Raw genomic sequence first — 48,563 nt, forward strand, 5'->3', positions numbered from 1 at the left:
TTGCATGTATTAGGCACGCCGCCAGCGTTCATCCTGAGCCAGGATCAAACTCTCCAATAAAGTTAGTTTGTCTAGCATCTAAAATAAAAATTGACGTTTCACGTTGTTTGTTTCGTTCAGTTTTCAAAGAACTACTTTATCGCTCAGAAGCGACTTTATCAATATAACATTTCGTTATATTTTCGTCAACAACTTTTTTTAATAAGTTGTTTTTCGTTTGTTTTGTTTGTTACCTTTCGTGGCAACGAATATAAATATACCAGTTTGATTATTAAAATGCAATAGTTTTTCTAATAAAATTTTTAACTTAGTAAAAAAGTATAAAAACAGCACATTTCTTCTATATAAATATAATTTCTCGCACTATCAAGATTTACTATACCCACGCAACTCATGCTCAAATAAAAAAAGCTTTGGAGAAATCTCCAAAGCTTAGTCTTGTTTATGGCGCATAGCAGGGAATAATAATACATCACGAATAGATGGTGCATTTGTTAATAACATAACTAGACGATCAATACCGATTCCTAATCCACCCGTAGGAGGCATACCGTACTCAAGAGCTTCAATATAATCGTCATCCATCATGTGAGCTTCGTCATTACCTTGTTCGCGCTCTTTTAATTGCGCTTCAAAACGTTCTTTTTGATCGATTGGATCATTTAACTCAGTGAATGCATTTGCATGTTCACGCGCAACGATAAATAATTCGAAACGATCTGTAAATCTTGGATCTTCATCATTCTTTTTCGCAAGCGGCGAGATTTCTACCGGATGACCGTAAATAAATGTTGGTTGGATTAATTTATCTTCTACTTTTTGTTCGAAGAATTCATTTATAATATGACCAACTTCCATTGTATCTTTAATTTCTACATTATGTTCTTTTGCAAGTTCACGCGCTTCTTCTATACTCATCGGATTCCAGAAATCAGCTCCAGAGTATTGCTTAATCGCATCTACCATATGAAGACGTGTCCATTCTGGTTCTAGATTAATTTCATAATCACCATACTGGATTGTTGTTGTACCCAGTACTTTTTTCGCGATATGAGCAACCATATCTTCTGTTAACTTCATAATATCTTTATAATCAGCGTATGCTTCATATAATTCAATCATCGTAAACTCAGGGTTATGACGAGTTGATACACCCTCATTACGGAATACACGGCCGATCTCATATACTTTTTCTAAACCACCCACAATAAGACGCTTTAAATGTAGCTCAATTGCGATACGCATATATAATTCCATATCTAACGCATTATGGTGTGTAGTGAAAGGACGCGCAGAAGCTCCACCTGCAATTGCATGCATCATAGGTGTTTCCACTTCAAGATAACCGTTGTCATCTAGGTATCTTCTCATCTCACGAATAATTTTACTACGAGTAACGAACGTTTCACGACTTTCCATACTTGTAATTAAGTCTAAGTAACGTTGACGGTAGCGTTGTTCAACATCTTTTAATCCATGGTATTTATCTGGTAATGGACGAAGAGATTTCGTTAATAGCGTAAAGCCTGTTGCTTTTACTGAAAGTTCTCCAACGTTTGTTTTGAACACTTTACCTTCAATACCTACTAAATCACCTAAATCTGCTGTTTTAAATAATTCGTACTCGTCATCTCCAACAGCATCTTTACGAACATAAATTTGAACTTGTCCATGTAAATCTTGAACATGTGCAAATCCAGCTTTCCCTTTTCCGCGTTTTGTCATAATACGACCAGCGATAGAAACAGCGATTTCCTTCTCCTCTAATTCCTCTTTAGAGAACTCTCCATATAGACTCACTAAGTCAGTTGTTGAATTTGTGCGTTCAAATCTTTTACCGAACGGGTCAATTCCTTGTTCACGTAAATTATGTAGCTTTTCACGACGAACAATCAATTGGTCGTTTAATTCTTCGTGGTTCATGTTATCCATGATATTGATATCACTCCAGCTCTATTTAATTTTACAATATATACAGTATAGCATTTTCTACTCAACTAGAAAAACTGCCAGCAACTAACTGGCAGCTCTTCTTTCTTTCACGTAATTATAGGAAGTGTATAGAAGAATGTCAATCTCCTATGTCCATTATTAACCAACGTAAATTGTTTGTTGTTTCGCTTCCACTTCTTCTACAAATGTACCTAACACATTCGCAAGGTCTTCCCGTGTGTTACAAGCATTAATACCATTACGTACACTCGCATTACCACGAACACCTTTTAAATACCAAGCTGCATGTTTTCTCATCTCTCTTACAGCGACACTTTCATTCTTTAAGTCGATAAGACGATCTAGATGCAACATACATACATCAATTTTCTCGCGCACTGTTGGTTCCGGCATTAATTCACCTGTCTCCAAATACTTTACCGTACGATAAATCATCCACGGATCTCCAAGAGCAGCACGCCCAATCATAACACCATCTACACCAATTTCATCAAGCATACGCTTTGCATCTTGCGGCGTTGCGACATCACCATTTCCGATAACCGGGATATTTACAGATTGTTTTACTTGTTTAATAATATCCCAATCCGCTTTTCCTTCATACATTTGCACTCGTGTACGTCCGTGAACCGCCACAGCTTGGCCACCAGCACGCTCAACAGCCCTAGCATTTTCTATTGCGAAAATATGTTCTTCATCCCAACCGATACGCATTTTAACTGTAACCGGCTTTTCAACAGCATCTACAACCGCTGCTACCATTTCATATATTTTATTCGGGTCTAAAAGCCACCTTGCTCCAGCATCACATTTAACGATTTTCGGCACTGGACAACCCATATTAATATCAATTATGTCTGCTGTCGTATATTTATCTACATATTTCGCAGCATCTACAAGAGTTTCTTTCTCTCCACCAAAAATTTGTAAACTTAATGGCTTTTCTCTCTCGTCGATATATAACATATCTAATGTTCTTTTATTATTAAGTAATATTGCCTTATCACTTACCATTTCAGCACAAACTAATCCGGCACCAAATTCTTTTACTGTTAAACGGAATGCAGAGTTACACACTCCCGCCATCGGTGCTAGTACAACCGGATTTTTCATCTCGATATTTGCAATCTTTAACAATCAATCTACTCCTTCCTGTACAATCACTTTGGCATTAATTCCTCTATCGAAACATTTAATGCCTTAGCAACTTCTACTACAAAATCTTGAGAAGGCGATCTATTCCCTCTCTCAACCTCACCTAAAACAGATACAGATACCCCTAGTGCTTTAGCAAAACCTTCTTGTGTGTAACCTTTTAGCTTTCGAAAAGCACGAATGCGTCTTCCCCATTTTTCTGCTTCCATACCGTTACTCCCTCTCGCCTTTTCATTTCTTCTACTTGTGAACATGAAATGTTTTGTTTTATGTCTTGATTAATTTCTAACAACGGAACGATAACAAAAGCTCTTTCAAACATCCGCGGATGCGGAACAATAAGATTCTCTGCTTCAATATTCTCTTGATTATAAAGTAAAATGTCAAGGTCGATAGTCCTCGGCCCCCACCTAATTTCCCTTTTTCTCCCTAGGTCATTTTCTACTTTTTGTGTTACTTTCAATAATTCTTGTGGTGATAAATTGGTAGAAATTTTTATAACTAAATTTAAAAAGCAACTTTGGTCAGTATAGCCAACTGGCTCAGTTTCATATACAGATGAAATATCATCAACCTGAATATAAGGATTTTTATTTAAAAACTGAATCGCTTCGGTTAGATACGTATAACGCTCTCCAATATTTGACCCTAATGCAATGTAAGCTATATTGTTCATGGACGTTCTCTCGTAATTTCTACTGCTACAGCACGATAATGACCCGGTATCGGTGGATCCGGCTTAATTACCTTAATTGTACAGCGCGAAATACTTTCATATTGTTTTAATATATCTGCAGCAATATTTTCAGCGATACTCTCCACAAGCTTATACTTTCTATCCTCAACAACTTTTCTACATAATTCGAAAAGCTCGCCATAATTGACCGAATGCTCTAAGTCATCACTTTCCCCTGCACGCTTTAAATCCAACTCCACCGTTAAGTCAACTTTAAATCTCTGACCTAATTTATTCTCCTCTGGGAACACGCCATGATAACCATAAAACTCCATATCATGGATATAAATTTTATCCAATTACCTTACCCCCTTACCAATCATCGCATCCATCATTTTAGCCATACGCGCCATTTCTTTCACATCATGGACACGAACAAACTCACAGCCCTTTTCAATACCAAGACAAACAGTAGCTCCCGTTCCCTCAAGGCGTTCCTCTACTGGCAAATCTAATACGTGCCCAATAAAGGACTTTCTCGAAGTACCTAAGAGAACCGGATAACCTAGCACATTTAACTGTTCTAAATTACGCATCGCCTCTAAGTTCTGCTCAGGTGTTTTAGCAAAACCGATACCTGGATCTAAAATAATATTCTCATCTCGCACACCAGCATTTTTAGCAATTTTAATACTGTCATACAAATCAGCAATCATATCCGCCATTAAATTACGATAATTCATGTTATCGCGGTTATGCATTAAAATGATGGGTACATCGTAATGAGCTGCGACTTCAGCAATTTTCGGCTCCGCCTTCGCTCCCCAAATATCATTAATAATATGAGCACCAGCCTCAATTGCTTGCTTTGCAACTTCAGCTTTATATGTATCGATAGATATAGGCAATTTTACTTCTTTTGAAACTGCTTGAATCATCGGGACAACTCGCTTTATTTCTTCTTCTACTGATACTTTAGCAAAACCCGGGCGAGTAGATTCGCCACCAATATCAATAATATGAGCACCTTCACCTTGCATTTCTTTTGCGTGACGTACCGCAGCATCTACCTCGTTGTAACTCCCACCATCAGAAAACGAATCTGGTGTTACATTTAAAATCCCCATAATTAATGTCTTTTCATTTAAATTCAATGTATATTCGCCGCAGCGTAAATCATAATCCCACTTCAAACTACACATCTCCTCTTCGTAATTCATTTCTGCTCCATAATTTCTCTCTTTGCATTCCATAAAGGTACATTAAACTTTTTGTAACCACTCCTACTTTACCCGGGAAATCCTGCGCTTCTATACGATAAAGCGGAACAATTTCTTGAATGGAGTTTGTTACGAAGACTTCATCCGCTGAAAGTAGCTCATCTTTTGTAAAGAAACCTTCCTTTACTTCTATATTTAATTCTTCAGCACTCTTTATAATAAACGCACGAGTGATACCATTTAAAATCCCTGTCTCTAACGAAGGTGTATATAAAACATCACCTTTCACAAAAAATAGATTGGAAACAATACCCTCTGCAACATAACCTGCTTCAGTAAGAAAAATACCTTCCTTACTCACAACATTTCCAATTTCACGCTTCCCTAAAATATTATTTAAATAATGATGAGACTTCAGACGAAATGTTCCTTCCGGTGTATTTCGCACTTGCTTTAGAATAACACCTTCTTTTTCCACTACATCTCCTGGAGCTGTTAAAGGTTTTATAAAAACAATAACCGAAGGCTCTTCATACATTTCCGTTTGTAATCCTATTTCATCTATACCCGCTGATACATTAAAACGTACATATGCATGCTTCAATTCATTCTTAGCGAGTAAATCTTTCAAAATAAGCATCACGTCATTTTTTTTCATTGTCCATTTAATTTGCAATGTATCCAGCGCTTCTATTAAACGGTCATAATGATCATCCAATAAGAAAGGATGACCATTATAAATACGAAACGTTTCAAAAACTCCAAGACCATATAAATAACCATGATCATAAGGAGAAATTTTCGCTTCACTTGCTTCTACATACTGACCATTTACGTAAATTAACATAACGTTGCACTTGGACTGTATTTACAAATGAAATTCTGTAACAACTCTTTCCCATGAGAAGTCATAATAGATTCCGGATGGAATTGCACACCCTCTATCGGCAATGTCTTATGACGAAGTGCCATAATTTCTCCTTCCTCTGTCCAAGATGTTACCTCTAAGCAATCGGGTAACGTCTCTTTCTTAACAATAAGGGAATGATAGCGCGTCGCAGTAAACGGATTAGGAATATCCGAAAAAATCGTCTTTCCATCATGATGCATAAGCGACGTTTTCCCATGCATTAATCGTTCTGCACGGACAACCTCTCCACCAAACACTTGTGCAATGGATTGATGCCCTAGACAAACTCCAAAAATCGGAATCTTTCCAGCAAAGTATTTAATAACTTCCATACTAATCCCCGCTTCATTAGGACTACATGGACCTGGAGAAATCATTAGAAAATCTGGTTTCATATTCTCAATATCTGAAATGGTCACTTCATCGTTACGTTTAACAACGAGCTCTTGTCCAAGTTCTCCAAGAAACTGCACTAAATTAAATGTAAAAGAATCATAATTATCAATCATTAATATCATTTCTCTCACCTAACCGTTTCTTCGCTACGTTCTTTTGCACGCCATAAAGCAATCGCCTTTTTTAACGACTCTTTATATTCATTTTCTGGATTTGAATCAATTACAATTCCCGCCCCTGCTTGTACATGAGCTTTTCCATCTTTAGCAAGAAGCGTTCTAATTACAATATTCAATTCTGTATCTCCAGAATAACCAATCCAACCGATTGAACCTGTATAAATCCCTCTTCGAACAGGTTCTAATTCCTCAATAATTTCCATCGTACGTATTTTCGGGGCACCAGTAATTGTTCCCCCAGGGAATACAGCCTTCACTAAATCAAAAGCATCTTTATCTTCTTCCACCTCACCACGCACATTAGAAACAATATGCATAACATGTGAGTATTTCTCAATTACCATAAATTCATCTACTTCTACAGTGCCATATTTACAAACACGTCCTAAATCATTTCTTTCTAAATCCACAAGCATTACATGCTCTGCTCTTTCTTTTTCGTTCTCAATTAATTCTCTTGCTAATTCTTCATCCTCTTGCTCATCCGCGCCTCTAGATCTCGTTCCAGCAATTGGTCTTGTACTTACTTCAGTTCCTTGTTTCTTAATTAACAACTCTGGCGATCCACTAACAATTTGAAAATCCCCAAGCTCCAGGTAACCCATATATGGAGATGGATTAATTTCACGAAGACTTGTATAAATTTCTAGTGGGTGTGTCTGTAACGTTCTTTCTTGTCTCGTCGACAAGTTTACTTGGAACACATCACCCGCCCCAATATATTCTTGAATACATTCAACTGCCTTCATAAAGCCGGCTTCAGTAAAAGCAACTGCTTCACTTTTCTTTTCAGGACTTTCAAAGGGCACAGTCACTTCAGGCGCTTCTGTCATCCAAAGACTCTTCCACTCATTTAGCCGTTCTTTTGCCTCTTCATATTTATCTACATAATGCGTAATAACCCATAACACTTGTTCTTTTTGATCATAGACAAATACGTCATCAAATAATAAAAAGAAGATGTCAGGTATATTAATATCATCTTCCGCAAGAGAAGGCAGCTTTTCAATATAACGGATACAGTCATAACTGAAATAGCCAATTGCACCACCTTGAAAAGGCGGATACTCTGGGTTATAGTCCGTCTTCCATTGTTCCATATATTCTTGCATTAAATCTAACGGATTCCCTCGTTTTATTGTTTCCTTACCACTCTCACTTATATGTAACGTTTCATCCTTCCCTCGGATTACCGCTACTGGGTTCAGCCCTACAATGTTATAACGACCGCCACGGCCGCTTTCTAACAAAATATGTTGCGATTTACCCTGAGAAAGAAATTTATATTGCTTAAAGAAATCTAACTGATATGGAATAGAAAGCGCTAAAGATTTTCTTCGTTGCATATCAACACCCCGTCTTCTTTTATCCCACCCTCTTAGATTAACCAGCTCAAACTACATAAGTTATTTATATAGAGATTGATTATACTCGAAGGCTAGTGAAAATAATTTAATTATACTACCTCTTATTTTACATGAAGTTTTCTAGTCATTCACTCTTTTCCTATTTCCAATCCCAAAAGAAAAAGCACCCTTTTTCAAGGATGCTTTTTCAATCGCGTTTAATTATGATTCAAATTGATAAAGTGGTGTACTTAAATAACGTTCACCGTTACTCGGGATAATAACAAGTACCTTTTTCCCTTTACCTAACTTTTTCGCAACTTCTGTTGCTGCATAAATAACTGCGCCTGAAGAGATACCAACTAAAATACCTTCCTCTTTAGCCACTCTTCTCGCATATTCAAATGCTTGCTCTGTTTTCACTTGAATAATTTCATCATATACTTCTACATCCAACGTCTCCGGAACAAATCCCGCCCCAATTCCTTGGATTTTATGTGGACCTGGTTTCCCACCAGATAATACTGGTGAATCTGCAGGTTCTACTGCATAAATTTTAATATCTTTATACGCTTCCTTCAGTACTTCACCAGCACCAGTAATCGTTCCACCTGTACCAATACCTGCAATAAACGCATCTAATTGGTCACCCATTTGTTCAATAATTTCTGGACCTGTTGTTAAACGGTGAATTTCTGGATTCGATTGGTTTTTGAACTGTTGTGGTATAAAGTAGCCATGCTCTTTTGCTAATTCAGTCGCTTTACGAATTGCTCCACCCATTCCTTCAGGCCCTGGAGTCAATACTAATTCCGCACCGTAAGCACGTAATAAATTACGACGCTCAATACTCATTGTTTCTGGCATTACTAAGATTGCATTATATCCTTTAGCAGCCGCTACCATCGCTAAACCAATTCCTGTGTTACCACTTGTCGGCTCAATGATTGTATCGCCCTCTTTTAATAATCCATTTTTTTCAGCATCTTCAATCATAGCTAATGCGATACGATCTTTAACGCTACTCCCCGGATTCATAAATTCTAATTTTAAGTATATATCTGCGCTGTCTGATTCTACGATGCGGTTCAACTTAACGATCGGCGTTTTCCCGATTAATTCTGAAACTGATTGTGCCACTCGCATTCCTGTCACTCCTAACACCGAGTATTTTTATTGGTTTTATCTATATTTAGATTTTGTCAGAAAATTCCCTGTTTGTCAATTCATTTGGAGGATTGCTCCTCTTAATTCCCTTATTACAAATTCTCGATTAAATTTGTAATATCTTCTTTAGAGAACTTGTATCGTTCATTACAGAAATGACAGTGAACTTCTGTCTCTTCCTCTTCTTCACGAACTTGCTCTAACTCTGTTTTACCTAAACTAATTAATACACTCTCAATACGCTCGCGTGAGCATGTGCAATTAAATTGAACATCCATTGTTTCTAATACTTTTACTTTATCTTCTCCAAGAACTGCATATAGTAGCTCTTCCGGAGAAAGTCCTTGTTCAATCAACGTTGATACAGGTGGAATCTTTTGTAAACGGTCTTCAATAAATGAAATCGTTTCATCTTGCGCACCCGGCATAATTTGAAGGATGAATCCACCTGCCGCTAATATGCTATCATCTCCATTTACAAGAACACCAACACCTACAGAAGAAGGCGTTTGTTCAGAAACTGCAAAATAATACGTAAAGTCTTCTCCTAATTCTCCTGAAACGATTGGAGATTGACCAATAAACGGCTCACGCATTCCAATATCTTTAATTACAGTTACAAACCCCTCTGTACCTACCGCTTGATATACACGTAACTTCCCTTGTTCTGTTCCTTCAAAATCAACATGCGGATTCGTTACATAACCACGTACATCTCCATTTGCATGAGCATCTACTAAGATAGGACCAATCGGACCGTTACCTTCTACCTTAATCGTTAACTTTTGCTCACCTTTTAACATTGCGCCCATCATTGTACCCGCAGTTAAAGAACGCCCTAGTGCCGCTGAAGCTGTTCTCCATGTATCATGACGTCTTTGCGCCTCACTTACTGTATTTGTTGTACGTACACTATACGCACGCACTTCTCCATCAAACGCTAACGCTTTTACTAAATAATCTTTCATACGTATTTATTCACCTTTCTCATGCTGTAAATTTGCATTACGTTCATATAACATGTATAAACCTTTTAACGTTAAAAATGGATCTACAATATCAATTACATTCGATTCTTCGGAAATTAATTTTGCTAATCCACCTGTTGCAATAACTTTAGGTTCTTGTCTAGCTTCTTCTTTCATACGCTTAACAATACCTTCCACTTGTCCAACATAACCATAAAGAATACCCGATTGCATCGCACTTACTGTATTTTTCCCAACTACACTGCTTGGTTTTGTAATTTCGATACGAGGAAGTTTTGCTGCTCTGCTATATAAAGCCTCTGCTGAAATCATAATTCCTGGCGTAATAACTCCACCCATATAATGCTTTTCTTCGTTAATATAACAATATGTAGTAGCCGTACCAAAATCAACAATAATAAGCGGACTTCCATATAAGTGGATTCCTGCTACTGCATTTACAATTCGGTCTGCGCCTACTTCACGCGGATTTTCATATTTAATATTTAGCCCTGTTTTTATCCCAGGCCCTACTACAAGCGGTTTAATTTTAAAATATTTTTCACACATGCGCTCTAAAGCAAACATAATTGGTGGTACGACTGAAGACACAATAATACCTTTCACATCTTCAAACGAAAGACCTTCATGCTCAAGCAATTGCTTTACAAGCATTCCATATTCATCTTCTGTCTTATGACGATCTGTTTCCATGCGCCAATGCTGACGAAGTTCCCCCTCTTCAAACACACCTAGTACAGCATTTGTGTTCCCTACATCCAATACAAAAATCATATTCTCACCACTTATCTTATTTAATCTATATTTGTGCAGTATGTATAAAACTTATAAAAACATCATATCACACATACTTATATAATCAGCTTTCCTATCCTCATCATTTTACAAAAAGATTGCTCTCTATTTCAATTTTTAATACTAGTTTTACTTAAATTACTTTATCCACTAAGTTCTCAATAGTAATTAACAAAGGTTTTAACAAACAAAAAAGGAGTGACGATAGTCACTCCTTCGTTTCTTACTTATCTTCTTTATCTTCATCGTCTTTCTTCATGTTGATGTTTACTTTCACATCATCTGAAGATGTTGGACGTTCTGGCAATCTGCCGTAATCACATAAATGATTGATTTGCTCAGCATCTAACGTTTCTACTTCAAGTAACGTTTTTGCAATAAGATCTAGCTTATCACGATTTTCAGTAAGAATGTCTTTTGCACGAGCATAACATTCTTTCATAATCGTTTGCATTTCTACATCGATATCGTGTGCAATTGCATCACTGTAGTTTTGCTCTGAATGGAAGTCTCTTCCTAAGAACACTTGACCACCTTGCGAACTACCAAATTGCATTGGTCCAAGCTTATCACTCATACCGAATTCTGTAACCATACGTCTTGCAATGCCCGTCGCACGTTGGAAGTCGTTGTGAGCACCTGTACTCACTTCACCAAATACAATCTCCTCAGCTACTCGACCACCAAGTAAACCAGTGATTTTATCAAGTAACTCTGGCTTTGTCATGAAGTAACGATCTTCTTTCGGAAGCATTACTGCATATCCACCAGCTTGACCACGAGGGACAATTGTTACTTTATGAACGACATCAGCTTCATCAAGAACAACACCAATTACAGTATGACCCGCTTCATGGAAAGCAACGATATTACGTTCTTTTTCAGAGATAACACGACTTTTCTTAGCCGGACCTGCAATAACGCGATCCGTTGCTTCATCAATGTCACTCATATCAATTTTCTTCTTATCTTGACGCGCAGCTACTAAAGCAGCTTCGTTTAATAAGTTTTCAAGATCAGCACCAGAGAATCCTGGCGTACGAGTTGCAATTGCTCTTAAGTTGATATTCTCATCAAGCGGTTTATTACGAGCATGCACCTTCAGTACAGCTTCACGGCCATTTACATCTGGACGATCTACTGTAATTTGACGGTCAAAACGACCTGGACGTAATAATGCTGGATCAAGAATATCAGGACGGTTTGTCGCAGCGATGATAATAATACCTTCGTTTGCACCGAATCCATCCATTTCAACAAGTAATTGGTTCAACGTTTGCTCACGCTCATCATGGCCACCACCAAGACCTGCGCCACGTTGACGCCCTACTGCATCAATTTCATCAATGAAAATGATACAAGGAGCATTTTTCTTTGCATTTTCAAATAAATCACGTACACGTGATGCACCGACACCCACAAACATCTCTACGAAGTCAGAACCACTGATAGAGAAGAATGGAACGCCAGCCTCACCTGCAACAGCACGTGCTAATAAAGTTTTACCTGTACCTGGAGGTCCAACTAATAGGACACCCTTTGGAATACGAGCACCAACTTCAGAGAACTTACGAGGGTCTTTCAAGAATTCAACTACCTCAACAAGTTCTTGTTTCTCTTCATCCGCACCAGCAACATCTCTGAAACGAACTTTTTTCTTTTCATCATTATATAACTTCGCCTTACTTTTCCCGAAGTTCATAACACGGCTACCGCCGCCTTGAGCTTGGTTTAATAAGAAGAAGAATAAAATGAAGATGATGACAAATGGAATGATTGAAGTAAAGAATGTTACCCAGGCACTTGTTTCTTCTGCTGGTTGATACTTAACTTCGGCACCTTTCGCTTTATCATTAATTTTCTTTTGTAATTCCTCAGTATTTGGTGCATAAGTAACAAATTGTTCTCCTTGGCTAGAGTTATTGAATTGTCCTTTTACCTCAAATACACCATTTTTCGGTTGAAGTTGCACATTACGCACTTCACCGCTTTCTAGTTTAGTAATGAATTTGTCGTAGCTAACTGATGTCGTTTTTTGTGTCGAACCATTAAAATAGCTCACGATTCCAATTACTACTAAGAATATCAGTAAATAAAAGATGGTATTACGGAAGATACGATTCATTCCTAACCTCCTCTCACGGCATAAACACTATAGTAAATCGTAACATAGAAAAACTTTCCTATACAATTGTGAAGCCTATATTTAATTAATTTGAGTAAACGCTTGGTTTTAATACGCCTACATAAGGAAGATTACGGTACTGCTCTTTATAATCTAATCCATATCCTACTACAAATTCATGTGGAACAGTAAATCCAACATAATCCGCTTTCAGATCAACCTTACGGCCTGTTGGCTTATCTAATAATGTAACAATTTTTACAGACTTCGCTTTACGATATTTGAATAAGTCTACTAAGTAGCTTAGTGTAAGACCACTATCAATAATATCTTCGACGATTAAAATATCGCGACCTTCTACAGAAGTATCAAGATCTTTTAAAATTTTCACTTCGCCTGTTGAAACTGTAGAGTGACCGTAACTAGATACAGCCATAAAATCCATTTCAAGATATGTATCTGTTCTCTTTAATAAATCTGCCATGAATGGCATTGCGCCTTTTAATACACCAATTGCAAGAGGTACTGTGTTTTTATAATCCTCTGCAACAATTGCACCTAGTTCGCGCACCTTTTCTTGTATTTGCTCTTCAGAAATTAATACTTTTTCGATATCTTGATTCATCATTTCATTATCCTCCCGGAAGACTCCTTGCTTTTGTAGTGAATAATCATATATTTATCCTTCTTTGCCATCTCTTTCGAAATTGCAAATGCAGACCGCTTCAACAAGGGTACCCAAATAATGGTCCCACTTGCATCACAAACGACCGGCCATTCTTCTCTTTTTTCTTTCGGTACTTTTGCTTCGATAAAAATAGCTTTTATCTTTTTCGTGCCATTCATACCTTGTATTGACATGCGATCTCCATTTTCCCTAGAACGAATACGAAGTGGATATGATATATCATTATACTTAGCAACAAATACTGTTTCATTCATGTTACTTGGTATATCTTCGCTCACCTCTGTTACAAATTCATCCCCGTTCAATAGCGTAATGGTCCCGGGTACTGATAAATCTTGTAAAAAAGGAGAAACAATTTCTTGTTTAAATCTAAAGCTACACTCCTCGTATGTACGAACAATTTTCAAATCACCTGGAAAATCAAGTGAACCTGAAGGTTGTGTCCGCTTAAAAAACTCAATCACCTTGTCAATATGTATGGAAGAAAGAGAAGATGGAATCTTATATTCATAAAGATAGTTTAATATTAGTTGAATCCCTCTTCTTTGTAAAGGCATAGACATGGATTCAAAGGCAGGAATTGATAAGCTAATTTGTTTATCACTTTTTTTTGTAATTACTTTATTCATTTTCTCAAAAGCTAATTCCTGCAAATAAGCCTCATCCTCTTGCATCTGCACGCTAAATTTTTGGAATTTCTCATGCACTTGTGGATTTTCTTCTTTCAAATGAGGAAGGACATATTTACGTAATCGATTCCTTGTATATACTTCCTTTTTATTACTCGGATCTATACGTGGCATTAAATTTAGCTTATTACAGTAATCAACAATTTCTTCCTTCGTTACCCCAAGTAACGGCCTAATTAAATACCCATTATGAAAAGGACGCTTCACTGCAATTCCTGCATATCCTTTCGGAGTACTCCCTCTTACAAGACGCATTAAAATTGTCTCGACTTGATCATCTCCATGATGTCCAAGAGCAACATATCTTGCATCATATTTCTTCATTATTCTTTCCAAAAATGCATATCTGCATTCTCTAGCAGCAACCTGTGCATTCATTCCGTATTGCTGTTGATATTGTGATACATTAATCCTTATCGTTTCACAAATAATTCCCAGTTCTTCACAAAGGCCCTGCACAAACCGTAAATCCTCATGAGATTCATCACCTCTAAACATATGATCCACATGAGCTACTACAATTTCCAACTGTTTTTCCGCTCTTTTTTCTAATAAATAATATAAAAGCGCTAACGAGTCAGGACCACCAGAAACTCCCACAACAATTGTTGAATCATTCTTTAATACATCATGCTGCTTTACAAAGTCATCTACTTTTTCAACAAATGTATCTTTCAACTTCGTAATCACCTTTCATTAAACAAGAACAGCAACGTTAGTTGCCTTGTCTACAATGGTACAACTTTTACAAACATTGTGCAAAAAAAAGATATACAAAAATTACATTTTTATCTTACATCCTCCGTGTATATTCACAAAATTAATAACATTACCTTTTTCCACAAAAAAACCTAGGTATTCACCTAGGTTTTTAAAATCAAATTATAGATAAACATTCCACTTACATTTTACTGCGCCTGCATTCCTACAATCGGAATCGTAGCCCACTTCGGCATATTTTTCTTCACTTTTGCCACTACAATAGTCATATCATCATTTATATAACCATCACAAGAGCGAATCACTTCTTCCATAATGATATCAGCAATTTCTTGCGGGTCTTCGGTTTGCAATTCTTTAATTTTTCGTTTCATCCACAATTCATGATTCTCCACATGCTGTGCTCCTTCAAAAATCCCATCGCTCATCATAATAAGAATATCGCCCGTTTTTAATTGTTCACCCACCACATCAACTTCAACATCTTCAATGATTCCCATCGGCAAATTACTTGCTTCAATTTTCAAAATATTATTTGCGCGTTTAACAAAACTCGGCGTTGATCCAATCTTTAAAAACCTTGCACTCGCATCCCGCAAATCTACCATAGCTAAATCTAACGTCGTAAACATCTCTTCTGTCGTTCTCAAAGAAAGAATTGAATTGATAGACTTAATTGCTATTTCTTCATCAATGCCCGATTGGAGTATTTTTTGTAATAATTTCACCGTTTCCTTACTTTCCATATGAGCCCTTTGCCCATTCCCCATACCATCACTAATTGCAAGTGCATATTTACCAACACTTAAATCCATCATCGCATAAGAGTCACCCGAAACAAATCCACCGCCTTTTGCAGCTGTAGCCAATCCTGTATCAAGAGAATACGTCTTCGCCGAACCAAATGATATTAAACTATGGCCATTTGGATAAGAAGACTTTTCTTCATGTTTAACGACAATATTTTCTTTAAGGATATCCGAAAGCATCGGTGCAACTAACTTTTCACATTCACCATGTTCATTAGATGCAACTGGAATTAACATTTCAATATCAATACTTCCTCTATCTAAACAATAAATATCAACATGCTCTACTTCGACACCAAAATCACGGAATGCTTGCATAATCTGTTCTTCCTGCACTTGATGATTTTCACGCTCTCGTTGTATCTCCTTAGCAAAATCCTCCATAACCTTTGATACACCTAATAGTTGCTCCGCTACTATTCTACGATTTTCCTTCATTTGTTTTCGTAATTTTTGTCCCTCATAGAAGTGATCTAATTCACCCGCTACTAAATCCGTCACTTTTTTCCCTCTCACACAATGCTTGTCCCACTCACGAACTAATTTACGATTATGTTGCAGGGTTCCTTCTTCCGTTTCATTCATTATTTGTTTCATATAATCGTACGTTTTATCAAAATTCACTACCCAGCATTGATCCTTTTTAAAGCATGTTTGACATGTTTTCGCAGTAATTGTACTCAAAAACAAATCTGCTTCTGTCTCTTTATCTTCTTCCTCTACATACCCATATACAGAAAAGCTATTAGATAAAGCAGCAAATACATTTGCAAATTGGTTGATTTTATTTGCTGTAACATCACGCATCCTTCTTAAATATTGTTGTTGGTCTTGCGAATGCTCTTGTGTACCTGGCATAAATTTAGCAATACGATCCAAAACAAGCTTCGGTGTTAATAAGAAGATAACAATCGCTACACCTGACTCAATTAAAGTTGTTACAATATTTGTCTGTTTGTCCACATATAATGTAATTAAGCTTGTCCCAATTAATAAACCTAAACTAACACCTAAACGCTTCCCTTCTTTTAACAATCCACCAAGCAATCCAGAGAAAGCAAGAAGGCTAAGCTGAGACAAGCTAGACACATTTGCTAAACTTAATATTAGTCCTGTTACAACCCCTACTGTGGATCCTGTGGCAGCACCTGCAATAAATGCAAATACTAGCACTAAATACCTTGTAAAAATATGTTGAATAGAAGCATCATATACAAACCAATCTGTTGTACCCGTTAAAACAGATGCTAGTAATATAATCAAACAAACAATTTCTTCCGTCTCTAATGCCTGTTGTTTTCCTTTCCTTTCCACTAAAAGCGGGACGCTTTGTAAAAATATCATAGTTAATACGAAACTAAGCCCAGCCTCAATGGTACTAACGAGTAAATCGTACATGGTGACAGTTTGTTGCGCAAAATATACAACAACTAAGTGTGCGGTTAATGCGGAGATAAATACTTGAAATGGAACAAGTCCAACAGTTTTACGTGTAAATCGACTAAAGAAGATATTATAAATGAAGAAGGTAAAGATAGATGCAAAGGTAAAAAACAAATTATCTATCGATACCGAAAGAGCTCCTCCCATTAGAGCTAAAAATGCTAGCGGCATCTTATCCCGCTTCATAACATAAACAGCAGCAAAAAATGGCAGTGCAAACGGTAAAATATTTGTTAATATATATGCTCGTCCCAAAAGAAAACCAATAACAACAATAATAAATCCCCATCTAAAGAAAACTTGCTCAAATTTCATTCGCAACTTACTCGTCCACTTTATTCCTCCAAGCTGACTCTCATTCATTGCCAATGCACTTGTATTCATAGTATTCCTTCCTGCTTTAGGCATATTTTTAACACCACCTGCATAGTTTAATTACTGTCATTATAAAAGATGATTGTTGGTTTTTTTGTCAAAACAACAGTTTTCACTTTTATAATCGTTCGACTTTTTATTCGAAATAACTCTACAGATATACACGGTATGTAAGTTATTTTTGAGATTTTAATTAAATATTCAGAAAATATAGGGTGATTTTGTAGAAGTGTTGTATATCTTAATTTATTTAACAAAAAAAGATCATGCAAATTTGCATGATCTTTTTAGATGACCCGTACGGGATTCGAACCCGTGTTACCGCCGTGAAAGGGCGGTGTCTTAACCACTTGACCAACGGGCCGTTAAATTAAATATAGCGGCGGAGGGGATCGAACCCCCGACCTCACGGGTATGAACCGTACGCTCTAGCCAGCTGAGCTACACCGCCATGTCGTCTTATTTAACGGACAATTAGTATCTTACATCAGATACTAATTAAAGTCAACACATCTCAAAAACTTTTTTAAAAATATTTTTAACATATAAAAAAGCACCCTGAGCCATCACTCTGGGTACCTCTCTATATGTTAAAAACTAAACGTCCTTATTATCCGCGACGCGCGCCACGGCCACCACGTTTAGACTCTGTGTTACGCTTTAAAGAAGTTAAACGATCTTCGCTATCTTTTAAGAAGCGTGCCATCTTTTGCTCAAATGTTTCTTTCGGAGCTCGGTCGTTACCGCCACCGCGATTATCTCTGTTGAAAGAGCGATTATTACGTTGTGGACGTCCAGAACGTTGTTGATCACCACCGCGTTGGTATTCACCGCGTGGACGATCTCCTTCTGTTTTTTCACGTTCTTTCGCTTTTTTGATAGATAAACCAATCTTTCCATCTTTTTCAACATTAATAACTTTTACTTCTACTTGGTCGCCCACTTTTAAGTGATCGTTAATATCTTTTACATAGTTATCAGCAACTTCACTAATATGAACAAGACCCGTTAAGCCCTCTGGCAGCTCCACAAAAGCCCCAAAATTTGTAATACCTGTTACTTTACCCTGTAACTTGCTGCCTACCTCGATTGACATAAAAAAAATGCTCCTCCTTAGTGGTTAAAAAGTCAAATTTTACTTTATTATATATAATCCTAAAATATAGTGTCAATAAGACATACTCTACTTAGAAACAGGAAAAATTATCTCCCCTTTACCAGAGAAGAAATAATCCCTTCTAGCAATCTTTAATACGTACTCTTCATCATTTAACTTTTGAACTTCGTCTTTTAGACTTTTTTCTTTATTCGTTAATGAATCCAGTTCTTTTTTCATGTCCTTAACTTTTGCTTCTTTTGCTTTAATGGAACTGTTTTGTTGATAAAACGTTACACTAATACTCGCAATAATTGTAAAAGTAAAGACAAGAAAAACCGCTAAACGGCGATAAAGTCGCTTCCTGTTCTCATCCGTTTGTATTATATGCTCTTTAACAGGATTTGGACTCTGTTTTTCGATTGTTCTTTGTCTCAGTTCCCTCATTTCCGAGGTCCCCCTAACTTCTTTTTTATATGCTCCCATAGTTGGAAGATATGTCCCTTCAATTTTGCTATATATTGCAGGAACCCTATATGTTTCACTATAAAAAGTTTAACACGATTAGGGAGAAGTTTCCATATGAGCGAAGCAATAAATCGAACAGGCCAGAAAAAAACTTTCCATATGAAAAGTAATATCCAAATCACCATTTTCCATAACACATGTCCAATTGAAAGCAGTATACGAAATAAGAATAATATAAATGCAATAAATAGCTGCGCTATAATAATAACAGGTTTTATCATGAGTAGCTGTATAATTCGAACAAAAAAATATGTTGTTTGCATAAAAATATAGATGAGAAAATTTAACAGCTTCATGTATAGTGCCTTCAGTAAGCTTTGATATGCCGCAAAACCACATAATAATGCCAAAAACACATATATACGTAGCTCAGCTTCATTTACGAGAAGCAATACATAAAAGACGGATAATGCTTGGACAATCCAAAATAATATATCATGTATAAATACAAGCCAACGTTTACGTTCTTGGCGCTTTAAAAAACGTTGATATGTATCTAAAGACGCTCCAATCCAAGCACCCATTCCAATCATTGAAAGCATTGTATACAACTGAATTGTTAAGCTCATTTAAACAACTTACTAAAGAAACCTTTAGTTTTTTCCCCTTGATTTTCATCAATATACAGCATCTCATTAACTTTCCCTTTAATCGACACAATACCTTTTTCCACATCTAAATTTTTCATTTGTAAATTTTGACCACGAATTGTTAAAAAACCCATTACGGTCTCTAGTAAAAACTCTTCGCTATCAAAACTCTCTACCTGCTTCACACCGGTAATATCAATTATACGCCTGCCACGCATAATAATGTCATGCTCTACAGAAACATTTTGTTGATTAGAAGACGTAGGTGAGTAACCATTATTCACGTAAATCCCCCCATAGGTTTTTACTAGCTAATAGTAATGTATGAGGGGATAAATGATTTTAGAACAAGCCTTCTTCCGCTTTTACTTTTTCTTCACGAACTAAGCTATACATATTTGCTGCATCTTCTTTTTTAGTTGTTTCTTTTAATTCATTTATTTTCACAGTCACTATTTTTTGACCAAAACGAATTGTTAATTCGTCAGCTACTTTCACATCAGAACTTGCTTTTGCCACTTGACCATTAATAGATATTCTTCCTTGATCAGCTACTTCTTTCGCTAATGTTCTTCTTTTAATTAAACGTGATACTTTTAAAAACTTATCTAGACGCATATCAAATCCCCCTATTAGCGCTCTGTCTGTTTCGCTTCTTCCCATAAAACATCTAACTGTTCTAATGATAAATCTTTCATCTCTTTATTCATTTCAGCTACTTTTGCCTCCATGTATAAAAAACGACCAGTAAATTTCTCATTAGTTGAACGTAACGCCTCTTCTGGATCTATTTTGTAATGACGAGCTATATTAACAAATGCAAATAGTAAATCACCAAACTCACCCAGCATCTTTTTCTCATCCATATTTGTAACCTCTTGTTGGAACTCTTGCCATTCTTCCAAAGCTTTCTCTATCATCGGTTGCACATCAACCCAATCAAATCCAACCTTACCAGCTTTCTTCTGAATTTCATAGGCGCGTAGTAACTGCGGCAAACTTTTGGGAACGCCATTTAAAACAGATTCTTTCACGAATCCTTTTTCTTGTTTTTTAATTTCTTCCCAATTTGCAATCACTTCATCAGCGCTGTTTACATCCGTATTTCCAAACACATGCGGATGGCGACGAACCATTTTCTCAGATAGAGTTCGAATGATATCATCTATAGAGAACCAACCTTCATCTTCTCCGATTTGAGCATGAAGCATAACTTGTAATAATATATCACCTAATTCTTCTACTAAGTGATCATCATCCTCTTCATCGATTGCTTCCAACACTTCATAAGCTTCCTCAATTAAATATTTCTTTAATGATTGATGTGTTTGCTTTTTATCCCACGGACAACCATTTGGACCACGAAGTTCCGCAATAATTTCTCTAAGAACATCAAACTGTTGATACAAGGACGCACGCTCCTGAACTGGCGGCACGTACACACTCGTTAAATTATTCAATTCCGTTTCATGATCTAACATGTACAACGGTACCTTCTTTACTTGTTCAAATGAAGTTCCTGCAGCTGTTACGATATACACTTCATAATCATCTGGTAACATCTCCATTAATGTTAATTTCACATCAGATGCAACGAATGCATCATATACTTGGCAAAAGATTAAATGTTGACGCAGTTCTAATTGCCCTCTTTCAAATGATGTAGCATCAAGTAATTGGAATCCTTCAATCGGATCAATCTTTAGACTTGCAAACATAGGATCAAGGAAACTTTGTCCACCCTCAATTCGCACTTCAACATTTGAAACTTCTCCTTTTTCCAACAGTAGCTGAACTGTTCTTTCTGCTACAAGTGGATGCCCGGGAACAGCATAGATAATTTCTGTACCTTCAGCTTGTTCTAGCAATTTATTCGCAATTGTTTCATATACAATTTCAAACGTATCATGTGCTTCATATACAGCATCAAAAGACGTATATTGTACGCCTTCTTTCTCCAATTCTTCTATAACTGGATGTTCTTTCGTTCTAACAAACAGATGGTCTGCTTCTTTTATTTTTCGATATACACCCATCGTTAGCTGATCTAATTCACCAGCTCCTAAACCTAAAATAGTAATGATTCCACTCACAACCAGTCACCTCTATCCACTCTTCTTCAATGAACCTTCTTTTTTCTCTTGTTTCATAACGGTTCCTAATTCTTTTTTTGTAAATACACGTAATTTCAAAATAAAAAACATATATGTCAATCCGCCAATGGCTACACCTAACAACGCTTCAAGTGTCGCGCTTCCTCTATGTTCCGTATCAATTACTAATCCAGACATCTGTAACACACGTGTGAATATCATTAATACAAATCCCATACAGATACCACTAATTACTATCCCTAACATATTTCGCTTATTGATAAGTGACCCTGATACAGCTCTCGTAAGCAACAAAGTATTTAGTCCAGAGATTATAATTAACGCACATAAAGTCGCAAAGGCTGCACCTTTCACACCAAAATAAGGCATGAATATATAATTTAACGCTAACTTTAAGCAACCTCCAAATACAACAAATAATGCTGGCTTAAACGTTTGCCCCAATCCTTGTAAAATAGAAGCTGTCGTAATTGACAATGAACTAAATAAAATAGATAACGATAAAATAGATAAAACATCTGATCCATCACTGTTTTCAAACAACATAATATTCGTAGGTTGAATAATACAAGTTAGTCCAATAGCTGCTGCAAGTCCAATAACACATGTTATTTTCACTGCTAACTTTACCTTTTCTTGAATAAAGGAAAGATCTCCTCTTTCCTTCGCCGCTGTAATAATCGGAATAAGTGACAACGAGAAAGAAGTCGTCACAACAGTACCTAATTGCATTAGCGGAATACTTCTATCATAAACACCCTTTAATACCTTTGCATTTTCAGCCTGTTCTCCCGCACCAATAAGTAAGCTGTAAAAGGACACTGAATCAGCCATCTGTATAAAAATAAGCACTAAATTACTAACACAAATCGCTAACCCCTGCCAAAAAAGGATTTTAACTATCTTCCTTTTACCCTTAATTCTCGCTGCACTTTTGAAGAATATAGAACGAAAATCTTGACGCATATACAATATAAGTACAATAATCCCAATAAGACCACCCGCAATTGAGCCTAACATAGCCCCTGCACCAACTGTATATAAATCAAATCCGTGAGCAATTAGGAATAGCGATAAAAATACAATAATAGAAACTCGAATTGTTTGTTCTATTACTTGCGAAACAGCCGTTGGCATCATATTATTAAATCCTTGAAAATACCCTCTTGCTACAGACAAAAATGGCATCAATAAGAATGAAAATGAAATAACACGTAGTAACTTATCTAAGTGTATATCGCCCATAGCTACCGCAATTGTTTCGGCCCCAAAAAACAATGTAAAGAAGCCTATAAAACCAATTCCTAATAAGAACCAAAAAGATACACAAATAACTTCTTCTGCTTCTTTTTGTTTTCCCCGCTCTAATCGTTCTGCAACCATTTTCGAAATGATAACAGGAAATCCATAAGTAGCTACAATTAAACAAAATCCATAAAACGGGTAAATTTGTTGGTAAATATAAAACCCAATATCCCCCGCTATATTTTGATATGGAATACGGTAAAAAGCGCTTAATACTTTTGTAACGAAACTTGCAATCGTTAATATAATAGCCCCACGCCAAAAGGCTTGATACTTCTTCGCTTCCATACAAGAAAACTCCTTTTTCTATTCTCACCTCTCGTATTATATCATAAAGAAAAGAACAAACTCCCTTCCCAACACGGGTAATAATGAGTTCCTACACGTTAAAAATATTCAACGAAAAAAGGTAGCAAAGTGCTACCTTCATTCAATATACATATATCTCCAAATAATTGATTTCTCAAAAAGAAAGATCATAATTAGGAAAGATTGCTACTTCTAAAATCAATATACCCTTACTGTTCCATTTGTTTCGCTAAGAAACTGGCAGCAGTATTAACCGCTTTATGCTCGATCTCGCTTATAATAGCTTCTTTTGAAAAAATAATGACGGCTCCAATCGGATCTCCGTTTGCAACAATTGGTCCAACTGTATAAGAATGAACCTTTTCTGTTACACCATCAATAATGGAAATATCACTTTCATCCGTCATAATAACAGACTTTCGTTCTTCCATCGTTTTTTCAATTAAATCGCCAACACTTTTATTTAAGTATTCTTTTTTCGATACGCCTGATACTGCGATGATAGAATCTCGATCACACACAAGCACATTATGTCCTAAGCTGTCATATAAAGCATCAGCATATTCTTTTGCAAAATCACCTAGCTCACTAATTGGAGAATACTTCTTTAAAATTACCTCTCCATCGCGATCAACAAATATTTCTAGTGGGTCTCCTTCTCGAATACGTAAAGTTCTACGAATTTCCTTCGGGATTACGACCCTGCCTAAATCATCAATTCGACGTACGATTCCAGTTGCTTTCATTCTAATGCTGCCTCACTTTCTACTGATGATCAAAGTGGTGAATTTACCTGTTCATGTAAAAATCACCAACTGTTAGATATAGTATTTTACACATTAGTTCTTCTATGCACGTCGAATTGTATTTTTTTATCTTATTTTAGGCATTTATTACTTCTTTTTTTACATCTGGTAAGCCTTTTAATAAATTTTCAGCAATCGTTAACCACTTCGATGTCTCTAAGCCATTTGTTTTCATAACAATTTTCAATTGTGATCCTTCCATTCCTAAACCAATCATACGTCCAAAACTATTTCCGAGCATGAATAATTTTCCACCATCAATATTTTGACTTGCTTGTTCAGAAAACAGGAATGTTACTTCAAATTTATTCTGCTTAATTAATTCAATTTGTTCTTTCATTGCCAACACTTTAATATTTGCAATTTGTAATAAATAACCAACTTCTTGTGGATAATCGCCAAATCTATCGATCATTTCTTCCTGCAATTCTTCAATATCCTCAATTGCAGAAACACCTCTAAATTGTTTATACATCATAATTTTTTGCTTACTATCTGAAATATAAGCATCTGGTAAGTATGCATCTACCTCTAAGTCAATTTCAACATTAACTATATTTTCAGCCCCATCTGTTCCTCTACGCTGTTCAATTGCATCTTTTAACATTTGAGAATATAGATCAAATCCGACAGAATCAATAAATCCATGCTGTTCTGCCCCTAACAAATTACCTGCTCCACGAATAGATAAATCTCTCATCGCAATTTTGAAACCAGATCCAAGTTCCGTGAACTCTTTAATTGCTTGTAGACGCTTCTCTGCAACCTCTGACAGCACTTTGTCACGTTTATATGCAAAGTATGCATATGCAACACGATTAGAACGTCCAACACGCCCACGAAGCTGATACAATTGTGATAATCCCATACGATCTGCATCAAATACAATTAACGTATTTACATTCGGAATATCTACACCCGTCTCAATAATTGTTGTACTTACAAGAACATCATGCTGTCCTTCTAAAAATGATAGCATAACAGACTCTAATTCGCTTTCGTTCATTTTCCCATGTGCGTACGTTACGCGGGCATCTGGAACTAACATCGAAATTTCATCTGCTTTTCTTTCAATATCCTCTACACGGTTATATAGGAAGTAAACTTGACCACCTCTTGCAAGCTCTCGCTCTATCGCCTCTCGCATTAACGCTGGATTATACTCGACTACATACGTTTGGACTGGGAAACGATTTTCTGGTGGTGTCTCAATAACAGATAAGTCGCGCACACCAAGCATAGACATATGAAGCGTCCGCGGAATCGGAGTTGCCGTTAATGTTAATACGTCAACATTCGCCTTCAATTGTTTAATTTTTTCTTTATGTGTCACACCAAATCTTTGTTCTTCATCAATAATAAGAAGCCCTAAATCTTTATAAGTAACATCTTTAGATAAAATACGATGTGTTCCGATTACAATATCTACTGTTCCATCCTTTAAGCCCTTAATTGTTTCATTTTGTTGTTTCCTCGTACGGAATCTACTTAATAAGCCTATATTGATTGGATAATCTTGAAAACGCTCTCGAATTGTTTCATAGTGTTGCTGCGCAAGAATCGTTGTCGGTACTAAAATTGCAACTTGTTTTTCATCCATAATCGCTTTAAATGCCGCACGAATAGCCACTTCGGTCTTTCCATACCCTACATCACCACAAAGGAGCCTATCCATCGGGCGTCCGCGTTCCATATCTTTTTTAATCTCGTCAATAGAACGTAACTGATCCTCTGTCTCTTGGTATGGGAAAGATGATTCGAACTCTTGTTGTTCTGCCGTATCTGGCGTATATGCATAGCCTTTTGAAGCTTCGCGCTCAGCATATAGTTTAATTAGGTCATCCGCAATGTCTTGTACAGATTTTTCAACTTTCGTTTTAACCTTTTTCCAATCATTCCCACCTAATTTGTAAACTTTCGGATCCTTACCTTCAGATCCTACATATTTTTGAACCTGATCAATTTGTTCAATTGGAACGTATAGCTTATCATTACCTTGATATTTAATATTTAAATAATCTTTATGAACACCATTAATCTCTAATGTCTCAATACCTAAAAATTTACCTATACCATGATTTACATGAACTACATAATCTCCAACTTTTAATTCCGAATAACTTTTAATACGTTCAGCATTCGATAGCTTTTGTTTACGTTGTGATTTTTTAACTTTCTTATGAAAAAGCTCCTTTTCAGTAATGACAACAAGCTTTTGCATCGGCATTTCAAATCCTGCATGTAAATCACCTACAGCAATTTGTAACCTTCCAGGCAATAAAATATCTGTACCTTCTACAATATCTGCCTCAATATCATAATCACTTAAAATATGTTGTAATTTTTTCACACGTTCATCATCTGTTCCGAGTACAACAGTCGTAAAATGCCCTTCATTCCATCTATCAATTTCTGTTTTTAACAAATTCATCTGTCCATGGAAATCTTGCATTGTTTTACATGTTACATTAACAATATTTTGCGGATGTGTGTGTGCGATATGACGCAAGAATAACGTTAAATATACAAAACTTCTTTTTTTATGATGAAGAAACCCCTCGAATGGGTGAGAGAAAGATAAATCTTGAATAATTGTTCCTTCACCAAGAAGTGATATATACCATTCCGCCTCTTCTGTTTCAAGATGTGATGCTGTTTCTTGAATACGGGAAATCTCATCTAAAATTACAACACCATCTTCTGGTAAATAATCTATCAGACTAGCAGGTTCTTTATAGAAAATAGATAAGTATTTAAACATCTGTTCTATACTTTGCCCGTTTTTCAACATCTCAATTTCATGACTTACCGTCTCAAGCACTTTAGTCTTTAGTTTATCATCAGAAAGTTTTTGCATCGTCTTAGTCAAGCCTTCTTCAAGATGCTGAATTCCTGATTTTAATTCTTCCTGTGAAAATAAAAACTCTGTTGCCGGACCAAACCTAACGTTTTCTTTTTTACCTTGAGAACGCTGTTCATCCACATCAAATAATCGAATAGAATCGACTTCTGTATCAAAGAATTCAATACGAAATGGTAGTTCTTCAGTTAAAGGATAAATATCTAATATTCCCCCACGCAAACTGAACTCCCCTGGAGCTTCTACCATCGACTTACGTTCATAGCCAATATGATGTAAAGTATGCAAGAGCGCATCTAAATCAATCTCTTGCCCTAGATTGATTTCAACTTGCTTTTGCTTCCACAATTCTTTTATTGGTAAAAATCTACGCAATCCTGCCACTGGCGCTACAATGATTCCATTCTCTCCCGCAGCCAAGCGATTTAACACTTCTATACGTTGCGCCTTCAATTCTGGACTTGCAACTCCAATTTCCGATGCTATCAGTTCATTCACTGGATATAACCACACATCTTTTTCACCAAGTAACGCCACTAAATCTTCATGTACTTTTTGTGCTTGGTATAAGTTATGTGTCACGATTAATTGTGATTTTTTTGTTTTTTTATATAAAGCCGCCATTAATAATGAACGAGAAGACGTTGCCATCCCTGATATAAGTTGTTCTTTTAACCCATCTTCTAACCCATTAATAACCGATTGTATCTCTTCATTTTTATAAAATTGCTCTAATAAACCTATCATTTTTAAAACTCCTCTCAACATAAAGAGCAAGTCATTCTATTTTATGCAAATATTTTGGAAAAGGAAAACAGAAAAATGCTTTGGACATGCCAAAGCGACAACATTTTATTGCAGAAATTTTTCATACTCATAATACTCAGGATAAGATGCGAGCGTTTCTTGACACGATTCACAAATCGTTTTTATATATATATTTCCATTCTCATGAAAATGAATCATTTCTACTACTTCTTGCTCCGTTAGTTGAAATAAAACGTCGCTATATACTTTTTCTGCGTTAATGGAGCCTACATTACCTCCGCAGTGTCTGCAATAATAATACCCTTCCATACTAGCCTCCTAAAAATTCAATTACTACTAGTATGGGTAAAACAAAAGAGAAATATTCCCAATCTCATTTTTAACTATTGAAAGTATTCATGATTTGAAGAAAAGGCTTATTTAGCCACTCTTCACATGCATCCGCTGCTTTTTCAATAGAATGGTTAACATCCGGAATCTCTTCAGATGTAAAGCGTCCTAATACATAATCGACTACCTTCATTCCATTTTTCGGGCGATCAATTCCCATACGGATACGTTGAAATTCTTGTGTTCCTAAGTGCGAAATCGTTGACTTTACACCATTATGTCCACCAGCACTACCTTTCATGCGAAGACGCAATTTACCTACAGGAATGTCTAAATCGTCGTACATAACAACGAAGTCCTCAACATCAATTTTATAATAATCCATAAGTGGACGAATACTTTCCCCAGATAAATTCATGTATGTTAGCGGCTTTAATAAGATTACCTTTTCTCCATTAACAAACCCTGCACCAAATACACCTTTAAATTTTTGTTCATTCAAAGAAATGTTCCAACGCTTCGCAAGTTCATCAATGGCCATAAATCCAATATTATGCCTTGTTAATTCATATTCTCTACCTGGGTTCCCAAGTCCTACTATCAATTTCATTCTTGTACCACTACTTTCTTTTTTCGATACGAAAAGACGTAACCAATTTTGGTTACGTCTCATTCTATCCAATTAATTGAATAATACACTCACAGATTCTTCTTCGTATACACGAATGATTGCTTCTCCGATTAATGGAGCAACTGAAAGTTCATGTACTTTGTCGATTTTCTTCTCTTCTGGTAATACGATAGAGTTCGTTACAACTAACTCTTTAATGTTTGAATTTTGAATACGCTCAATTGCTGGACCAGATAATACTGGGTGTGTACAGCAAGCATATACTTCAGAAGCACCGTTCTCAACAAGAGCGTTTGCTGCTAATGTAATTGTACCAGCTGTATCAATGATGTCATCAATTAAAATCGCTGTTTTGCCTTCAATATTACCGATAATGTTCATTACCTCTGAAACGTTCGGGCGAGGACGACGCTTATCAATAATAGCGATTGGCGCTTTTAGACGATCTGCCATTTTTCTCGCACGAGTTACACCACCATGATCAGGAGACACGATTACGATATCTTTAAGACCTTTTGTTTCAAAGTAATCAGAAAGAATCGGTACACCCATTAAGTGGTCGATTGGGATATCAAAGAACCCTTGAATTTGTGGAGCATGTAAATCTAGAGTGATTACACGAGTTGCACCTGCTGTTTCAAGCAAGTTTGCTACAAGTTTCGATGTAATTGGTTCACGAGAACGCGCTTTACGGTCTTGACGCGCATAACCATAGTAAGGAATAACAATATTAATTGTTTTCGCAGATGCACGTTTTAATGCATCGATCATAATAAGTAATTCCATGATATGTTCGTTTACTGGGAAGCTTGTAGATTGAATAATGAATACATCGCAACCACGGATACTTTCTTCAATGTTAATTTGAACTTCTCCATCACTAAAACGATCAACAGAACATTTTCCTAGTCCTACTCCAATATGCTTTGCAATCTGCTCAGCAAGTTCCTTATTAGAGTTTAAAGAGAATACTTTCAAATTAGAATTTAGATATTGAGTCGACATCTAGATTAACCCTCCACATTATTATGATTTTTTCTTATTCAGCAATTGATCAACATAGTCTTCTTTGTTAACTTGACGTGCACGTGCTACCGATAATGCTTTTGATGGAACATTCTCTGTAATTGTAGAGCCTGCCGCCACATAAGCACCATCTTCAACTGTTACTGGAGCAACAAGGTTTGAATTACATCCAATAAATACCCCATTACCAATCACAGTTTTGAATTTATTCTTACCGTCATAGTTCACCGTAATTGAACCACAACCAAGATTCACGTCTTCTCCAACTTGTGCATCCCCGATATAACTCAAGTGTGAAGCTTTACTTCTATTACCAAAGACAGTTTTTTTGATTTCCACGAAGTTTCCAACGCGTACTTCGTCTCCAATAACTGAATCTGGGCGAATATGTGCAAATGGACCAACCGATACTTCTGTACCAAGCTTACTATCATGTACAGTAGATTGTCGAATTGTCGTACGATCTCCAATTTCACTATCGCGAATTACTGTATGCGGTCCAATTTCACAATCAGAACCAATTACAGTGTTCCCCTCAATAATTGTTCCTGGATGAAGAACTGTATCGCTACCGATAATTGCATCAGCAGAAATATAAGTGTTACTTGGATCAATAATTGTAACACCATTTACCATGTTCTTTCGGTTGATACGGTTTTTCATAATAATTTCCGCTTGCGATAGAGCGACTCTGTCGTTAACACCTAACGTTTCATCGAACTGCTCTGTTTGATAAGCTGATACGATATGACCTTCATTTTTTAAAATCTCAATAACATCTGGAAGGTAATATTCACCTTGCACGTTATCATTTGAAACTTTAGAAAGTGAAGCAAATAAAGCCTTATTATCAAAACAATACGTACCTGTATTGATTTCTTTAATAGCTAATTCTTTCTCATTTGCATCTTTATGCTCAACAATCTTTTCAACATGACCATTCTCATTACGAACAATACGGCCATATCCAGCAGGCTCTTCTATGTATGCTGTTAGCACCGTCGCCATTGCTCCTGCTTCTTTATGTTGCTGAAGTAATGCTTCCATTGTTTCAGCAGTTATTAGAGGCGTATCACCACAAATAACTAAAGTTGTTCCTTCTTCATTTGCAAGTACACTTGCAGCTTGATCTACAGCATGTGCTGTACCAAGTTGTTCTGCTTGTAATGCAAATTCACTTACGTTCCCTAGCTGTTCTTGTACCATTTCAGCACCATGTCCAACAACCGTTACAAGTTTCTGCAATCCTAATTGAGATACTTGATCGACTACGTGTTGTACCATAGGTTTTCCACATACAGGATGCAGCACTTTGTATAGCTTAGACTTCATACGTGTGCCTTTACCTGCAGCTAGAATCACTGCAAATCTGTTTGACATATAGACCCTCCATCGCAACCTATTTATCCATTAAAGATATTATCCTAAATCATCATATATTTCAAGAAACACATTTTAACTATTAAATTTTACCATAATTCTTATAAGATGTTTTACTCTTTAGTATCTTTTTTAAGAAATAAGCTATACTATTTAAAATGATTTTGAAAAAATTAGTAGTTTCTTCTTTTTATGTTAATAAATTATACAGTTTCCAAATATAAAGCAAAAAAAACAAACCCCTGTAAATGCTTACAGGAGTTTGCTACAAAATTATAAGGCTTTTTGTCAAAAGCCCTTTTCATTCGAATTTTACGAAGCACCTGCTTCTTCAAACTCAACCTCTTCTAACTCGCCTAAACGATGATACTCTGTTAAAACCGCATCTTGAATTTTAGAGCGTGTACCAGAATTAATTGGATGTGCAATGTCACGGAACTCTCCATCTGGAGTACGTTTACTTGGCATTGCTACAAATAATCCATTATTACCATCAATTACACGAATATCATGAACAACAAATTCATGGTCTAGAGTAATAGAGGCAATTGCTCTCATGCGGCCTTCTGTGTTTACGCGGCGTAATCTTACGTCAGTCACTTCCATCTTGTGTTCACCACCCTTTTCTAAATAAGCGATATATTTGTATAAATTCCACAAATTTTCTATTTTCCCTTTAATTTTTTAAAAATTTTTAAGATAAAAATTTTTAAAGTAGTTGAATATAGAGATTAGTGGAGGTTATCGCTTACAAAAGGTTACTTAACTAGGGCGATTACTTCAATTTCAACGGAAACATCTTTCGGTAATTTTGCTACTTGCACACAAGATCGAGCTGGTTTATGAGTAGAGAAATAAGAGCTATACACTTCATTCACAGCATTAAAATCATCCATGTCCTTTAAAAATACTGTTGTTTTTACGACTGTATCAAATGAAGCACCTGCTTCCTCTAATACCGCTTGTAAATTTTGAAATACTTGTTCTGTTTGTACTGTTACATCTCCTGTTACAAGCTCCCCATTTGCCATCAATGGAATTTGTCCTGAGCTATAGAACATGTTATTTACAATAATCCCCTGTGAATAAGGTCCAATTGCTTGTGGTGCCTTGCTTGTTTGAACAACTTTCATACTTTTCACCCTTTTATTATTTATTTTACTCTTTAAAAATAGTGTACGAAAGGCAGTTTGTCCATCTATTTTATAATCTATAAATAAAATAAAAAAGATAGAGCTATCTGCTCTATCTTTTATTCCGCCTCTACAAGCCCTTCATCAAATGGTGCAAGAGAATAATTCCCTTTTTCCACTTGAATCGTTTTTTCTTTCACATCAACTTCCGATAGACGAATTAATGATACAAAATTATTAATTAGTCGTTCTTCAATATCTGTGGATTCTACTAATACACCAATACCAACAACATTAGCCTTGAATTCTTCTAGCATACTCATCATACCTTGAATTGTTCCGCCAGCTTTCATGAAGTCATCAATAATTAAAACATTCGACCCTTCTGGAAGACTGCGTTTTGCTAACGTCATTGTTTGAATTCGTTTAGAAGAACCCGACACATAGTTAATACTAACAGTCGGACCTTCTGTTACCTTATTATCTTTCCTTGCAATTACAACTGGTACATCTAAGTAATTTGCCACTGCATAAGCAAGTGGAATCCCCTTCGTTGCCACCGTCATAACTGCATCAATTGGTTGCCTAGCAAAAACAGAAGCAAACAAACGACCTGCGCCATTAATATGGCGAGGATTACTCAATAAATCTGTCATGTATAAGTAACCGCCAGGCAAAATACGATCTGGGTTTTCAAATAAGCCACAAAGCTCATCAATAATTAGATCTGCCTCTTCTTCACTTATATACGGTATATATTTCACTCCTCCTGCTGCTCCTGGTATCGTTTGCAATGTGCCGACCCCTTGTTGTTCAAACGTTTGCTTAATAATAACTAAATCTTCACTAATGGAAGACTTAGCCGATTGATACCTTTCAGCAAAAAAAGTGAGAGATACTAGCTGACGAGGGTTTTGTAGCAAGTAATAAGTCATATCGACTAATCTTGTACTTCTTCTAATTTTCATACTCTCACCTCAAATCACGAATATTCTAAACAAATCATAACGTATTATACGTCTTTATTCAAGCGTTTCTCGCTCTCCTAATAAACGTACCGCATAGACTTGTTCACAAAATCCTTTTAATCCGTTATAAATGCGATGCATTCGTGAATCATGGTGTACAAGTCCAAATACAGTTGGACCACTTCCACTCATTAATACAGCATCCGCTCCAAATCGCTTCATCTGTGATTTAATACGGGCAACTTCAGGATGCATTCCAAATGTTACATCTTCTAAAACGTTACCAACAGTATCACAAATTCCTTTATAATCACCAGAATTTATGACATTAACCATTTTATCTACATTTGGATGTGTAACTCGATTTAACTTTAAATTTCCATACACATCAGCAGTAGATACACCTATATGTGGTTTCGCTAAAATAACCCAACAAGAAGGCGGAGTCTTTATATGCTCAATTTTCTCTCCTCTTCCAGTGGCAATTGCTGTGCCTCCGTATACACAGAACGATACATCTGATCCAATTTCTGCACCAAGCTCTGCTAACTCATCAATTGTAAGCCCTAAATTCCATAATTTATTAAGACCACGTAATGTCGCTGCTGCATCACTACTTCCACCTGCTAATCCAGCTGCTACTGGAATCGTTTTTTCAATAGTAATAGATACACCTTTTTTTACATTAAACTTCTCTTTTAATAATTTCGCTGCCTGATAAGCTAAATTTCGTTGGTCGTCTGGGACATACCGATTATGGGATAAAATTTCAATACGGTCTTCTGCTAATTCCGTTAGTTCTAGACGATCTGCTAAATCAATGGTTGTCATAATCATTTTCACTTCATGATATCCGTCTTGTCTTTTTCCCAGTACATCTAACGACAGATTAATCTTTGCTGGTGCTTTCACTAGTAGCTTCAATCTATTCACCCACTCTATGTACTCAATCTTTTATCGTTTATTTTACCATAAATTTATAGTAAGACGATGACACTTCCCTAATTATAACGAAAAGCATTCAGAATGAAACTACTTATGTAAAATGATGGCACCTTTTAGAGTACAAAAAGCCGAGGAATGTCTCCTCGGCTACCGTAGCACAGAAAGTATCTTACAACTACTGGTTTCGTTTCATTAATTGCTGTTCTGCAATTTCTATAGCACGTTTCACCATGTTACCAGCATCTTTCGCACGAATTCCGCCCCATCCTTCTTTCTGAACAACATCATAAAAGCCAAGCTCTTTTGCTAGCTCTTCTTTAAATTGGTTTGACATGACACCTCTTCGTCTACTCAATGCAGAGTCCCTCCTTATTTTGCTACGGTATAGTTAGTATGCAAAATAATATAGCTTTTCATTTATGGGAATATATGTAATGATATATGGATTATAAAATGACCTCATTATGAGGGTCTCCATAAAATGTTAACTCTACTGTCTCTGTTAAAACATCTGCATAACTATAAGATACACGTTGCAACGCATCTTCTTGTTGATCCAATTGTACAACAAAAACGGAACGGTATGTTTCTGCTAGTACACCTGATTGCTCCACAGTTTTTCTTCTTCCACTATTTGCTTTTAACATAAGTCGCTGTCCAAGATGGTGATCTAATTCGCTTTTAATTTCATCTAAACGTTTTGACATATACTTCGCTACACCTCGCTGTAATTTAGATTGAACACTTAAAGCACGATATATCTATCCTAATTATTAACCGCGATTCACAGCTAATATCATCCTGCGTTTGAATAGATAGAAGAAATACTATATTGTAAAAGTATCATTACGTAGTCTTTACGTTCTTACCTCTTTTTATCCAAATTCATTTAAATCCTTCCATACAAAAAAGCAAGATACATATGTACCCTGCTTACTCTTCGTAATGTTGAAAAGGTAATCCCGTTCGTAAAATCCCTCTCGTTTCAATTCCACCTAGTCCCTTTTCACCAGTAATTGTATTACGTACGACATCCCATACATTGACTCTCTCCATAAATGAAGTAAAACTAATTTTACCAACTACATATACAGGATCTAGTGCATGAATATTAATTCTAGATGGTGAACTAGCGAAATTGGCCCCTGCACGAATTAGTGCCTCAAAATGTGATTGACATGCCCCAGCAAAAATAACAAGTTGATCCAATGATGGATATTTTTTTCGCACTTCACGAACAGCCTGTACAAAATGCCTTGAATGCCTATATGCCGCTAAATCTCCCTTCACTCCTTTTGATTTTGTATATGCATCATGTCCTGTAATAACGAGAATGTCTGGGCGAAAGTGATCTATTAAGTCTACTACTTTTTCATGCATCTCCGTTTCTTTACAATGAATACCTTGAACAGGAACGCCAATTTTATTATATAAATCTAAGCACTTGCGCAAATATAAAGGGTCTCCATCTATATGCAATACACGTCCCGGCATTTGAAAATAATTTACCTCACTTGTGTATCCACCAGTTGAAGTATGTTCATGCCTTTGTTTCATCAGTACATAATCTTGTTGAAACAAACGATACGTGCGCTCCATTGTTTCTTTCTCACGCTTCACCCTTTTTTTATGTTCTCTTTGATCTATACTAATTAAATCTTCAAGTGGCGCATCCGCCACCAGTCTAATTTCTTCTCCAAACAATATAGCTATCTCGCCTTTTATTTCTATAATACGAAAAAGAATATCCCTCTTATGAGAATATCGTTCCACTAATTCTCCAACATGTAAAACCATTCTCCTACCTCCAAACTCATTAGGCCATCTTACCTGTTTTTAAAGTATGAATTTAGAGAGAGAAAGGTGACAAAAGGGACAGTTCAACTTGAACTGTCCCTTTCATATTCTTATGATAATTTATGAAGAACTAATGCATTACTTAATGTTGCAAACTCTTCAATAGATAGCGTTTCGCCTCTTCGCTTTGGATCAATTCCTACTTCTGTTAAAATTCGATCCAATAACTCCTTATCTTTCGGGAAACCATTTAAATTATTTGATAAATTATTCATTAAAGTTTTACGGCGCTGTGCGAAACTTGCTCGTACTACTTCAAAGAAGAACGTTTCATCTGTCACCTCTACAACCGGTTTAGGACGCTTTAGAAGGCGGATAATTGCAGAATCAACGTTTGGCTGTGGTACAAACACTGTACGCGGTACAGTCATAACTGTTTCAACCTCTGTATAGTACTGAATGGCAATCGATAAAGAACCATACTCTTTTGTTCCAGGTTTAGCAGCTAAACGATCTCCAACTTCTTTTTGCATCATAACAACAAATCCACGAACTGGTAACTTTTCTTCAAGCAATTTAAATAAAATTGGCGTTGTAATATAGTATGGTAAGTTAGCTACTACCATTACATCTTGCCCTTCTTCAAATTGCTCATTAAATACTTCATGTACATCTGCTTTTAGTACGTCTTTATTAATAACTGTAACATTACCATATGGCGCTAACGTCTCATCTAAAATTGGTAATAGTCTTTGATCAATTTCAAAAGCCACTACTTTTTTAGCACGCTTCGCTAATTGCTCTGTTAATGCACCAATACCTGGTCCAATTTCAATTGCACCACTTTCTGAACCAATTTCTGCATGATCGACAATACGATTTAATACATTTGTATCAATTAAAAAGTTTTGTCCTAAACTTTTTTTGAATGAAAATCCATACTTTTCAACAATGTCTTTTGTACGATTTGGCGTTGCGATATCCTTCATTTTTTTTCCTCCTGTATTACTTGCTTATAAGCTTCTGCAAATGATTCCTTTGAAACTTGAAACATCTGTAATCGTTTATGTAACTGTTTTGCATTTGTATAACCAATCTTTAATAGCTTACCCATTCTTTCTCTGCGGCTCTTTGCCATTTCTCCGCCCACTAAGCCTGCATCGACTAAATCACTCCAACTAATTTCACTTGTGTAAGCTTCCATTTCTTCATGTATATTCTCTAGAGCACGGCGAATCGACTCATTAGAAGCATGTTCAATCCCAACACCCTTTTTCCTTTTAGCAAGCGCTTCTTCCTTCGGTAAAAAAGCATGCTTACAGCCAGGAACCTTGTCAGAAATAATTTTTCGAATACGCTCTCCAGGATAATCCGGATCTGTGAAAATAATAACGCCCCTTTTTTGCTGCGCTAATTTAACTTGCTCAATAACATGATCACCGATTGCTGAACCGTTCGTTTCAATTGTATCCGCATCAACAGCACGCTTAATCGCAACTGTATCATCTTTACCTTCTACAACGATAATCTCTTTTATTTTCATGCTTGCCTCCACACTCATTTCGTCTCTACTTAGTAAAACAAAAAAATGACGACTTTTCCATTATTATTTTCCCCATTCTTATATTTTAAAAAATAGAATAGAAAAATCTTTGTTCTCTGTCCTTATTGTAACACTTCATCATTCACATTTATTTTCTTGATTACTTCTACTAGTGTTTCTCAAAATAAAAAAGAACAGGTTTCACCCGTTCTTTTTATTCAACTCCAAATAAAACTTTTGCATTTTTAGTTGTCATTTCTGCTACTTCCTCATAAGAAATTCCTTTTAAATTCGCAATTTCTTCTGCTACGAGTTTTACATAACTCGGTTCATTTCGTTTCCCGCGAAATGGATGCGGCGTTAAATAGGGACAATCCGTCTCTATTAACAATTTCTCTAATGGAATCTCCGTAGCAACTTCTTTCGGTTTCTTAGCGTTTTTAAATGTAACTGGTCCACCTAACGAAATTAAAAAGTTCATATCAACACATCGCTCTGCTACTTCTACGCTACCGCTAAAGCAATGCATAATGCCTCCTACTTCAGCTGCATTCTCTTCTTCTAGAATATCGACAATATCTTGAGTTGCATCGCGGTTATGTATAATAATCGGCAAATTTACTTTTTTCGCTAATGCAATTTGTTTACGAAATACTTCTTTCTGTATTTCTTTTGGAGACTTATCCCAGTGATAATCTAAGCCCATTTCTCCAAGTGCAACGACTTTAGGATGAGAAGCAAGTTCTTCTAACCAAGCTAAATGTTCTTCTGTCATGTCGATTGCATCAACTGGATGCCAGCCAACCGCAGCGTAAATAAAATCATAGGCTTCAGCTAATTCCATCGCCTTTTTTATCGTTACTTCATCAAAACCAACAACAACTGTATAAGTAACTCCCGCTTCTTTCATTCGGGCAATAACCTCTTGCAAATCTTCTTCGAATTGCTCTGCATTCAAATGTGAATGTGTATCAAACAACATAATACATAACTCCTTTTATATTGAAATCAAGTTTATTCTACAAAAATAAGTTCTTTAATAACTTAACGATAACAATACTACAATCTTAATGCAAAAATAGAGAGTGTAAAAAGAAAAAAGACGCTTCACACATGTTACACGTGAAACATCTCTTTTCTTGTCTTAATTACTTGATTTTTGTACCATTTGGTAGATTTTGGTCAATTGATGCTAATGACAATACGCCATTCTCTTCACCCGCTAAAATCATACCTTGCGATAATTCACCGCGTAATTTTACAGGTTTTAAGTTTGTTACACAAATAACCTTTTTACCTTTTAAGTCTTCCGGCGAATAGAATTTTGCAATTCCAGAAACAACTTGACGCTTTTCTGTGCCTAAGTCTAGTTGAATTTTTAACAACTTGTCTGCTTTTTTCACAGGTTCAGCAGATAGTACTTCAGCTACGCGTAATTCTACTTTAAAGAAATCATCAATTGTAATTTCTTCTGCCTTCGGTTCTTCTTCTTTTTTCTCTTCTACTTTAGGAGCAGAGCTTTTCATTTGTTCTTTAATGTACTCTACTTCCACTTCCATTTCTAAACGAGGGAAAATTGGGTTTCCTTTTTCTACTTTTGTTCCAGCTGGAATGCAGCCAATTGTAGATAGACTTTCCCAAGATTTATGAGCTTCATCAGTAAGGCCAAGCTGAGCAAACATCTTGCTTGGTGCTACTGTTAAGAATGGCATAAGCATAATACCTGTTTGACGAAGTACTTCTGCTAAATGAGCCATTACAGAAGCTAACTTTTCACGATCATTCTCATCTTTTGCTAATACCCATGGTTGTGTTTCATCAATATATTTATTCGTACGACTAACTAGTTGCCAAATAGATCCTAACGCTACAGAGAACTCCATATTCTCCATTGCTTCTTCTACTTTTTTCAAAGTATCTTGTGCAAACGCTACTAACGTTTCATCAAATTCCGTCACATTTTCTTTAAATGCAGGGATTTCTCCGTTAAAATACTTATCAATCATAGCTACTGTACGATTTAATAAATTACCTAAGTCATTTGCTAAGTCGAAATTAATACGCTCCACAAATCCTTCTGGTGTGAATACACCATCAGATCCAAATGGAACTTCACGAAGTAGGTAATAACGTAATGCATCTAATCCGTAACGATCGATTAATGTAACTGGATCTACTACGTTTCCTTTTGACTTACTCATCTTTCCATCCTTCATTAAAATCCAGCCATGAGCAAAGACTTTCTTCGGAAGAGGTAAATCTAATGCCATTAAAATTATCGGCCAATAAATTGTATGGAAACGAACAATTTCTTTCCCAACTAAATGCACATCTGCAGGCCAGAATTTTTTATATTTCTCTTCATTTGCTGTTCCATAACCTAACGCCGTAATATAATTAGATAATGCGTCAACCCATACGTAAATAACATGTTTTGGGTTACCAGGAACACGAACTCCCCAGTCAAATGAAGTACGAGAAACCGCTAAATCTTCTAATCCTGGTTTAATAAAATTATTAATCATTTCATTTTTACGAGACTCCGGCTGAATGAAATGTGGATTATCTTCATAGAACTTTAATAGTCTGTCGACATATTTACCCATTCTAAAGAAATAAGATTCTTCACGAACAAGTTCTACATCATGACCACTATCTGGGCTTTTTCCTCCAACTACTTTGTCGCCTTCCATAATTGGATCTACTAATTGATGCTCTGTATAGAACGTCTCATCTTGTACAGAATACCAACCTTCATATTCATCAAGATAAATGTCACCTTGATCTACTAATTGCTTAAAGATTTTTTCGACAACATCTTTATGACGATCTTCAGTTGTACGAATAAAATCATCATAAGAAATATCCATCTTCTCCCAAAGCTCTTTAATTCCTGCAACAATGTTATCAACATATGCCTGTGGCGTAATATTTAACTCTTCTGCTTTCTTTTGGATCTTCTGTCCATGCTCATCAGTTCCTGTTAAATAATGCACATTATAACCTTGCATACGCTTATATCGTGCCATCGCATCTCCTGCTACTGTCGTATAAGCATGTCCAATGTGTAATTTTCCACTTGGATAATAAATTGGGGTAGTAATATAAAAGGACTTATTTTCCTCTGTCATTGTTTTGGACCTCCCGAATAACCTCATATGTATTTATAAACAGTATATCAAAAACTCATATATAAAGTGAAACTTTAATCAGTAGGGTTTTTGTTCCTCCCCACTAATTATTAGCCCACATTAATTGGGCTTTTACGAGCAGCCCAAATCTAACTTATCTTCTTTACGCCAACCTAATTTTAAATTTAGGTCTTAATGCTCGATATCTTTATCATCTATTGCTCATATTTCACAAAAATATACAATCTCCACTTTTAATTTATTATTTTTTCAGAAAATAATGTAAATAATTGTGGAATTTCCTCTCAATCTATTATATATAAGAAATAAGAAATCTATAAATCTTTTTAAAAAATATAGAATTTAAGAATTGACGGAAATGTAAATGATTGGTATCATATGTCCATAGGGTATTTTGTCGAAAAATGACGAATCTAAAAATAGACTCGAAACTTATAAACTATTTATTTAGGAGGAAAAAAATTATGAAATCTACTGGTATTGTTCGTAAAGTTGATGAATTAGGTCGTGTAGTAATTCCAATCGAATTACGCCGTACTTTAGGTATTGCAGAAAAGGACGCTCTTGAAATCTATGTTGATGACGAAAAAATCATCTTAAAGAAATATAAACCAAACATGACTTGCCAAGTAACTGGTGAAGTATCTGACGGTAACCTTTCTTTAGCTGAAGGTAAAATCATCTTAAGCAAAGAAGGCGCTGAGCAAATCTTAAACGAACTTCAAGATTATATCGAAACAGCAAAATAAGCTTCTCAATTATGAGAAGCTTATTTTTTATCGACATGATAGATTTGATATACATCTCTTTTCGACAAATCTCGATCTTTAGCGACTGTTTTAATCGCTTCTTTTGAATTCATACTTTTTTCATTTATATAATATTCAATATGATCATATACCGAAAGAGATTCCCACCATTGTTCTTCTGGAGCAGGTTCTTCTGTTGAACCAGCTACTAAAATACAAAACTCACCACGTACTTCATTTTGCTTCGTCCACTCAATTGCTTCTTCGATTGTCCCTCGAATAAATTCCTCAAATTTTTTAGTTAACTCTCGACATAATACAATCTCTCTATTTCCCAACACTTCCTGCATCGAAATTAAAGTATCGTCTAAACGATGAGGCGCTTCATAAAACATCATTGTAGTTTGTACATAACGAAGCTTTTCTAACTCCATCTTTCGTTCCTTTTTGTTTCTCTGCAAGAAACCATAGAAATAAAACTGCTTTGTTTCAAGACCGGATGCAATTAATGCTGTAAGGGCTGCATTTGCTCCAGGAAGCGGAATTACATGATATTGCTCAGCTACTGCCTCAACGACAATATCGTAACCTGGATCAGAAATACACGGCATACCAGCGTCGCTAACAAGTGCTACATTCTTTCCATCCTCTAATTTCTCTAATAGTTTCTTCCCACTTACTTCTTTATTGTGCTCATGATAACTCGTAACAGGTGTTTCAATTTCAAAATAATTACAAAGTTTTTTCGTTTGTCTCGTATCTTCAGCAGCAATTAAATCAACTTCTTTTAAAATTCGGATTGCACGAAATGTCATATCTTCTAGGTTTCCAATAGGAGTTGGTACTAAATATAAAACTCCCTTTTCATTTTGTTGAAAGCTTTTTTGTTGCCACATAGCGTTCTCCTTTTTGCATATATGCCTCTTTTTGTTTTCTCGTTAATTGCTTAAAGTAATACTCCGCTTGCATAGCTGTACGCTTATCATCGTGGGTCTCTACATATTTTAAAACAACAGGAAGCCTGACGCGTGTATACTTAGCCCCTTTGCCGCTATTATGAGTCTGAATTCTCTTTTCTATATGGTTTGTATATCCAGCATAATAACTTCCATCAGAGCACTCTACCACATAAAAAAAGTGCTTATTCTTCTCCATATAAAATCGAACGTAGCTCCTTTGTATATTCGTTATTGTTCTCATATACAACGAGAGGCGGTAAAATTTTCAAATCTGCATTTCCATCCTTAATTCCTTCAATTAACAATGTATTTGCTTCTTTTCCAACCTTAGGATAAACAAATTGCACGCGCTTTGGTTCAATTTTATATTTACGCATTAATGTGACAATGTCTAGTAATCGCCCTGGACGATGTACAAACGCTACTTTCCCACCTTGTTTTACTAACTGACTACTTACAGATACAACATCTTCTAATGTACACATAATTTCATGACGAGCTATCGCTAAATGTTCATTCATATTTTTCTCTGAAGTTTGAGGTGTTTGAAAATATGGTGGATTACATGTAACAACATCATATTGATGACGCCCAAGTTTCTCTGGCATATCTTTCAAATCTCCATGTATGAGGTGAATTCTTTCCTCCAACCCATTGTATTGAACGCTTCTTACTCCCATATCATATAAGCGTTCTTGAATTTCCACCCCAGTAATATTTCCTTTTGTTCTTGTACTTAATAGAAGGGGAACAACCGCGTTACCTGTACACAAATCAAGTAAATTCCCCTTTTGAATTGGTACCCATGCAAAATCTGCAAGTAAAACGGCATCTAAAGAAAAATTAAATACTGATGGGCTTTGTATAATCTTCATGTCTTGTGCTAATAAGTAATCTAAACGTTCATCTTCATATAAATTCATATACTGCTCCTTTTCTTACCCTTAACCTACCCTATTTCATGTATAAAAAATTACCTTTCCAATTATAATTGGAAAGGTAATTTCACTTTTTATTTAAGAATGACAGACAGAATAAACAATCTCCCTCTTTACGTACACTTCCATAATGTAGATTGCAAATATGAAAACCTTCTTGATACAGTCTCGCTAAATTGTCATAGCCTTCACCAATATCTGTTTTCGGCTTCACTTCTTTACGTTTTTGAGTTTTTTGTTTTTCTTTATTCTGCACTTCTTCAAAACGGTGTCGCAAATTGTTATTTTCCATTTTTATATGCTGGTTTTCTTCCAACAACTCTGCAAGATGCTGTTTTAACTCTCCCAACTGTTTATATAAATGTCCAATTTGCTCTTCCATACTAGAAACCGATTCAAAAATATCTTTTTTCTCCACAAGCACCCACCTCATTAATCTGTGGTTTGACTCGAAACGACCCCTTTATTCACTAACTCATCTAACGTATATTCTACTATCCGTTCCTTGTCTACTAGTTCCACTTGAATTAATCTTTCTAAAATATTTAATCCGATAACACGGCCAGTACCATGCGGGGTTTGTATACGTTGATCTAAATCAGGAAGTTGTTCCTTTGCTGCCTCATATTCATCATTCTCATATTTTAAGCAACACATTAAGCGACCACATAAACCAGAGATTTTTGCAGGATTTAATGATAAATTTTGATCCTTTGCCATTTTAATGGATACAGGTTCAAAATCCCCTAAAAAAGTAGAACAACAAAGCATACGACCACATGGACCAATACCACCTAGCATCTTCGCTTCATCACGAACACCAATTTGTCTTAGTTCAATTCTTGTTCTAAAAATTGCGGCTAAGTCCTTCACTAGTTCGCGGAAATCGATCCGACCATCCGCAGTAAAATAGAAAATAATCTTATTACGATCGAATGTATACTCTACATCTACAAGTTTCATATCAAGATTATGCTCTACTACCTTTTGTTGACAGACTTGATATGCTTCTTTGGCAGCATGTTTGTTCTCTTCAACAATGGTACGATCATTTTCATTTGCAATACGAATAACCTTTTTTAGCGGTAATACAACGTCGTTTTCATCAACTTGTTTTTTGGTAATAACTACTTTTCCGTATTCAATACCTCTTACCGTTTCTACAATGACAAACTCATTTTCAGAGATATCGAACTGGTTTGGATCAAAGTAATATACCTTTCCGGCCTTCTTAAAGCGAACACCTACTACATCATACAAAACGGTCATCCCTCCTGCAACCGCAACACTAACTGTTCGAACACAAGCTGCGCATTTACATTAGCGTTGATTCTATTTTTTGCCTCTAATATATTAAAGAGAGCTGATACAATGCGCTTCTGAGCATAGGAAAACGATTCAAACATCTCTTTCTGATCATGAAAAACAAGACGATCTTCTTCTCCAAGTTGAACATATAATAAATCCTTATAAATAAGGAGTAACATATCTAAACCTTGCTGTAATTGTTCTTTCTCTCCAAAGTGTTTTCCCCATTTTTCTTGTACAAAAAAAATAGAGGTTTTATCTTTTTCGAGCGCTTCACATAATTTTATCACTAAAGCTCGTGCTTGTGCAAACCATTCATCACTACATAAAACTAAAGCTTCATCAAAACTATTTGTAAGTTGAGCAGCAAGTGTCGATAAAGATGCTGTAATCCCTTCATCCTGTAATCTTCTAATTAAAGATTCCGTAGGTAACGGTCTAAACGTAACGACTTGACAACGAGATAAAATCGTATTTAAAATTTGATGACTTTGTTCAGTAAGTAAAATAGCAGTTGTATCACTACTTGGTTCTTCTAAAAATTTCAAAAGTGTATTTGCCGCATTTGCTGTCATACGATCTGCGTGCTCAATAATATATAATTTTTTATTTGCCTCTAATCCTGTTTTTGAAAACTCTTCTTGTAAATCATGAATTTGCTGCTTTTTAATAGATAATCCGTCTGGTTTTACAATATGTAAGTTAGGGTGGTTACCTGAATCAATTCGCTTACAGTTTGTACATACATGGCAGGGCTCTACCCCATTCCGCTCAGAACAGAGGAAACTCTTTGCCATTTGAATTGCTGTCGCAAACTTTCCTGTCCCTTTCCCTCCCTCTAACAAGTAAGCGTGGGATATACGCTCTTTTGCAATGCTATTCATCAACATTTTTACACCGATGGGTTGTATAGCAGAAAGCTGCTCCCACGTCTTCGTCATAATGCATACCTCACTTATTTCATTCTTTCCTTCTATTATAACAATTTATCTTCTATAATCTGAACAACTTCTTCTATAAGTTTTTCCATCGGCTGATCAGCATTTACCAATACAATACGATCCGAGAAACGTTCTACAACTTGTAAATACCCTTCGCGCACACGTTTATGGAAAGAGATATCTTCCATATCTAGTCGATTTACTTCACGTCCTGCATCTTTTTCAATCCGAGCCAAACCAACCTCAGGCTCAATGTCTAGATAAATTGTTAAACTAGGCATACAGTCCTCTGTTGCGAAACGATTTATTTCAAATACCTTATCCATACCCAATCCTCTTGCATAGCCTTGGTATGCTAAAGAGCTATCTATAAAACGATCACATAACACGAGGTAGTTCTCATTAAGTGCTGGCATAACTTTTTCTACTAAATGTTGTCTGCGCGCAGCAGCATAAAGAAGCGCTTCTGTACGTGCTTCCATCATCGTATATTCTTGTTTATGTAAAATCGTCCTAATGTCCTCAGAAATTGCAATACCGCCTGGTTCCCTTGTCGCCATTACCTTTTGTGCTTTTTTTTCAAAATATGGCAATAAGCTTTTAATTAACGTTGTTTTACCTGAACCTTCTGGGCCCTCAATTGTTACAAATAATCCCTTCATCCTAAAACCTACTTTCTATATCATACACTTTCATATATTTCGTATTACCTTGAAAACGAGCTCCTGCTCTCTCTAAATACATAATTTGCTCTTTATGCTCTGAAGTAATTCTCTCTCCATACATAATCAATGGAATTCCAGGTGGATACGGAATCACCATTTCCGCCGCTATCATTCCAACAGCCTCTTCTATAGATACTATCTTTGTTTCATATCCGTCTAGTTGTTTATACGTATACGGTAAAAGAGAGAATTCACCTTTATAAGTATAACGAATAGATTCCCTCTTGTCTTTCACCTCATAATGTTGCAATGCTACTCGGATCATCTCTATAACCTTCATATATCCCTCATTTACTTGTAAGGGTAAAATAAATAGGACATTGTACGGATCAGCCATCTCTGTATATATACCGACCTTTTCAAATACAGACTGTAATTCGTACCCTGATAACTGACAACGAGTTTGTACGGTGACCTTTAACTCATCTTGCAACGGATATTCTAAAATGGCGATTTGGGGAATAGAACGTAATTGTTCCTTAAATCTTCGTAAAAACTCAACAATTTCACTGTGACCTTCTTCTTTTATACGCGCCATTGTAAAGCGTGCTATATCCAAGGAAGCCATAATTGGATACGATGGACTACTAGATTGTAGCATACTTAAATAAGTAGTAACCTTCTCTTCGTCTACTAAGTGACTATTTATATGTAAATAGGAACCCATTGTCATTGCGGGTAATGTTTTATGTGCAGAATGAACTACAATATCTGCACCATATGTTAATGCTGACTTTGGGAATGGTTCTCCCAAGCACAGATGTGCCCCATGTGCCTCATCTACCAAAACAGGGATTTTATGTGCATGTGCAAAAGCGATGCTTGCCTCTAGATCCATACCCATACCATAATAATTAGGATGCGTTAAAATGAGTGCTTTCGCATTTGGATACTTTTCAATTGCTTTCTTAATAATTTCGTTACGAACTCCCACCGGTACGTTATAAGCTTCATCAATCCATGGATCTAAAAAAATGGGATTTGCTCCCGCAAGTTTTAAAGCATTAATAATTGATTTATGGCAATTTCTTTGTACAAGAACAATATCATGTTCCCCACAACAAGACAAAATCATTGCTAAGTTCCCGACTGTTGAACCATTAATTAAAAAATAGCTCCTCTTTGTATTATAAACTTCAGCCAATAATTGTTGTGCCTCATCTATACATTCAAACGGACTATGCAAATCATCTAGTCCTGCTAACTCAGTTACATCAATAGATAGAATATCTTTAAACTCTCTTATTGCCTCCTGAGGGAAGTTTAAACCATTCTTATGACCTGGAACATGAAAGGATAACGGCCCTCTTTCTTTAAACTCTATTAACGCCTCATATAAAGGCATACGATTTTGATTCATCTACATCTCTTCCTTATTATTCATTCTCTATCTATTATACAGAACAAAAAAAATAATAGGCATATGCCTATTTAAAAATATGATACTTCTAATTTTCGAAGCTGCTTTAAATAATGTATATATTTCGGATCATCTGTCTCTGTATTCACCATATCCTTTTCACATTCATAGCATATTAAATTATTATAAACATATATACCTTCTTTTCTTTTTGTCTCACAAACAATACAAACTTCACTTTGTAATTTCATAGCCTTCCCTCCCTATTTTAGTGAACCTATTTTATACTTCTAATCCTTAACAATTTACAGAAAAATATACACCCATCTCTTATATAATATGATTAACTCTTGGGCAACGTGTTTGTATCACCCTTACTTCTTTCCCGTTCTTTTTAACAATACAAAAAAACACAAGTCAAATGACTTGTGTTTTTAGTTGCTTGGCGACGTCCTACTCTCACAGGGACAAGGTCCCAACTACCATCGGCGCTAGAGAGCTTAACTTCCGTGTTCGGTATGGGAACGGGTGTGACCTCTCTGCCATCATCACCAAACTATGAAGGCATATTCCTTCAAAACTAGATAACATTGCTACATATTATATGGTTAAGTCCTCGATCTATTAGTATTCGTCAGCTCCACATGTCACCATGCTTCCACCTCGA

50 protein-coding genes, 2 tRNA genes and 2 rRNA genes are annotated in these 48,563 nt (G+C 36.0%); 1 reads left to right on the forward strand and 53 read right to left on the reverse strand.

Going from position 1 to position 48,563, the window contains the following annotated elements; all coding sequences use genetic code 11:
• The 43 genes from ES895_RS27670 to metG form a co-directional block, all read right to left on the reverse strand.
• Positions 1 to 60 (reverse strand): 16S ribosomal RNA (locus ES895_RS27670); the annotation flags it as partial.
• Between the two features lie 372 nt (positions 61 to 432).
• Positions 433 to 1,932: a lysine--tRNA ligase gene (gene lysS / locus ES895_RS27675; RefSeq protein ID WP_000369667.1), complete on the reverse strand. Its 1,500-nt coding sequence runs from the start codon at positions 1,930 to 1,932 to the stop codon at positions 433 to 435.
• A 159-nt stretch (positions 1,933 to 2,091) separates the two neighbouring features.
• Complete coding sequence (gene dusB, locus ES895_RS27680; protein WP_000912251.1) at positions 2,092 to 3,090, reverse strand: tRNA dihydrouridine synthase DusB; 999 nt, start codon at positions 3,088 to 3,090, stop codon at positions 2,092 to 2,094.
• Between the two features lie 23 nt (positions 3,091 to 3,113).
• Entirely contained in the window at positions 3,114 to 3,317 is a 204-nt protein-coding gene (locus ES895_RS27685; RefSeq protein WP_000387024.1) for a helix-turn-helix domain-containing protein, read from the reverse strand.
• Entirely contained in the window at positions 3,269 to 3,784 is a 516-nt protein-coding gene (gene folK / locus ES895_RS27690; protein ID WP_001059447.1) for a 2-amino-4-hydroxy-6-hydroxymethyldihydropteridine diphosphokinase, read from the reverse strand. Before folK ends, ES895_RS27685 begins: the two co-directional genes overlap by 49 nt.
• Entirely contained in the window at positions 3,781 to 4,143 is a 363-nt protein-coding gene (gene folB / locus ES895_RS27695) for a dihydroneopterin aldolase (RefSeq protein WP_000358062.1), read from the reverse strand. Before folB ends, folK begins: the two co-directional genes overlap by 4 nt.
• On the reverse strand, positions 4,144 to 5,004 hold the full coding sequence (folP, locus tag ES895_RS27700; protein WP_002103948.1) for a dihydropteroate synthase: 861 nt from the start codon (positions 5,002 to 5,004) through the stop codon (positions 4,144 to 4,146).
• Entirely contained in the window at positions 4,979 to 5,851 is an 873-nt protein-coding gene (gene pabC, locus ES895_RS27705) for an aminodeoxychorismate lyase (protein ID WP_097999573.1), read from the reverse strand. Before pabC ends, folP begins: the two co-directional genes overlap by 26 nt.
• Entirely contained in the window at positions 5,845 to 6,432 is a 588-nt protein-coding gene (pabA, locus tag ES895_RS27710; protein WP_000602296.1) for an aminodeoxychorismate/anthranilate synthase component II, read from the reverse strand. The genes pabC and pabA overlap by 7 nt, the downstream gene beginning before the upstream one ends.
• A 5-nt stretch (positions 6,433 to 6,437) precedes the next feature.
• The gene (gene pabB, locus ES895_RS27715; protein ID WP_001189719.1) at positions 6,438 to 7,835 is read right to left on the reverse strand and encodes an aminodeoxychorismate synthase component I; all 1,398 of its coding nucleotides are present in this window, start codon (positions 7,833 to 7,835) and stop codon (positions 6,438 to 6,440) included.
• 222 nt (positions 7,836 to 8,057) lie between these two features.
• Entirely contained in the window at positions 8,058 to 8,981 is a 924-nt protein-coding gene (gene cysK, locus ES895_RS27720; RefSeq protein WP_001261719.1) for a cysteine synthase A, read from the reverse strand.
• Positions 8,982 to 9,094: 113 nt separating this feature from the next.
• Positions 9,095 to 9,970, reverse strand: a complete 876-nt coding sequence (hslO, locus tag ES895_RS27725; RefSeq protein ID WP_000656372.1) for a redox-regulated molecular chaperone HslO — start codon at positions 9,968 to 9,970, stop codon at positions 9,095 to 9,097.
• 6 nt (positions 9,971 to 9,976) lie between these two features.
• Positions 9,977 to 10,765, reverse strand: a complete 789-nt coding sequence (locus ES895_RS27730; RefSeq protein ID WP_000578368.1) for a type III pantothenate kinase — start codon at positions 10,763 to 10,765, stop codon at positions 9,977 to 9,979.
• A 244-nt stretch (positions 10,766 to 11,009) separates the two neighbouring features.
• Positions 11,010 to 12,911 carry an ATP-dependent zinc metalloprotease FtsH gene (ftsH, locus tag ES895_RS27735; protein WP_001079672.1) on the reverse strand — a complete coding sequence of 634 codons (1,902 nt, stop codon included), beginning with the start codon at positions 12,909 to 12,911 and terminating at the stop codon, positions 11,010 to 11,012.
• Between the two features lie 85 nt (positions 12,912 to 12,996).
• Positions 12,997 to 13,539: a hypoxanthine phosphoribosyltransferase gene (gene hpt / locus ES895_RS27740; RefSeq protein ID WP_000981844.1), complete on the reverse strand. Its 543-nt coding sequence runs from the start codon at positions 13,537 to 13,539 to the stop codon at positions 12,997 to 12,999.
• Entirely contained in the window at positions 13,536 to 14,966 is a 1,431-nt protein-coding gene (gene tilS, locus ES895_RS27745; protein WP_000655458.1) for a tRNA lysidine(34) synthetase TilS, read from the reverse strand. Before tilS ends, hpt begins: the two co-directional genes overlap by 4 nt.
• Before the next feature lie 230 nt (positions 14,967 to 15,196).
• Complete coding sequence (gene spoIIE / locus ES895_RS27750; RefSeq protein ID WP_001123552.1) at positions 15,197 to 17,668, reverse strand: stage II sporulation protein E; 2,472 nt, start codon at positions 17,666 to 17,668, stop codon at positions 15,197 to 15,199.
• A gap of 259 nt (positions 17,669 to 17,927) precedes the next feature.
• A tRNA-Glu gene (locus ES895_RS27755) sits at positions 17,928 to 17,999 on the reverse strand.
• A 13-nt stretch (positions 18,000 to 18,012) separates the two neighbouring features.
• Positions 18,013 to 18,086 (reverse strand) — tRNA-Met (locus ES895_RS27760).
• A gap of 159 nt (positions 18,087 to 18,245) precedes the next feature.
• Positions 18,246 to 18,731: a S1 domain-containing RNA-binding protein gene (locus ES895_RS27765; RefSeq protein WP_000021451.1), complete on the reverse strand. Its 486-nt coding sequence runs from the start codon at positions 18,729 to 18,731 to the stop codon at positions 18,246 to 18,248.
• 87 nt (positions 18,732 to 18,818) lie between these two features.
• A complete protein-coding gene (divIC, locus tag ES895_RS27770; protein WP_001208739.1) occupies positions 18,819 to 19,178 on the reverse strand; it encodes a cell division protein DivIC in 360 nt (119 codons plus the stop codon).
• Positions 19,175 to 19,828: a spore cortex biosynthesis protein YabQ gene (gene yabQ / locus ES895_RS27775; RefSeq protein ID WP_000059777.1), complete on the reverse strand. Its 654-nt coding sequence runs from the start codon at positions 19,826 to 19,828 to the stop codon at positions 19,175 to 19,177. Before yabQ ends, divIC begins: the two co-directional genes overlap by 4 nt.
• Positions 19,825 to 20,133 (reverse strand): sporulation protein YabP, encoded by a 309-nt coding sequence (gene yabP, locus ES895_RS27780; protein WP_001059104.1) that lies wholly within the window; start codon positions 20,131 to 20,133, stop codon positions 19,825 to 19,827. The genes yabQ and yabP overlap by 4 nt, the downstream gene beginning before the upstream one ends.
• A gap of 58 nt (positions 20,134 to 20,191) precedes the next feature.
• On the reverse strand, positions 20,192 to 20,467 hold the full coding sequence (locus tag ES895_RS27785; protein WP_001234876.1) for an RNA-binding S4 domain-containing protein: 276 nt from the start codon (positions 20,465 to 20,467) through the stop codon (positions 20,192 to 20,194).
• A 14-nt stretch (positions 20,468 to 20,481) separates the two neighbouring features.
• Positions 20,482 to 21,942 carry a bifunctional methyltransferase/pyrophosphohydrolase YabN gene (yabN, locus tag ES895_RS27790; protein WP_000014241.1) on the reverse strand — a complete coding sequence of 487 codons (1,461 nt, stop codon included), beginning with the start codon at positions 21,940 to 21,942 and terminating at the stop codon, positions 20,482 to 20,484.
• A 12-nt stretch (positions 21,943 to 21,954) separates the two neighbouring features.
• On the reverse strand, positions 21,955 to 23,556 hold the full coding sequence (locus ES895_RS27795; protein WP_135238821.1) for a putative polysaccharide biosynthesis protein: 1,602 nt from the start codon (positions 23,554 to 23,556) through the stop codon (positions 21,955 to 21,957).
• Positions 23,557 to 23,786: 230 nt separating this feature from the next.
• Positions 23,787 to 24,323, reverse strand: coding sequence for a stage V sporulation protein T (spoVT, locus tag ES895_RS27800; RefSeq protein WP_000648302.1), 537 nt, complete (start codon positions 24,321 to 24,323; stop codon positions 23,787 to 23,789).
• A 136-nt stretch (positions 24,324 to 24,459) separates the two neighbouring features.
• Positions 24,460 to 27,990: a transcription-repair coupling factor gene (gene mfd / locus ES895_RS27805; protein WP_000579678.1), complete on the reverse strand. Its 3,531-nt coding sequence runs from the start codon at positions 27,988 to 27,990 to the stop codon at positions 24,460 to 24,462.
• 105 nt (positions 27,991 to 28,095) lie between these two features.
• Complete coding sequence (locus ES895_RS27810; RefSeq protein ID WP_000399438.1) at positions 28,096 to 28,320, reverse strand: anti-sigma-F factor Fin family protein; 225 nt, start codon at positions 28,318 to 28,320, stop codon at positions 28,096 to 28,098.
• A 70-nt stretch (positions 28,321 to 28,390) separates the two neighbouring features.
• Complete coding sequence (pth, locus tag ES895_RS27815) at positions 28,391 to 28,951, reverse strand: aminoacyl-tRNA hydrolase (protein ID WP_000767702.1); 561 nt, start codon at positions 28,949 to 28,951, stop codon at positions 28,391 to 28,393.
• 72 nt (positions 28,952 to 29,023) lie between these two features.
• Positions 29,024 to 29,977: a ribose-phosphate diphosphokinase gene (locus ES895_RS27820; protein WP_000107420.1), complete on the reverse strand. Its 954-nt coding sequence runs from the start codon at positions 29,975 to 29,977 to the stop codon at positions 29,024 to 29,026.
• 21 nt (positions 29,978 to 29,998) lie between these two features.
• Complete coding sequence (gene glmU, locus ES895_RS27825) at positions 29,999 to 31,378, reverse strand: bifunctional UDP-N-acetylglucosamine diphosphorylase/glucosamine-1-phosphate N-acetyltransferase GlmU (RefSeq protein WP_000071039.1); 1,380 nt, start codon at positions 31,376 to 31,378, stop codon at positions 29,999 to 30,001.
• Positions 31,379 to 31,690: 312 nt separating this feature from the next.
• Positions 31,691 to 31,984, reverse strand: a complete 294-nt coding sequence (gene spoVG / locus ES895_RS27830; protein ID WP_000454041.1) for a septation regulator SpoVG — start codon at positions 31,982 to 31,984, stop codon at positions 31,691 to 31,693.
• Between the two features lie 152 nt (positions 31,985 to 32,136).
• Complete coding sequence (locus tag ES895_RS27835) at positions 32,137 to 32,511, reverse strand: RidA family protein (RefSeq protein WP_000869811.1); 375 nt, start codon at positions 32,509 to 32,511, stop codon at positions 32,137 to 32,139.
• Positions 32,512 to 32,630: 119 nt separating this feature from the next.
• Positions 32,631 to 33,479, reverse strand: a complete 849-nt coding sequence (gene purR, locus ES895_RS27840; protein WP_000702466.1) for a pur operon repressor — start codon at positions 33,477 to 33,479, stop codon at positions 32,631 to 32,633.
• Between the two features lie 54 nt (positions 33,480 to 33,533).
• Positions 33,534 to 34,403, reverse strand: coding sequence for a 4-(cytidine 5'-diphospho)-2-C-methyl-D-erythritol kinase (gene ispE, locus ES895_RS27845; RefSeq protein ID WP_135238822.1), 870 nt, complete (start codon positions 34,401 to 34,403; stop codon positions 33,534 to 33,536).
• A 196-nt stretch (positions 34,404 to 34,599) separates the two neighbouring features.
• Entirely contained in the window at positions 34,600 to 34,779 is a 180-nt protein-coding gene (sspF, locus tag ES895_RS27850; RefSeq protein ID WP_002094215.1) for an acid-soluble spore protein SspF, read from the reverse strand.
• Positions 34,780 to 34,870: 91 nt separating this feature from the next.
• Positions 34,871 to 35,131 (reverse strand): biofilm formation stimulator Veg, encoded by a 261-nt coding sequence (gene veg / locus ES895_RS27855; RefSeq protein WP_000044347.1) that lies wholly within the window; start codon positions 35,129 to 35,131, stop codon positions 34,871 to 34,873.
• Between the two features lie 226 nt (positions 35,132 to 35,357).
• Positions 35,358 to 36,221 (reverse strand): sporulation peptidase YabG, encoded by an 864-nt coding sequence (gene yabG / locus ES895_RS27860; RefSeq protein WP_000242868.1) that lies wholly within the window; start codon positions 36,219 to 36,221, stop codon positions 35,358 to 35,360.
• Between the two features lie 110 nt (positions 36,222 to 36,331).
• On the reverse strand, positions 36,332 to 37,210 hold the full coding sequence (rsmA, locus tag ES895_RS27865; protein ID WP_000651548.1) for a 16S rRNA (adenine(1518)-N(6)/adenine(1519)-N(6))-dimethyltransferase RsmA: 879 nt from the start codon (positions 37,208 to 37,210) through the stop codon (positions 36,332 to 36,334).
• The gene (gene rnmV, locus ES895_RS27870; RefSeq protein ID WP_000692835.1) at positions 37,207 to 37,764 is read right to left on the reverse strand and encodes a ribonuclease M5; all 558 of its coding nucleotides are present in this window, start codon (positions 37,762 to 37,764) and stop codon (positions 37,207 to 37,209) included. Before rnmV ends, rsmA begins: the two co-directional genes overlap by 4 nt.
• A gap of 214 nt (positions 37,765 to 37,978) precedes the next feature.
• Positions 37,979 to 38,746, reverse strand: a complete 768-nt coding sequence (locus ES895_RS27875; RefSeq protein WP_000895843.1) for a TatD family hydrolase — start codon at positions 38,744 to 38,746, stop codon at positions 37,979 to 37,981.
• Between the two features lie 166 nt (positions 38,747 to 38,912).
• Positions 38,913 to 40,895, reverse strand: a complete 1,983-nt coding sequence (gene metG / locus ES895_RS27880) for a methionine--tRNA ligase (RefSeq protein ID WP_000134135.1) — start codon at positions 40,893 to 40,895, stop codon at positions 38,913 to 38,915.
• A gap of 485 nt (positions 40,896 to 41,380) precedes the next feature.
• On the opposite strand from metG, the gene ES895_RS27885 reads away from it, so the two are divergent.
• Positions 41,381 to 41,665 carry an AbrB/MazE/SpoVT family DNA-binding domain-containing protein gene (locus ES895_RS27885; protein ID WP_000843036.1) on the forward strand — a complete coding sequence of 95 codons (285 nt, stop codon included), beginning with the start codon at positions 41,381 to 41,383 and terminating at the stop codon, positions 41,663 to 41,665.
• Positions 41,666 to 41,685: 20 nt separating this feature from the next.
• On the opposite strand, the gene rsmI is transcribed toward ES895_RS27885, so the two are convergent.
• The 10 genes from rsmI to rrf form a co-directional block, all read right to left on the reverse strand.
• Positions 41,686 to 42,561: a 16S rRNA (cytidine(1402)-2'-O)-methyltransferase gene (gene rsmI, locus ES895_RS27890; RefSeq protein WP_000267821.1), complete on the reverse strand. Its 876-nt coding sequence runs from the start codon at positions 42,559 to 42,561 to the stop codon at positions 41,686 to 41,688.
• Positions 42,530 to 42,820, reverse strand: coding sequence for a GIY-YIG nuclease family protein (locus ES895_RS27895; RefSeq protein WP_000414350.1), 291 nt, complete (start codon positions 42,818 to 42,820; stop codon positions 42,530 to 42,532). Before ES895_RS27895 ends, rsmI begins: the two co-directional genes overlap by 32 nt.
• Positions 42,807 to 43,547, reverse strand: coding sequence for a tRNA1(Val) (adenine(37)-N6)-methyltransferase (locus ES895_RS27900; protein ID WP_001055367.1), 741 nt, complete (start codon positions 43,545 to 43,547; stop codon positions 42,807 to 42,809). The genes ES895_RS27895 and ES895_RS27900 overlap by 14 nt, the downstream gene beginning before the upstream one ends.
• A gap of 82 nt (positions 43,548 to 43,629) precedes the next feature.
• Positions 43,630 to 43,980 (reverse strand): DNA replication initiation control protein YabA, encoded by a 351-nt coding sequence (gene yabA / locus ES895_RS27905; RefSeq protein WP_000412063.1) that lies wholly within the window; start codon positions 43,978 to 43,980, stop codon positions 43,630 to 43,632.
• Positions 43,981 to 43,994: 14 nt separating this feature from the next.
• Positions 43,995 to 44,822: a PSP1 domain-containing protein gene (locus tag ES895_RS27910; RefSeq protein ID WP_000272429.1), complete on the reverse strand. Its 828-nt coding sequence runs from the start codon at positions 44,820 to 44,822 to the stop codon at positions 43,995 to 43,997.
• A gap of 5 nt (positions 44,823 to 44,827) precedes the next feature.
• The gene (holB, locus tag ES895_RS27915) at positions 44,828 to 45,811 is read right to left on the reverse strand and encodes a DNA polymerase III subunit delta' (protein WP_135238823.1); all 984 of its coding nucleotides are present in this window, start codon (positions 45,809 to 45,811) and stop codon (positions 44,828 to 44,830) included.
• A gap of 35 nt (positions 45,812 to 45,846) precedes the next feature.
• Positions 45,847 to 46,473: a dTMP kinase gene (tmk, locus tag ES895_RS27920; RefSeq protein WP_000677214.1), complete on the reverse strand. Its 627-nt coding sequence runs from the start codon at positions 46,471 to 46,473 to the stop codon at positions 45,847 to 45,849.
• 1 nt (position 46,474) lies between these two features.
• Positions 46,475 to 47,896 carry an aminotransferase class I/II-fold pyridoxal phosphate-dependent enzyme gene (locus ES895_RS27925; protein WP_001075296.1) on the reverse strand — a complete coding sequence of 474 codons (1,422 nt, stop codon included), beginning with the start codon at positions 47,894 to 47,896 and terminating at the stop codon, positions 46,475 to 46,477.
• Positions 47,897 to 47,967: 71 nt separating this feature from the next.
• Positions 47,968 to 48,147, reverse strand: a complete 180-nt coding sequence (locus ES895_RS27930; protein WP_000776279.1) for a sigma factor G inhibitor Gin — start codon at positions 48,145 to 48,147, stop codon at positions 47,968 to 47,970.
• Positions 48,148 to 48,336: 189 nt separating this feature from the next.
• Positions 48,337 to 48,452 (reverse strand): 5S ribosomal RNA (rrf, locus tag ES895_RS27935).
• Positions 48,453 to 48,563: the final 111 nt, after the last annotated feature.

Origin of the sequence: Bacillus sp. 007/AIA-02/001 (assembly GCF_004634455.1) — a bacterium.
GTDB lineage: Bacteria > Bacillota > Bacilli > Bacillales > Bacillaceae_G > Bacillus_A > Bacillus_A cereus.

Coding starts and splice junctions, on each gene's coding strand:
- holB (WP_135238823.1), bottom strand. CDS start 45,811: ATGACGAAGACGTGGGAGCAGCTTTCTGCTATACAACCCATCGGTGTA.
- folP (WP_002103948.1), bottom strand. CDS start 5,004: ATGAATTACGAAGAGGAGATGTGTAGTTTGAAGTGGGATTATGATTTA.
- ES895_RS27835 (WP_000869811.1), bottom strand. CDS start 32,511: ATGAAAGTTGTTCAAACAAGCAAGGCACCACAAGCAATTGGACCTTAT.
- mfd (WP_000579678.1), bottom strand. CDS start 27,990: ATGATAGGTTTATTAGAGCAATTTTATAAAAATGAAGAGATACAATCG.
- ES895_RS27925 (WP_001075296.1), bottom strand. CDS start 47,896: ATGAATCAAAATCGTATGCCTTTATATGAGGCGTTAATAGAGTTTAAA.
- purR (WP_000702466.1), bottom strand. CDS start 33,479: ATGAAAATTAGAAGAAGTACAAGATTAGTCGATATGACTTATTACTTG.
- ES895_RS27785 (WP_001234876.1), bottom strand. CDS start 20,467: ATGCGTCTAGATAAGTTTTTAAAAGTATCACGTTTAATTAAAAGAAGA.
- tmk (WP_000677214.1), bottom strand. CDS start 46,473: ATGAAGGGATTATTTGTAACAATTGAGGGCCCAGAAGGTTCAGGTAAA.
- hslO (WP_000656372.1), bottom strand. CDS start 9,970: ATGAAAGATTATTTAGTAAAAGCGTTAGCGTTTGATGGAGAAGTGCGT.
- ES895_RS27820 (WP_000107420.1), bottom strand. CDS start 29,977: ATGTCGACTCAATATCTAAATTCTAATTTGAAAGTATTCTCTTTAAAC.
- lysS (WP_000369667.1), bottom strand. CDS start 1,932: ATGGATAACATGAACCACGAAGAATTAAACGACCAATTGATTGTTCGT.
- pth (WP_000767702.1), bottom strand. CDS start 28,951: ATGAAATTGATAGTAGGACTTGGGAACCCAGGTAGAGAATATGAATTA.
- folK (WP_001059447.1), bottom strand. CDS start 3,784: ATGAACAATATAGCTTACATTGCATTAGGGTCAAATATTGGAGAGCGT.
- pabC (WP_097999573.1), bottom strand. CDS start 5,851: ATGTTAATTTACGTAAATGGTCAGTATGTAGAAGCAAGTGAAGCGAAA.
- rsmI (WP_000267821.1), bottom strand. CDS start 42,561: ATGTGGCAACAAAAAAGCTTTCAACAAAATGAAAAGGGAGTTTTATAT.
- ES895_RS27765 (WP_000021451.1), bottom strand. CDS start 18,731: ATGTCAATCGAGGTAGGCAGCAAGTTACAGGGTAAAGTAACAGGTATT.
- ES895_RS27930 (WP_000776279.1), bottom strand. CDS start 48,147: ATGAAATTACAAAGTGAAGTTTGTATTGTTTGTGAGACAAAAAGAAAA.
- metG (WP_000134135.1), bottom strand. CDS start 40,895: ATGACAGAGGAAAATAAGTCCTTTTATATTACTACCCCAATTTATTAT.
- ES895_RS27900 (WP_001055367.1), bottom strand. CDS start 43,547: ATGAATTTATATGAAGATGAACGTTTAGATTACTTATTAGCACAAGAC.
- pabA (WP_000602296.1), bottom strand. CDS start 6,432: ATGATATTAATGATTGATAATTATGATTCTTTTACATTTAATTTAGTG.
- ES895_RS27875 (WP_000895843.1), bottom strand. CDS start 38,746: ATGTTGTTTGATACACATTCACATTTGAATGCAGAGCAATTCGAAGAA.
- hpt (WP_000981844.1), bottom strand. CDS start 13,539: ATGATGAATCAAGATATCGAAAAAGTATTAATTTCTGAAGAGCAAATA.
- ES895_RS27730 (WP_000578368.1), bottom strand. CDS start 10,765: ATGATTTTTGTATTGGATGTAGGGAACACAAATGCTGTACTAGGTGTG.
- ES895_RS27895 (WP_000414350.1), bottom strand. CDS start 42,820: ATGGAGAAGAATAAGCACTTTTTTTATGTGGTAGAGTGCTCTGATGGA.
- spoIIE (WP_001123552.1), bottom strand. CDS start 17,668: ATGCCTAAAGCAGGAAGGAATACTATGAATACAAGTGCATTGGCAATG.
- pabB (WP_001189719.1), bottom strand. CDS start 7,835: ATGCAACGAAGAAAATCTTTAGCGCTTTCTATTCCATATCAGTTAGAT.
- ES895_RS27685 (WP_000387024.1), bottom strand. CDS start 3,317: ATGGAAGCAGAAAAATGGGGAAGACGCATTCGTGCTTTTCGAAAGCTA.
- rsmA (WP_000651548.1), bottom strand. CDS start 37,210: ATGAAGGATATCGCAACGCCAAATCGTACAAAAGACATTGTTGAAAAG.
- spoVT (WP_000648302.1), bottom strand. CDS start 24,323: ATGAAAGCAACTGGAATCGTACGTCGAATTGATGATTTAGGCAGGGTC.
- divIC (WP_001208739.1), bottom strand. CDS start 19,178: ATGAGGGAACTGAGACAAAGAACAATCGAAAAACAGAGTCCAAATCCT.
- ES895_RS27885 (WP_000843036.1), top strand. CDS start 41,381: ATGAAATCTACTGGTATTGTTCGTAAAGTTGATGAATTAGGTCGTGTA.
- yabQ (WP_000059777.1), bottom strand. CDS start 19,828: ATGAGCTTAACAATTCAGTTGTATACAATGCTTTCAATGATTGGAATG.
- ES895_RS27810 (WP_000399438.1), bottom strand. CDS start 28,320: ATGGAAGGGTATTATTATTGCAGACACTGCGGAGGTAATGTAGGCTCC.
- rnmV (WP_000692835.1), bottom strand. CDS start 37,764: ATGAAAATAAAAGAGATTATCGTTGTAGAAGGTAAAGATGATACAGTT.
- cysK (WP_001261719.1), bottom strand. CDS start 8,981: ATGCGAGTGGCACAATCAGTTTCAGAATTAATCGGGAAAACGCCGATC.
- ftsH (WP_001079672.1), bottom strand. CDS start 12,911: ATGAATCGTATCTTCCGTAATACCATCTTTTATTTACTGATATTCTTA.
- veg (WP_000044347.1), bottom strand. CDS start 35,131: ATGTCAAAACGTTTAGATGAAATTAAAAGCGAATTAGATCACCATCTT.
- ES895_RS27795 (WP_135238821.1), bottom strand. CDS start 23,556: ATGGAAGCGAAGAAGTATCAAGCCTTTTGGCGTGGGGCTATTATATTA.
- spoVG (WP_000454041.1), bottom strand. CDS start 31,984: ATGGAAGTGACTGACGTAAGATTACGCCGCGTAAACACAGAAGGCCGC.
- glmU (WP_000071039.1), bottom strand. CDS start 31,378: ATGTCAAACAGATTTGCAGTGATTCTAGCTGCAGGTAAAGGCACACGT.
- yabG (WP_000242868.1), bottom strand. CDS start 36,221: ATGGTTTTACATGTTGGAGAATTAGTGGAACGATATTCTCATAAGAGG.